Source organism: Bacteroides sp. Phil13 (assembly GCF_001940965.1).
GTDB lineage: Bacteria > Bacteroidota > Bacteroidia > Bacteroidales > Bacteroidaceae > Bacteroides > Bacteroides intestinalis.
This window is the reverse complement of the sequence record NZ_MSHA01000086.1, coordinates 1-57671: the sequence shown is the minus strand read 5'-3', so window position 1 is coordinate 57671 and position 57671 is coordinate 1. Positions and strand designations below refer to the sequence as shown.

Genomic DNA, 57671 nt, shown 5'->3' with positions numbered 1-57671 from the left:
CTATGAGATACTCCGTCATCGTTCCTGTATATAATCGTCCCGATGAAGTGGACGAACTCTTGCAAAGTCTGACTGAACAAAGTTTCAAAGACTTTGAAGTCGTGATTGTGGAAGACGGTTCCTCCATCCCCTGCAAGGAAGTAGTGGACAGGTACCAGAAGCAACTGGACATACACTATTATAACAAACCCAATTCCGGTCCCGGACAAACCCGCAACTACGGTGCCGAACGGAGTACCGGAGAGTATCTGATCATTTTAGATTCTGACTGCATCCTGCCCAAAGGCTATCTTGCCGCCATCGAGAAAGAACTGCAGATTAACCCTGCCGATGCCTTCGGCGGACCGGACCGGGCACATGAGTCTTTTACGGATATACAAAAAGCTATCAACTACTCCATGACTTCCTTCTTCACTACCGGAGGCATCCGGGGAGGAAAAAAGAAAATGGATAAATTCTATCCACGCAGCTTCAATATGGGTGTCAAGCGAGATGTATATGCCGCATTGGGGGGATTCTCTAAAATGCGTTTCGGAGAAGATATAGACTTCAGTATCCGCATATTCAAAGGCGGTTATCGCTGCCGGCTGTTTCCTGACGCATGGGTGTATCATAAACGCCGCACAGACTTAAAGAAGTTCTTCAAACAAGTGCACAATTCAGGGATTGCACGGATCAATCTGTATAAGAAATATCCGGAGTCTTTGAAAGTTGTTCATCTCTTGCCCGCCGCATTCACATTGGGAGTAGCTATACTATTATTTGGTAGTCCTTTCTGTCCTTACAGCCTGACGCCCATCGTTTTATATGCGCTACTGGTATGTGCGGATTCTTCTATCCAGAACCGAAGCCTGCGCATCGGCATCTATTCCATTGCAGCCTCCTTTATCCAACTTATCGGATATGGCACGGGATTCTGGAGAGCCTGGTGGAACCGCTGTATACTTGGCAAAGATGAATTCGAAGCTTTCAAAAAGAACTTTTATAAGTGATTAGCGATTCACAATCAACATGGAAAAACTAACTATCAACCAGTGGGCGGAAGAAGACCGCCCGCGAGAAAAGATGATGCTGAAAGGTGCAGAAGCCTTAAGCGATGCCGAATTGCTTGCCATCCTTATCGGTTCGGGAAACACAGAAGAAAGCGCAGTATCACTTATGCAACGAGTACTTTCCGCCTGCAGTAACGACCTGAACCAATTGGGTAAATGGGAAGTACAGGACTTCTCCCGTTTCAAAGGCTTCGGTCCTGCCAAAAGTATCACCATCATGGCAGCACTGGAACTGGGCAAACGTCGCAAACTACAAGAGCGTCCGGAACGCACCATCATCCGCTCTTCCAAAGACATCTACGAAATCTTCCACCCGCTTCTCTGCGACCTGGCACACGAAGAGTTCTGGGTTTTACTCCTCAACCAAGCCTCCCGCGTCATCGACAAATCCCGCATCAGCCGAGGTGGTATCGACCAGACTACTGCTGATGTACGCAGCATCCTGCGTGAAGCTTTAATGCAGCGTGCCACACAAATAGCCCTGATACACAACCATCCTTCGGGCAACCCTCGCCCCAGTACAGACGACCAACGTCTGACGCAACTTGTCCAGAAAGGAGCCCAAACCATGAACATCCGTCTCATCGACCATGTTATTGTAACAGACGGAGTATATTATAGTTTTAACGATGAAGGAATGATTTGAGAGAAGCATCTTTTACATCAGCACAATAAAGGATGCAAATGAAAGGGAGTAATGTTTGATGGGAAAGGCTTTAATAATCTGTTTGCTGAGTATCTATAACAGGCTTTTTCAAAACCCGTTCCTTTGTAGTTTCAATTTATTTCTTTAGCTTTGCTTTAAGAAGATAGTCTGTGCTCAGCATAATGCAAATAAATTTGCTTCTGTTTTCGGTTTCAACTATCTTTGCCTAACTAAAATAATACGAATATGACCAAGTTTGAAATAGAAGAAAAAATAGTGGCGATGCTCAAAACCGTATTCGACCCGGAAATTCCGGTAAACGTGTACGATCTGGGACTTATCTATAAAATAGATGTCTCCGACAGCGGAGAAGTTAACATTGACATGACCCTGACAGCTCCCAACTGCCCGGCAGCCGACTTTATAATGGAAGACGTGCGCCAAAAAGTGGAATCAGTGGACGGTGTCACTGCTGCCACCATCAATCTGGTATTCGAACCGGAATGGGACAAGGATATGATGAGTGAAGAAGCCAAGTTGGAATTGGGATTTTTATAAGTACTCAAGTAGTAAGCAATTAGTAACAAGCAGAATAGCACGGTTATGAAGAATGTATATTTCCTTTCGGATGCACACCTCGGCTCACGTGCCATCGAACACGGGCGCACACAAGAACGACGCCTCGTCAACTTCCTCGACAGTATCAAGTACAAAGCTTCTGCCGTGTATTTGCTGGGCGATATGTTCGACTTTTGGTATGAATTCAAGACCGTTGTGCCGAAAGGCTATACCCGTTTCCTGGGCAAACTATCCGAACTGACGGATATAGGAGTGGAAGTACACTTCTTCACAGGAAACCATGACATTTGGTGCGGAGACTATCTGACTAAAGAGTGCGGTGTCATTATGCATCGCGAACCGCTTACAACGGAAATATACGGTAAGGAGTTCTACCTCGCCCACGGTGATGGTTTGGGCGATCCTGACAAGAAATTCAAGTTCCTGCGTTCCATGTTTCACAACGAGTTTCTACAAGTTCTTTTTTCTGCCATACATCCCCGTTGGAGTATGGAATTGGGACTGAACTGGGCCAAGCAAAGTCGCTTGAAACGCATTGACGGCAAAGAGCCCGAGTATATGGGTGAAGACAAAGAATTCCTGATACTCTACACCAAAGAGTATCTGAAAAGCCATCCGAATATTAATTACTTTATCTACGGACACCGTCACATCGAACTGGATCTGATGCTGAGCGCTACCGCCCGTATCACCATACTGGGAGACTGGATTAATTATTTCTCTTATGCCGTTTTCGATGGTGAGAACCTTTTCCTTGAAAATTTTATCGAAGGAGAAACCAAACTATAATCCTCCCCCGGCAACCTTAAAGTGCCAACCAACCGTTTGATCTGATATGAACCTTTTAAGTCACAAATATCTCTTTGCCGGATGTTTACTTATCGCAGGCACTCTTTCGGCATGGGGACAGTCCGCTCCTTCCCTTGCCATCCGCATTGATGACCTCGGAGCATTCCATTCTGTCAATGAAGCCTGTATTGAAACCTACCAGTCGGGTATCGCCCGTTCTGTAGAAGTAATGCCCGTAGCCGCCTGGTATCCGGAAGCAGTCCGTCTGCTAAAAGAGAACCCGGGATTGGATGCCGGTTTACATTTAGTGATTACCAGTGAATGGGAAAATGTAAAATGGCGTCCCTTAACCCATTGCCCCAGCCTGACGGATGAGAACGGATACTTTTATCCGATGATGGGACCCAATCCCGCCTATCCGGGACAATCGGTTATGGAAAATAAATGGGATATAAAAGAGGTAGAACAGGAGTTTCGCGCACAGATTGAGATGGCACTGAGAAACATTCCCCAACTCAGCCATATGACGGGGCACATGCTGTCCACCGGATTCACTAAAGAAGTGAATGAACTGGTGCTACGCCTGGCAAAAGAATACAATCTTCCTTCCATTGATCGCATGGATTCACCACAAGATTATCAGTTCACTTACATTGGTTATGACGGTCCGAGCCGGACCTCTGCCGAAAAGGAAGAAAGCTTCATACGTTCCCTGAATAAGCTGGAAGCAGGCAAACGATATCTGTTCCTCGATCATCCGGCACTGGACAATGAGGAGATGAAAACCGTCTTTCATATCGGCTACGAACAGGTAGCACTCGATCGGCAAGGCGTCACAGACTTACTTACCAGTCCGCGTATAAAACAAGTCATCGAGGAGAAAGGCATCAAGCTGATTTCTATCAATCAACTCACCAAAGGACTGCCCCGTAGCACTCCCTCCAAGAAACTGGAGAAAGCAATGGAAAAATACCTGGAAGCGGTGAAGAATGCCGGCCAAGACCTGCATAGCATCATGATTGTACAGCATGGCAATGTACTTGCAGAAAAATGGATGAGCGAAGGAAAAGAAGACGAGCCCCATGTACTAAACTCTGTCAGCAAGACTTTCACAGCCTCAGCCATAGGATTTGCAATAGCCGAAGGCAAACTAAAACTAACGGATAAAGTAATTTCCTTCTTCCCGGATCAGCTGCCTGCAAATATAAGTGAGAACCTAGAAGCCATGACTATCCACGACTTACTAACTATGACTTGCGGACATGACGGTGATCTCAGGAGTAATGAACGAGCAGCAAGAAATGCAGATAAAGGTTGGGTGGAACAATTTCTTGCCTATCCCGTAGATCATAAACCAGGAACATTCTTTGCATACAACAGTCCTGGTACTTATATGCTCTCTGCCATCGTACAGAAAGTAACTGGAGAAAAGTTAGTGGACTACCTATACCCTCGCCTGTTTCGTCCACTGGGGATTGTCAATGTGAAATGGCAGGAAAGCCCGGAAGGCATCAATTGCGGTGGCTGGGGTTTGTATCTCAAAACTGAGGACCTTGCCAAGATGGGCCAACTCTTCCTGCAAAAAGGAAAATGGGATGGACAGCAAGTGTTACCGGAGGAATGGATTGCCGAGGCATCTGCCAAACAGGTTGCTTCTTTCCCGGCAGGAATGGATCCCGAAGCAGCCAAGAAATCAAAGATTAGTGAGAATACGAACGACTGGATGCAAGGTTATGGTTATCAAATGTGGCGTTGCCGCCACAATGCCTACCGCGCTGATGGAGCAGACGGACAATACATTCTCATAATTCCTGAAAAAGATGCCGTTATTGCCGTAACAGCGCATATCGGAGATATGCAGGCGGAACTGGATTTAATCTGGAAATACCTGCTCCCAGCACTGTAAACAGATGCTTCGTCTATTTAATCTTCTGTAAATGTCCCCAAGAAAAAGGAAATAAACGAAACCTTTTCATTTTAATCTTGTAGTATATCCATAAACCATTAAAAATATACAGTTATGGATGATTTGATTTATAGGAATAATGCAATTGCCGAAGAGAATATCGACCCGCATGGTCGTCCGGCAAAGGATGAATTCGAGGAATTCAGTGAAGAGGTCTCTGAGCATACAGATCTTGGGTACAAGGATCAGAAAGTAAAGTCTGCAAAAGAGCGAAAGAAACGTCTCGAAGAAATGGACGAAATAGTCAAGGAAGACTTAAAGTAATAACAGCTAATATGAGTGTAGAAGTAGCAGCACGTTATTATACTACAAGCGCGGATTATGCGGATACGGATTGCGTAATCCGTATCATCCGCTTAATCCGCGCCTGAAACAAATCAATATCTGATTATTTATATCCCGCAACCTTTGCTATACGCTTCGGAATTTCCGTATTATCATATTTGCCAGCAAATTCCTTAGAGCCTGCACCCACCGCATATACAGGTACATATCCTGCTGTATGGCTGCCGCTTGTCCAACCTACCATAGCAATCTGGCTCATTACTTTTCTTGCAGAAGCAGCCAGCGGCTCAGTCTTCGAGTAAAGAGTTTCTTCGAACACGACCTTGTTCTTTACAAACGACTGTTCAAACTCATCACGCAACAGCTTTTCCTGCTCCCAAGTCAAAGGCAACTCTTTCCAAAAGCCCATCTTTTCTGTTAACAGTGCTTTGGCATCTTCCCAAGTAACATCATGTCCTTTTGCCTTACGCAAATCAGTGATAGCAACAGAAAGTAAATCCTGAGATTGTTTTTGATTCTTCAAGGCTTTCAAATGCAATTCATACTTACCTGTACCCAATCCTAAACCACCAGTTTCATGGTCTGCCGTTACCACAATCAAAGTTTCTTTGGGATGCTTCTTATAAAACTCATACGCAACTTTGATAGCATTGTCCATATCTATCACTTCTTCGAAAGTAGTAGCAGGGTCATTTGAATGGCAAGACCAGTCTATCTTTCCACCTTCTACCATCAGGAAGAAACCTTTATTCTTACCTTTAGTCAAAAAAGAAATAGCGCTTTCAGTAATCTCAGCAAGAGTCAAGTCGCCATCTTTGCGGTCAATAGAATAAGGCAGGCAAGAAGGGTTGGCATCATCTTTCTGAATCAGCACCATCTTATCAGCCTGAGCAGCTTTAGCTTTAAAATCGTCTACACCTTTTGCAATCGTATAACCGGCTTCCTCAATGATGGGGAAAATGCTTGGAGCTTCTTTCTTGTCAGCCGTAGTAGTTGGCTTCAGGAAACCACCACCTGCATAGAAATCAAAGTTAGCCTTCGGCAAGTCAAGAGCAATCTCGTAATACATATTACGATTAGGCTGATGCGCATAGAAAGCAGCAGGGGTAGCATGATCCACACTGACACTGGTAGTTACACCAACTTTCTTCCCGGCTTTCTTAGCTCTCTCGGCAACAGTCTGAATCACATTCTTCTGGTCATCCATACCGATAGCACCGTTATACGTCTTCACTCCGGTAGCCAAAGCAGTTCCGGCAGCAGAAGAGTCCGTTACAGAGTTGGTTGCAGAGAAAGTTGTGGCAACACCCACAGCCGGGAACTGAGTAAACAACAACGGTGTCACACCAATGCGTCCTTCCTGTTCAGCCAGATACATTTCCGTACCGTTCACCTGGTTCACTCCCATTCCATCACCGATGAAATAAAATACATACTTTGCCTGTTGGGCATACGTCACACCTGCCAACAGGACAAAGAACAATAAATACATGAATCTTTTCATAAATTGGTATATTTAAAGTAGTTTGAATAAATGTCGCTTTCTCTTAAGAGACAAGCAAAGATAAGGATTTTAAGCCAGTGCTTGGAGCAGATACTGTTAAAAAATAAAGCCGGAAGGCAATCCGCATTGCTTCCGGCTTCATTGTTACATCGCGATTGCGAGATTATTAACTTTTCAAGGATTATTTCTTATTTAAGATAGCCATAGTATCCGAGGCAATCATCAGTTCTTCGTCAGTTGGGATAACTACAACTTTCACTTTAGAGTCGTCAGCAGAAATCACCGCTTCTTCTCCACGAACCTTATTCTTTTCCAGATCCAGTTTCACACCCATGTATTCCAGACCTTCGCATGCACCTGAACGACAAGAAGCCTGATTTTCGCCTACACCACCTGTAAACACTATAATGTCCACGCCACCCAAAGCAGCAGCATAAGCACCGATATACTTCTTAATACGGTAAAAATACATATTTTCAGTCAGGTCGGCCATTTTATTGTTACCGGCAGCAACAGCAGCTTCCAACTCGCGCATATCACTGGATACTCCAAAGATACCTTTTACACCACTCTTCTTGTTCAACAGGTCAGATACACCGGCAGCAGTCAGGTTCTCCTTTTCCATAATGAAAGTTACGGCACCAGCATCAATGTCACCGCTACGTGTACCCATCATCAAGCCTTCCAGCGGAGTCAAGCCCATACTGGTATCAATACTCTTACCATCTTTTACAGCAGTGATAGAACCACCGTTGCCAATATGACAAGTAATAATCTTCTTTCCTTCAGGGTTCACACCCAGAAATTCACACACACGTTGTGAAACGTAACGGTGAGAAGTTCCGTGGAAACCATAACGACGTACGCCATACTTCTTATACAATTCGTAAGGAATAGCATACAAATAAGCATAATCAGGCATAGTCTGGTGGAATGCAGTATCGAATACACCAATTTGCGGTACGTTGGGCAATATAGCAGAGATAGCGTTTACACCTTTCAGGTTAGCAGGATTGTGAAGCGGAGCCAAATCGTTGCAAGCGGTAAAAGCATCCAGTACTTCCTGCGTCAGTAATACAGATTCACTGAATTTCTCCCCCCCATGCACCATACGGTGACCTACTGCGTTAATTTCATTCAAAGACTTGATAGCACCATATTCAGGACTGGTCAATGTATCCAGAATAAATTCTACCCCTACGGTATGTTCGGGAATATCTTTTTCCAGAACTTTCTTTTCACCGTTAGGCAAAGTAAATTTCAGGAAAGAACCTTGCAGGCCAATTTTTTCGATACCACCCTGTGCGATCACTTCTTTATGATCCATATCAAACAATTTATATTTGATGGACGAACTACCGCAGTTTAATACTAAGACTTTCATTTTATATATTCAGATTTAATAGTTATTTTATTCTTTGGCTCCAATAGCCTGGTTGGCAGTGATGGCAATCATGCGATAAATATCTTCAATGGAGCAACCGCGTGACAAGTCGTTCACCGGGCGGGCAATACCTTGCAAAATCGGACCTACTGCATCTGCATGACCTAAACGTTGTACCAATTTATAAGAAATATTACCTACTTCAAGGCTCGGCACAATCAGCACATTTGCGTTTCCTGCAATCGGAGAGCCCGGAGCTTTACTGGCACCTACTTCAGGAACCAATGCAGCATCAGCCTGCAACTCACCGTCTAGAGCCAAGTCAGGAGCCATTTCATGAGCAATTCTCACAGCTTCAATTACTTTATCCACAACCTCATGTTTAGCAGAACCTTTAGTTGAAAAGCTCAACATCGCTACTTTAGGTTCCATACCTACCACTGACTTAGCAGTGCGAGCGGTACAAACCGCAATCTGCGCCAGTTGTTCCGCATCCGGAACCGGTGTAACAGCTACATCACCCATCACCAAAATACCATTCTTTCCATATTCGGGAGCGTGCGTCAGCAACAGCATTGCACCGGATACACAAGTGATGCCCGGAGTTGTCTTAATGATTTGCAATGCCGGGCGCAGTACATCGCCCGTCGTATTGCGTGCACCTGCCAATTGACCGTCAGCATCACCATTCTTAATAATCAGACAGCCCAAATAAAGTGGGTTAAGTACCAACTTACGGGCCTCTTCGATAGTCATACCTTTTTTCTTGCGAAGTTCACACAACAATTGTGCATACTCTTCTTTCTTCGGATGATTCTCCGGATCAATAATAGTAGCCTTACTGATGTTTCCAAGTCCCCATTCTGTTGCACAAGCGTTGATTTCGTCCGGATTACCCAGAAGAATCAAGTCAGCAACTCCATCTGTCAAAATTTGATTGGCAGCTTTCAAAGTACGTTCTTCCGTTCCTTCAGGAAGAACAATACGTTGGCGGTCAGCTTTCGCGCGCTCAACGATTTCATTAATTAATCTCTGCATATATATAAATTGTGTATAAAAATTCGGTAGATGTGTTATTCACGCCGCAAAAGTACACAATTTTGCAATATCAACATTGCAATTCGGGGCATTTTTGTGTTCCAAACCGCAATTATTATAATATTTAACACTAACCTGGCACAAAATGTACAAATAGAAAGAAATATCGCAGGAAACTGTGACAGCCAATCTGCAAAACACCTAACTTTGCAGCGTTTTCAGTAAACAATTCAACTTTTGGTCAGTTATTAAGAAGGTTATTGCCCAAAGAGAGTTGAATTTAATAATAATAAATAGGTAATAGTAGTATGATTCGTCAATGCGCCATCCTTTTCGGATGCCTGGCTTTGGGTGAATTGGTTGTTTTTCTTACGGATATCAAGCTTCCGTCCAGCATCATAGGTATGCTGTTGCTCACCCTTTTCCTGAAATTGGGTTGGATTAAACTGCAATGGGTGCAGGGATTGTCCGACTTTCTGGTTGCTAATTTGGGATTCTTCTTTGTTCCTCCCGGTGTAGCTCTCATGCTTTATTTTGATATTATCGCTGCCCAATTCTGGCCGATAGTGATTGCTTCTTTAGTTAGTACCCTGTTGGTTTTAATCGTTACAGGGTGGGTTCATCAATTAGCACGCAAAATCAAATGAGTTACTTAGACAACGAATTCTTCTTGTTAGCCGTTACTTTCGGCGTGTTTTTCTTTTCAAAACTGTTGCAAAAGAAAACTGGTATTTTATTGCTTAACCCCATTTTGTTGACTATCGCCATCCTGATTATCTTTCTGAAAATGGCGCATATCAACTACGAAACCTACAACAAAGGCGGATACCTCATTGAGTTCTGGCTGAAACCGGCAGTAGTAGCTCTTGGCGTACCCCTATATCTACAATTGGAGGCCATAAAGAAACAATTGGTCCCGATCCTGCTTTCACAATTGGCGGGTTGTATCATCGGGGTAGTTTCCGTAGTGGTGATTGCCAAACTGATGGGAGCACCGCAGGAGATTATTTATTCATTGGCACCTAAATCTGTTACTACCCCTATTGCCATGGAAGTAGCAGATACATTAGGCGGCATTCCAGCACTAACGGCTGCCGTAGTGGTTTGCGTCGGTTTACTGGGTAGTATTGTCGGAATAAAAACCCTGAAACTTACGCGTATTAAGAGTCCTATTGCCCAAGGATTATCCTTGGGAGCTGCCGCCCATGCCGTGGGAACTTCCACCGCCATGGATATCAGTAGCAAATACGGAGCTTACGCCAGTCTTGGACTTACACTGAATGGAATTTTCACCGCTCTACTTACGCCGACTATTTTGCGATTATTAGGGTTGCTATAACAATTTCTCCTTATCTTTGTTATTCTTTATATTCAAACTAACGAAAACGACGATATGATATCATTTAAAGACATCGAACTTAAAGATAAAGAGCTCATTACATCTTATACACAGCATAGTCCTCGACGCAACTGTGACCTTTCATTCTCCAATCTCTGTAGTTGGCGTTTCCTTTACGACACCAAGTTTGCAGTACAGGACGGTTTCCTGATACTGAAATTCTGGGCAGGAGAAAAATTGGTATATATGATGCCAGTCGGGAACGGAGACTTAAAGAAAGTGCTGGAGGATATGATAGAAGATGCCAACCGTGAAGGTGAACGCTTCTGTATGCTCGGAGTATGCGCAGGCATGCGCGCTGACTTGGAAGCCATAATGCCTGATAAGTTTCATTTCGAAGCGGACAGAGATTATGCCGATTACCTGTATCTTCGGACCGATCTTGCCACATTGGCGGGTAAGAAATTCCAAGCTAAACGGAACCACCTCAATAAATTCCGCCGGACCTATACTAATTATGAATATGTTCCTCTCACTTCCAACCGTATACAGGAATGTCTCGATCTGGAAGCCGAATGGTGCAAAGTGAACAACTGCGACCAGCACGAAGGTACGGGTAACGAACGTCGCGCCCTTATCTATGCACTGCATAACTTCGATGCCCTTGGCCTGACAGGAGGTATTCTTCATGTAGATGGTAAAATTGTAGCTTTCACTTTCGGTATGCCCATCAACCAGGATACTTTCGGCGTACATGTAGAAAAAGCAGACACTACGATTGATGGTGCCTACACCATGATAAATTATGAATTCGCCAACCATATCCCCGAGCAATATACTTATATCAACCGGGAAGAAGATTTGGGCATCGAAGGTCTGCGCAAAGCCAAACTATCCTACCAGCCAGTGATTGTCCTGGAGAAATATATGGCTTGCCTGAAAGATACCCCTGTAGATCCGGTGAAATGGTAAGATTCTTTTAAGTAGTTAATAGCAAGTAATAAATAATCAATAAAGATAGTAAGCATCTGAATAGGAGATAGAAATAATGCGTGAAAAGGTAAAGAAGCTGTGGAAGCTTTGTTTTAACGACAATGACGAGTTTGTGAATATGTACTTTAACCTTCGCTACAACAGCGAAGTGAATGTTGCCATCGAAAGTGGTGATGAAGTCATTGCCGCCTTACAGATGCTTCCCTATCCGATCACTTTTCATGGTAATAGTATACCGACTGCATATATTTCGGGAGCTTGCACTCACCCCGACTACCGTAGCCGGGGCGTTATGCGAGAATTGCTATCGCAAGCATTCGGGCGCATGTATCGTAATGATATCGCATTTACTACCCTTATTCCTGCCGAACCCTGGTTATTCGGTTACTATGCACGCGTAGGTTATGCAACGGCTTTCCGTTACGGTAAACGCACTTTTCATTTGCCAACAGATGAAACGGATGCTCCTTCTCTCACTTCATCTGCCGAGACTGGTTGGTGCTTTCAGGCTTACACAGACTATGATGAAGATGTCTACCAATATCTGAATCGCAAAATGCAGGAACGCCCTTGCTGCCTGCAACATACAAAGACAGACTTCTACGTCATACTGGCCGACCTCAATCTGAGTTGTGGGTGCATTTTCACCCTTTCGGATGAATCTGGAATTGCCGCTCTTGCCATTGTCTATCCCGATGAAGAAGCTTCCAAGCTCTATATAAAGGAATTACTTGCAGATACTCCCGAAGCAGAACATTCGTTACTTACTCGCATTTGCCAGAACATGCATACCGAAACCCTCGATATCATCATGCCTCCCATAAAAGATCAATCCTCTTTTGATCTGGGTATGATACGCATCATTCAGGCCAAACCTGTACTGCAACTTTATGCAGCCGCACATCCCGAGGAAGAAATGAACATTGATCTCATTGACAACGAACTTTCAGCCAACAATGGTTATTATTACCTGAATAAAGGGAAATGTATGTATAGTCACAGACGGCTTCCGGGCGCACATGAGCAATTAACAATCGGGCAATTAACAGAAAAAGTATTTGCTTCGGAACAAGCATACATGAGTTTAATGCTAAACTGACATTACCCCAAATGGTAACTTTGTTAACCCCACACAGTAACTCCATTTACATGCTGAGGTAAAGGTCGTTACATGCCGAGGTAAAGAGCGTTACAATAAGCGGTAAAGGTCGTTACATACGGCGGTAAATGCTTTTACATCGCAAGGGAAATAGCTTGTAAATACTATCTATTGATAATCAAGCAATTATCTAAAGCCATTAGTAGTACTAATTCATTTCCGAAAAGAAAGGAAGGAAATGATAAATCCCCATTTAACTCATAACCGCACGGTTATAAACTAATCCCGCCAACCGGTGAAAACAGTAATTTAGTTACTTTTATCTGTAATCTGTATACAACGTTTACGGAATATCTTCGGTAATTTTGCATTGTAAATGAAGCGAATGCAGAATCCCATAAATATGGATTTAATAAACAATAGAACCTATCATCATAAAAACAAAACATTATGAATCTGAAAAGAATAATCATTGCCATAACGGTTGTTTTAATCGGTACAGGCAATATAAACGCACAAGATATGAAAACAGAAGTTCCAAAAATCAGTGATTTCCCAGTAGGGGAAGAGAATACTGGCTACGCACAGTATTTTACAGGTAAATCCTGGCTGGCACCTTTGACTACCAGTAAAGAATTGAATGTCCCGATATCCAACGTTACGTTTGAGCCCGGTTGCCGTAACAACTGGCACAGTCACACAGGCGGGCAACTACTAATTGCCGTAGGTGGTATAGGCTATTATCAGGAACGCGGAAAGGCTGCACGCCGTCTGTTGTCCGGTGATGTAGTAGAAATCGCTCCTAACGTAGAACATTGGCACGGCGCCGCACCCAATAGCTGGTTCTCACACCTTGCCATAGCGTGCAATCCGCAAACGAATCAGAATACCTGGCTTGAGGTGGTGAATGATGAAGAATATGCGGAAGCTGTAAAAGACAGAAGCAGTAAGAATGAAAAGGATGAGAATAGAATTGAATTATGTAAAAAGAACTACACCCAACTATTCGGTGGAGAAGCTTTAACCGGAGAAGGTACAGATCCGGAAATGATGAATATACTTCAGAAATATATATTTGGAGAAGTGTTCAGGACGGGGGATCTGGATATGAAAACGCGTGAGATGATTACTTGCGTATCATTAGCCGCCATGCAGCAACTGCCACAGCTAAAGAGTCATGCCGGAGCTGCACTAAACGTAGGGATAACTCCTATAGAACTGCGCGAGGCTATCTATCAATGCGCTCCCATTATCGGTTTCCCAAAAGTATTGAATGCATTAAGTGCAATAAACTCCACATTTACGGAAAGAGGCATCAAGTTACCTTTGGAAAAACAGGAGACTGTGACGGAAAAAAATCGTTTGGAAAAAGGCCTTGCTATTCAAAAGCCACTTTACGGAGAGGCCATGAAGGAATTTCTAAAAGATGTTCCGGGCGGCATGGGAGCCGACGTAGCACGTTTCCTGACTGAAGTTCACTTCGGAGATTTCCAAACCCGAAGCGGACTAAATACCCAAACGCGTGAATTGTTAACTTTCTGCGTGCTGACTGTAATTGGTGCAGAGCTCCAACTCCAATCACACCTCCAGGCCAATCTGAAAGTAGGTAACAGTAAGGAAATGCTGACTGCCGCTGTCATACAATGTATGCCTTATATCGGTTTTCCGGCAGCAATAAAGGTACTGGATATTATCAAAGAAGCATGATACTTTCTTCCATAAATTCTTTATTGACACAACCGTTTTAGCAAATCTTCATGATCCGGGTAAAGTTTCGATAAACGATCGAACGTACCCAACTCAAAATCATCGAAGGTAAAACCGGGAGCAACGGCACAACTAACCAGTGCATATCCGAAATGCGAAGGCAATTCGGCAGCAAACCAACATCCGGGTTCGATGGCAACCTGCTGTTCGCCCGAAAAGTCAGCAGTCATCAAGTGAGTAACCAATCTACCATCGGGATGGATCACATGTAACATCAGGGGATATCCCGCGTGGTAGTACCACACTTCGGGGGAAGTCAGTCTGTGGAAAGCTGATTTGTCTTCATTTTCCAACAGGTAATAAATGGAGGTCATGGCTGATTTATCGTTATCAATCAGTTTTTCGGAACGAAATATTTCTTTGTAGTATCCACCTTCAGGATGGCGACTCATATTCAGATGATTTATCCAGTCAATTGCTTTCATACCTATATTATTATTAATCAATCCCGCTCTTCCGTGACAAACATCATAGAAAAGCGGGATTTCTTTTATTTAGAATCTCTTAAAGTCCACTGAAGTCAACTCCTTCAAACACTAATGAAGGAACCAGCCAGCTACGATCTGTACGGGCATCATTACCGATAGCCGCCAACGAATTCCACAACGTCAGGAAGTTTCCGGTAACATTCATTTCATTGACAGGTTGCGTCAATTTACCGTTCTCTATGAGGAATCCTTCGATACCGTAAGAGAAGTCACCTGTGTTGCTATTGCTGTTACCACCATTCAAACCGGTAACAAGGATACCATTGGCTACATCAGCAATCAAACCATTAAGATCTTTATCACCCGGAGTAAGTACCAGACGTGACGGACCGCTAATAGTAGGAGCTACCCCCATCTTCTTGGCATTATAAGTATCAAAGAAGTAAGTCTTCAACACACCATTCTCAAAGATCGGACGATGTTCCGTTGCCACACCTTCGTTGTCGAAATAACGCGAACCATTGGCACCTATCACATGCGGATCATCCATTACAGTCAGCTTATCAGAGAATACTTTCTGATCCAGTTTATCAATCAGGAAAGAGTTCTTTTGCTGCAAAGAGGAACCATAAAGAGCACTCAATACTGGACTCAACATACGTCCCGAATTTATCGGATCAACCACCATTGTGTATTTACCAGACTTAGCTTTCTTCTGTCCCAATTTACGCAATACACGTTCCAGTGCTACTGAACCGATATCTGTTTTAGGCAATTTATCATAGAACAAGGAGCTTCCATACCAATAATCAGACGGACGGGCTTCACCCTCACCTTTGATGGCTACACTGGCAGAAACTGAATACCAGGTTGATTTGGACTCACCCTCAAAGCCGTTACTCATCAGGCGATAAGAAGCATTTTCACCATCACTGTATGAGGTCTCTACTGAGATGATACGGTCATTCTTACCCATAACTTCTCCGGCGGCAGCACGGGCCAAAGCTACTTTATCATCCGGATTGATGCCAAAGATCTTATCATCGAACATCTGCAAATCGGGTTTCCCACCTGTATAATAGCGGGCAGGATCTGCCAATACACGGAATTCATCCGGAGCCAGATAACGGGTAGACTCAATACCATTCTTGATAAATGTTTCAAGTTCTTTCTTATCCAGACGATTGGTAGAATAATTACCGTAACGTCCGTCTACATACACGTTGATTCCCATGCCACTTTCAGAAGCCTGTTGCAGACGATCCATCTTAGCATCGCGCAATTCAAAAGAAGTGTTTGAATTGGCATACAATACAACTTTGGCTGCCTGGCAACCATTCTTCAGAGCGAAATCCATCGCCCATTGAGCCAGTTTTTTATTATTATCTGTTATCATCAGTTTTCTCCTCCTACAGTTAATTTACTTACTAAGGCCGAAGGCATACCGCAGGTCACCGGACAAGACTGTCCGTCCTTACCGCATGTCCACGTACCGTTATCGATCTGGTCATTGCTTGCCACCATCGTGATGTCTGCCAATGCTTTGGGTCCGTTACCGATAATATTGATATCTTTGATAGGTTGCGTCAGCTTACCGTCTTCAATCATATAACCGAATTTTACGAAGAACGTAAAGTCACCTGCACCAATCTGCACCTGTCCATTGGTGAATTGTTGTGCATAAATACCATTCTTTACAGTAGAGATGATATCTTCTTCCTTCATATCTCCGGCTTCCATATACGTAGCACGCATACGAGGAATAGGTACATTACGGAAAGTATCGCGGCGTCCGTTTCCGGTAGGAGCCACACCGTAGTGTTTAGAACTGATACGGTCGTGCAGGTAACTAGTCAATACACCATCCTTCACGATATAAGTCTTCTGTCCTTCTATACCTTCATCATCGAAGTTTACAGAACCACGATTGAAAGGAATCGTACCGTCATCTACCACACTGATATGTTCATTACATACTTTCTTGTTCAACTGATCGGCAAAGATAGAAACATTCTTACGGTTGAAATCAGCTTCAAACGCATGTCCGATAGCTTCGTGCAACAAAATACCCGAACCGCCGGATGCCATCACCACAGGGAGTTCACCACCTTTAGGCTTAATGGCTTTAAACATAATTGCTGTATTGTCTACAACTTCGCGAGCTATCACTTCGATGATATCATCCGTCATAAATTCAAAACCTTTACGATAGGAACGAGTGGCATAGTTATTTTCCATACGTCCGTTCTCTTCCATAATACAGAAAGCCATATAGGATACCATCGGACGATAATCATAGTAAGTCACACCTTCTGAATTACAAAACAGCACATGTGTTGTGTTGTCGCTCAAAGAAGCCTGCACCTTACGTACACGATTGTCCAACGCAAAGACTTTATCATTCAGTTTTTGCAGATAAGGCATTTTCTCTTTCAGACTCACTTCTTCCCAAGGAGTAACTACAGAATAACGGTCTCTTTCAATCGTCTTCTCCTTAAATGCAACAGGTTTTCCTGCCTTACCGGAAGAAGCAATGCGGGCAGCCGTACGTGCGGCACGCAACATTTCTTCCAACGTCACACCTTCCACATAAGCATAACCGCTTTGGTCACCGGCTAATACACGGACACCCATACCGAAGTCTATATTTGAACTGCAATTGTTCACTTTGCCGTCCATCAGGGCTACAGCATTATTAAAAGAGTGTTCAAAATAAAGGTCCGCATAATCCCCACCTTTTTCAAGTGCAGCAGTCAGCACCTTCTTCAGGTCTGCCTCCGTTACACCGAAATGGTTCATAGCCGCAGCTACAGCAGATTTGTTATCCGTGCCTCCCAAAGCTCCCCGTACCGTATCAGGCAAGGCAAGCGACGGAGCAGCCAGCGAACCTAATACTGCCAGACTCCCCATCCGTAAGAAATTCCGTCTATCCATCTTTCTTTTTTTTAAGATTGCTAATAATATGTTCTTTATATAAGTTCTGTTTTTCAGTATATAAGACGTTATTTAGTATTATTTTGTCACACCCGAAACTAATTTTCTTTTGTCAACAGGCTTTCCAATTCTTCCGCATTCAAACGTAAGTGGAATTGTCCTTTATAGGCTACAGAAATGGACCCGGTTTCTTCGGACACAATAATAGCAAGTGCATCGGATTCCTGAGAAATTCCCATCGCTGCACGATGGCGCAATCCCAGTTCCTTCGGTATATCCAGATTATGCGATACCGGCAAAATGCATCCCGCTGCCTTTATACGACCTTTACTGATCACCATTGCGCCATCATGCAAAGGGCTGTTCTTAAAAAAGATATTCTCTATCAGACGCTGGTTAATATCAGCATTGATAATTTCACCCGTACGCACCACATCATCCAAAGGGAAGTTATGTTCAATCACAATCAAAGCCCCTACTTTCTGTTTGCCCATACTGATACATGCCATAACTACCGGCATGATTTCATCGTGCTGCATGCTCTCCTTCTTATTCCCAGTAAAGAAACGTACCAAAGCACTGGCATGCTGGTGTGAACCAAGCGTCAGCAAAAAGCGCCGTATCTCATCCTGGAAGAGGATGATAAGTGCTACTACTCCTACACTCACCAACTTGTCAAAGATGGAACCAAGCAGTTTCATCTCCAATACCTGTGACACCACCAACCAGATCAATATGAATATCAGGATACCCGTAAACACATTGATGGAACCGGAAGCTTTCATCAGCTTATACGTATAGTAAAGCAGAAATGCAACCAGAAGAACGTCAATAATATCTTTTACTCCAATATCAAAAAACATAAGAATTATGATTTATGAATTATGAATTATGAGCTAAGTGACTTTCCTTATATCACTTATCACTCTATCACCTTATCACTATTTTTCCGCATTGCCTCCACAATCTTCACCGTTTCTACGGCTTCGCGTACATCATGTACCCGGAGAATATCAGCTCCTTTCAACAGACAAATAGTATCAAGTACCGTTGTTCCGTTCAATGCATCCTGCGGAGTGTTACCCAATAAGCGATAGATCATGGACTTACGGGAAATACCTACCAACAAAGGCAATTCAAAAACACGAAATTCTTCGAGATGCGCCAGAAGTTCATAGTTATGTTCTACCGTCTTACCGAAACCGAAACCAGGATCAAGAATAATATCCTTCATACCCAGGTCACGTAACTGCTGCACCTTCTGAGCAAAATACAAAAACACCTCTTTCAGAAGATTATCGTAGTGCGGATGTTGCTGCATATTCTGCGGAGTTCCCTGCATATGCATCATAATGTAAGGCACATTCAGCTCGACCACTGTACGAAACATATCCGCATCCATCTCTCCGGCAGCAATATCATTGATTATAGCCACTCCATATTCCTCCACACACATCCGTGCTACATCCGCTCTGAAAGTATCAACAGAAATAACTGCTCCGGGTTGTGTCTTGCGCAAGATTTCCAATCCCATGCGTAAACGTTCCATCTCTTCACGGGGAGAAACGTTTTCTGCATTCGGTCGGGAAGAGTATGCACCGATATCTATAATCCTGGCACCCTCATCCAATATCTGTTGCGCCCGTGCAGCTATTTCAGCTTCAGTTTGCATACGTGAACCGGCATAAAAAGAATCAGGAGTAATATTCAATATTCCCATAACGCAGGGCCCAGAAAGGTCGAGTAAAGAACCGTTGACATTGATATATTTAGAAGATAACGTTTCCATGGATAGTCCTTTTTCGTTTATACTTTGCAAATGTAAACAAAAAAGGTCAGCATAATCCTATAAAATATAAAAAAACAAATTAACTTTGCTCAGGATTGTCAACTAACAGGCAAAAGTAGTAAACTATGAAAATATACAAGATGGGCAGATTATCCTCTCTCTTCTTACTCTTTTTCTGGTTGCTTATTCCGTGGCAGCTTTGCGGACAAGAAACAAGCGAACAAGAAAAGTATCATGTAGACAGTACATTGTTTGTGTACTATCAACATTGCAAGACAGAAATCAAATCTTCATCTGTCATGCAAATGCTTGATACACTCTTTCTTATGGCCAAAGAAAAAGGTGATATACGAATGCAGGCAGTAGCCATCTCCAGCAAAACAGACCATTTCTATTTTAGTCCGTCCTTTGAAGGCCAAGAGGACAGCCTGATATTGTATACCAACACTATCAAAGACTTTGCCCGGAAAACCAATCAGCCCCAATATTATTATTTTGCCTGGGCCAACCGCCTCATAACTTACTATACAAGACAAAAGAAATTAAACCTGGCTCTTTATGAAGCCAACAAAATGCAGCAAGAATCGGAAAGCCGGGAAGAAATCGATGGTATGCAGAATTGCTATCAGGCCCTATTACGCATCTATCAGAGCAAAGAACTCTATAAGCAAGCCACTGTATATGCCCAAAAGCTGATAGATCTCACATTAAAATATAATCTGAATAAGTATAATCTGACAAATAAATATCTTGAATTAAGTAACTGCTACCTCCGTACCAATGAACCGGAAAAGGCCTGGGAAGCTCTTGAAGAAAGTAAATTGTATATAGGTAATGAACTAAACCAAGGAGCTTATCTATGCGGACTACTCCGTTATTACATCCACACCAAAGATATGGTCAAAGCCCGGGAAACATTAAAAGAAACCACACAACTTTTCAGCAAGAATACAGAATTACGTATTAAGCGCACCACTAATCTACTAGAAATTGAAACCAATTATTACATAGAAACCGGTGAATTCGATAAAGCCCTAGATGTATTCCAGCAAGCCTTTGAAAAGCTTAGTCAAAATGGATTTATCACCCCTACACTATATCGCACACGTGGGTCCATCTATACTGCTAAAAAGGACTATCAGAAAGCAATTGAGAGTTATGAAAAAGCTTTTGAACTCAGTGATTCACTGAATAGTGCTCAGGAAGATATAGCTGTAGGAGAGTTCGCAACCATTTTGGGAATGGAACATCTTAACCTGGAAAACAAAGAGTTAATACAGAAAAATCAAGAAATACAATTAGAAACACGCCGGTATATTATCATTCTATTATGTATCATAGTAGTAATTGTCGGCATTATGTTTTTTCGCGAAACCCGGCTTAATAAAGTTCTACGCCGTGCTAAAGATGCAGAACAGAGTGCCAGCCGTATGAAAACTGAATTCATACAGAATATGAGCCATGAGATACGTACACCACTCAATTCCATAGTTGGTTTCTCGCAAATACTCAGTAGCAAGATTTCTGAAGAAGACGAAGAATCGAAAGAATATACAACTATCATCGAGCAAGGCAGTAATCATCTGCTTCAATTAGTAGACGACGTATTGGAATTATCCAGTCTTGATAGTGGTACTACCATCCCTATCGACACAAAGAGTGAGCTAAATGAGCTTTGTCTACAATGGATGGAACGCGCAAAACGCCTGGTTAAACCCGGAGTCGTTCTTTCTTATCAACCTGAACAGAACGAACTCTATCTGTATACAAACCCAGCACGTCTTGGACAGGTAGTATTACAATTACTGCACAACGCAGCAAAATTTACAGAAGAAGGTGGTATTACACTTAGCTGGCGCATTCTTCCCAAACAAAAGCAAATCATGATTTGCATCACCGACACCGGCATTGGCATTCCCCAGGATAAACAAGAATTTGTGTTCGAACGATTCGCCAAATTAGATACATTTTCAAAAGGTACCGGATTAGGACTTGCCCTCAGCCGTCTCATTATGGAAAGGATGGGTGGTAATCTTGCACTTGATGCCCAATATATGGATGGGTGTCGCTTTATACTGACTCTACCTACATAATAGACACCAAAAAGTGTCATAAAAACTTTTTATTCCAATAAAGAAAAGCTAAATTTGCAAAAAGAGTTTTACCAATAATGAACACAAAGAAACCGCCTTTACCTATTTTCATTTTTTTGTTTTGTCTCGGCATCTTATGCAGTTTTCCAATGCAAGGGCAACAAAGAGACACACAAAAAGAATATAATGTAGACAGTACATTGTATGCCTATTATATGCGTTGCAAAGCTGAAGTAAGTTCTCCTATCGTTATGCAAATGTCAGATACTCTTTTCCTTATGGCAGAAGAGCAAGGGGATCAGCGTATGCAAGCGGTAGCATTATGTAATAAACTCGATTATTATTATTATAAAAACAACCAACCGGACAGTATCAACCACTATGTAGAAATAGTAAAGGACTTTGCCAAGAAAACCAATCAGCCTAAATACTACTACTTCGCATGGAGCAAACGGCTCATCAACTACTACATCAAGCAACATCAAAACAACATAGCACTATATGAAGCCAACAAGATGATGCAGGAAGCGGAACAGGAACAGTACATGGATGGCATTGCCAATGCCTACAATGTGCTAAGCAGCATTTATCAACTCAAAAGACTGTACAGCCTGGCCATCGATAATAAAAAGAAAGAAATAGAAATTACGCTGGAATACGGCTTGGACAAATATAACTTATCCACCACCTACTCGATGTTGGGAGGGCTCTACAGCCTGACAGGCAAAACAGATGAAGCCCTCGAATGCCTCAACAAAAGCGCTACCTGTATTTATAGCAGCACACAGGAATTCTATTATTATGTCCGCCTCGCCCAATATTATCTTTTAATTAACGATAATGCCCAGGCATGGGACTACCTAAAAAAAGCCAAAGACTTATCCAACGCTAAAAAAGAAGTGCAGAAGAATCTGCAAGAATATGCCGGAGTCCTGAAACAATACTATATAGCAACCAAACAATACGAGAAAGCACTGGAAGTTCAGGATCATATCATCAGCGTATACCACCAAAATGATAAAAATTATATTGAAGACATTCTCAATCGGGCTGCAATATACTATGAAATGGGCGATTTGTCCCAAGCTGCCCAATATTATAATAAATACTATACTCTAAATGACTCAGCCCAGATAAGCAATGAAAATATCACGGCAGGAGAATTCGCCGCTATGTTAGGGGTAGAGCGTCTAAATCTGGAAAAGAGTGAACTGCAACAACAAATGCAGCAACGCGATCTGGCGAACAAACAACGTATCATCATTTTCCTGATTGCATTACTAAGTCTCGGCTTTATCATCTTCTACCGCGAACATCTCCTCAATGGGCGACTACGCATATCGCAAAAGCAACTCAGCGAAAAAAACAATGAATTACTCTGCTCTCAGGAGGAACTAAAATACGCTAAAGAGCAAGCAGAAGACGGCAGCCGCATGAAATCAGAATTCATTCAGAACATGAGTCACGAAATACGTACGCCGCTCAATTCCATTGTAGGCTTCTCACAAATTCTCAGCAGTTACTTCAGCGATAACGATGACACTAAAGAATATGCCCATATCATTGAACAGAACAGTACCAGCCTTCTGCAACTCGTCAATGACGTGCTCGACCTTTCCTATCTGGATGGTGAGCGGGAGATACCTGCACAGAGCATTGCGGAGATCACAGGCGTCTGTCAAACCTGCATAGACCAAGTACGCTCCAAGCTTAAACCGGATGTGCAACTGATATTCACCCCCGAACGTGAAAACTTCACCATGCAGACAAATCCCGACCGTATTTCGCAGATATTAATGAATCTTCTACAAAATGCGGCAAAGTTCACACAGGAAGGTAGTGTCACCCTCACATACCATATCCGTGAGGAAGAGAAAGTAATCCTGTTCAGTGTGACCGATACGGGTATCGGCATCCCGGCAGATAAGCAAGAAGCTGTGTTTGAGCGTTTCACCAAATTGGACTCATTTGTCCCCGGCACAGGATTAGGTTTATCCATCAGCCGCTTGATTGCCGAAAAGATGGGAGGTAGCCTTCTGATTGACTCAACCTATACAACTGGCTGCCGCTTTATCCTGACTTTACCTTTGAAAGAATAAAAAACATTTTCACTATAAACGTACCACCGTAACGGAGAATATCTATCTTTGCAACGTTTTTAGACAATAGAATATAACAACGTTTCAAAAAGGAGATAGTTATGGATATCACCGCCCTTTACAAGATATTTCTGGAATGCACTAGTGTAACAACCGACAGTCGCAACTGCCCTGAAGGCTCTTTATTCATTGCACTAAAAGGTGACAATTTCAATGGGAACGCTTTTGCTACTAAAGCATTGGAATCAGGAAGTAACTACGCCATAGTAGATGAAGTAGAATATGCACCTGCAGGAGATCCACATTATATACTGGTAGATAGTTGTTTGCATACTCTGCAAGAACTGGCTAATTACCATCGCCGTCAAATAGGAACACGAATCATCGGTATCACAGGGACTAATGGAAAAACTACTACCAAAGAACTGATTGCTGCTGTTCTTTCCCCAAAATACACTATACTTTATACGCAAGGAAATTTGAATAATCATATAGGAGTCCCTCTCACCCTGTTGCGTCTGAAAGCAGAGCATGATCTCGGCATCATAGAAATGGGAGCCAGCCATCCTGGTGACATAAAGGAGTTAGTGGACATTGCCGAACCTGATTACGGAATTATCACGAATGTAGGTAAAGCGCATCTGGAAGGTTTCGGTTCTTTCGAAGGGGTCATCAAAACCAAAGGTGAACTATATGATTATCTTCGTGAACGTAAAGATTCCACTATCTTCATCCATCACGACAACTTATATCTAAGAAACATAGCCTGGGGATTGAACCAGATTTCCTATGGAAGTGAAGATGGATTATACATCAATGGACACGTTACGGGCAACTCACCTTATCTGACTTTTGAATGGAAAGCAGGCAAAGACGGTGAGCATCATGAAGTGAAGACACAGCTAATCGGTGAATACAACTTCGCCAATGCACTTGCCGCTGTTACTATCGGGCATTTCTTTGATGTAGAATCGGGGAAAATAGATACTGCTCTAAAAGAATATACTCCGCAGAACAATCGTTCACAACTGAAACAGACGGCAGATAATACATTAATCATTGATGCATACAATGCGAACCCTACCAGTATGCAAGCCTCAATCAGCAACTTCCATAACATGGAAATTGACAATAAAATGCTGATATTGGGAGATATGAGGGAATTAGGAAAAGACGGTCCGAAAGAACATCAAAAGATTGTAGACTTCCTGACGGAATGTGGTTTTAAAGATGTAATGTTGGTAGGTGAACAGTTCGCTGCTGCAAGACATGACTTCCCGACTTATCCGGACGCCCCGGCAGTTATCGAAGCTTTACAAAAAAATAAACCTCATGGAAAAACCATCCTGATTAAAGGATCCAACGGAATTAAACTGAGTACAGTGATTGATTACTTATAATCGATCACTGCTTATTATTTTTTCGCCATCCACGGACGTAGTACAAAATAGCCTATCATCGAGGCTATGAATGCTCCTGTTGTATTCGCTACAAAATCCAACCAGTCCCCGCCACGGTAAGTTGTACAATATTCCTGCAACAACTCCACCATTCCACTGAATAATACGGGGCATACAAATGCCCCTACCCATGCATGCCATAGAGGAGAATCATTTCTACGATGTGCTCGCAGGAATTCCAGCCACAACATACCGGACATACCTAAATACATACAAATATGTACAATTTTATCAATATTCGGTATTCGGCTTAATTCCGTTGTTGGCGGTTTAAAGAACGACAGATAAATCACTGTCAGTATAATCAGCAACGATACCGGATATTTTTTAATATAGTATAGCATATCTCAATTTATGAACGATTTGTGCGCAAAAGTACAGAACATTTTCTATATTTGCATGTTCTAGTAGAGAATAATAACGAAATGAAAGAAAAATCTACTTTTTTATGACTAAAAATGACAGAGCTAACTTTGGGAGCAAATTAGGCGTCATACTTGCTTCGGCAGGTTCCGCAGTCGGTCTGGGTAACATCTGGCGGTTTCCCTACGAGACTGGCAATCATGGCGGTGCTGCGTTTATTCTCATTTACTTAGCATGCGTACTTATTTTAGGAATCCCTATCATGGTATCCGAATTCCTTATCGGACGACACTCACGTGCCAATACAGCAGGAGCTTACCAAAAGCTGGCACCGGGTACACAATGGCGCTGGGTAGGACGCATGGGTGTATTAGCAGGGTTCCTGATTTTGAGTTATTACTCTGTGGTAGCCGGTTGGACACTGGAATTTATAGGTGAAGCTGTTACCGATAACTTTGCCGGAAAAACGTCAGCCGATTACATCAATACCTTCAATTCATTTTCTTCTAATCCTTGGCGTCCGGTTATCTGGCTGGTACTCTTTCTTCTTGCCACTCATTTTATCATCGTAAAAGGGGTGGAAAAAGGCATCGAGAAGTCTGCCAAAATAATGATGCCAATGCTATTTATCCTGTTGATTATATTGGCAGGCTGTTCTATTGCATTGCCGGGTTCAGGTGCCGGTCTCGAGTTTCTCTTGAAACCGGAATGGGATAAGGTGAATGCCAATGTGTTCTTAAGCGCTATGGGGCAGGCTTTCTTCTCACTAAGTTTGGGAATGGGGTGCCTTTGTACCTATGCATCCTATTTCAAAAAAGATACGAATCTGACAAAAACCGCTTTTAGTGTCAGCATTATCGATACATTCGTCGCTATATTGGCAGGACTTATCATCTTCCCCGCTGCATTCTCGGTAGGTATCCAGCCGGATGCAGGTCCGAGCCTTATCTTCATTACGCTGCCCAATGTATTTCAACAAGCATTTAGCGGAGTACCTTTATTAGCTTATATATTCTCAGTCATGTTTTATATTCTTCTGGCAGTTGCCGCACTGACTTCCACTATTTCCATGCACGAAGTGGTAACAGCCTATCTACACGAAGAATTCCATCTGAGCCGCAAACGTGCAGCAAGCTTTGTTACAGGCGGTTGCATCTTCTTAGGTATTTTATGTTCACTGTCACTCGGTGTAGGCAAGGGTTATACTATATTTGGCTTGAATTTATTCGACCTGTTCGACTTTGTCACAGCCAAGATCATGTTGCCATTGGGTGGTTTGTGTATTTCCATCTTCACCGGCTGGTACCTGAACAAGAAGATTGTCTGGAAAGAAATAAGCAATAACGGAACACTGAAAGTGACATTTTACAAATTGCTGATATTCATATTGAAGTTTATAGCTCCGATAGCAATTACACTCATTTTCATCAAAGAATTGGGTTTCTTGAAATTGTAGGAGATGCAGAATCTATTTAAAGATTACTTTTACTTTTCCCGGGGAGAAAAACGAGGTATCCTAATGCTCATAGCAGCTATTTGTATCGTTTTTCTCGCCGGGTATCTTATATCTGCCTGGCAACGAAGGGAGTATATCTCTCCGGATGATATGGTCATACAAGCCGATGCCGAACAAGAATATGAAGAATTCATAGCCTCGTTGAAAGAGAAAGAACAGCACCGTGAAAGGCAATACACGACTTATAAGAAACAAGAAGAGAACCCTCCTGTAATCCTGGCTTCTTTCAATCCAAACACTGCGGATTCCATCACATTCCGACGCTTAGGATTGCCAGCCTGGATGGCTAAGAATATCCTGCACTATCGGGCAAAAGGTGGAAAATTCCGTAAACCGGAAGATTTTAAAAAGGTATATGGGATGACAGAAGAACAATATTCTGCTCTTTTACCTTACATACATATTCCACCGGAAGATACAGTACATCACATCCCACAATTGTACATTGCCCAAAACGTACCGATGGAGAATATCAAGTATGAACCCGGAACCATTCTTGATCTGAATCGCGCCGACACCACTGAATTAAAAAAGATTCCAGGTATCGGAAGCGGCATTGCTCGTCTGATAGTTGGTTATCGACAGCGATTAGGTGGATTCTACCAAATAGAACAACTAAAAGATATCAACCTGAATATTCAGCAATTGCGAGCCTGGTTCAGCATCGACCCGGCAAATGTCCACCGCATCAACCTGAACCGTATCAGTGTAGACAGATTGCGCTCCCATCCCTATATTAACTTCTACCAAGCCAAAGCCATCGTAGAATATCGCAAGAAAAAAGGCTCGCTAACGAGCCTTAAACCTTTCTCCCTCTATGAGGAATTTACAGAAACGGACCTGGAAAGAATCGGTCATTATGTTTGTTTTGAATGATTCAATTACTTTTCTAAGACTCTTGATTTATTGTAATATCACGTTCATTCTTTAGGCGCTTTTTTCCTGTTTACATATTTTTCGCCTGATAGCTTTAAACTTGGGGTTAACTCCCCTAGAATAAAAAAGGCAGCCAATGATGCAACTTTACTCCCCTCTTTTTCGTCTAACCAACAGTAAACAACCTGAAACAGAACCGGCCATTCTGGAATAAGGAATTAAAATCATAAAACGACAATGAAAAGATTATTAATAGCCATACTGTTAAGCAGCATGGTACAGGGAATCTTTGCCCAAAAGATAGAAATAAAAGGTACTATACGTAACACCACAGATAACGAAGCCGTAGAATTTGTAAATGTGGTGTTACAAACCATCGACTCTACATTCGTAAGTGGAGTATCAACTAATAACAACGGCAATTTCATTTTCAATAAGATAGATGCAGGAGATTACAGATTAGTACTTTCCAGCATCGGCTACAATACACAGTATGTTACGCTGAATGGAGTGAAGCGTAATACAGATCTGGGAGATATTCATATGGAAGATGCTGCTGTAGCATTGGAAGGTGTAACCATCAATGGCTCTAACCAAATCAGTCGTCCGGACCGGAAACTGGTATTCCCTTCCGAGCGACAAATGAAAGTCTCTACCAATGGCGTCAACCTACTACAAGAACTAATGCTTCCGCGCATTCAGGTTAACCCGATGAATAATGAAATCGGAATATCCGGTGGTGGCGAATTACAAATACGTATCAATGGAGCAAAAGCAGATATCAATGAAATAAAGGCTTTACGCCCAGCTGACATTATCCGCATAGAATATCATGACAACCCAGGATTACGTTATGGTAATGCCGAGATCGTACTCGATTACATCGTTCGTCGCCCCGATACGGGCGGAAGTTTCGGCACAGATCTTAGCCAGGGAGTCAATGCTATGTGGGGAAATTACAATGTATTCGGTAAGGTCAACCACAAAAAATCCGAGTTCGGACTTTCTTATTACATGGGTCCCCGTGATTTCTATGGCATGTACCGGGATAATGAAGAAACTTTCCGCCTGGCAGATGGCAGCACCATTCAGCGAATGGAAAAAGGAGAGCCCAGTCATGCTATGTTATTTATGCAAAATCTGAATGTGAATTACAGTCTCCAAGCATCCCAGAATTCTTTATTCAGCGCTACCTTCCGCCTGCGCGGTAACAATCAACCGAATTGGGATTATCAGGGAGTACTTTATAATGTAAATGATGAAACGGATATGGTAAATATGATAGACCGTACAAAAAATAGTTGGACGCGCCCATCCTTAGATCTCTACTTTCAACAAAGCCTGAAAAACAAACAGACTTTGGTATTCAACTTGGTAGGAACCTATAACCGGGAAAAATCACACCGTATCTATCAGGAAAGTCTTCACGATGAAATGCTGACCGATATAAACAATGATGTATTGGGCGACAAATACTCCCTGATTGGGGAGGCCATTTACGAAAAGCAATTTTCAAAAGGTAATGCGCTGAGTTTCGGTTTGCAGCATACCCAATCTTACTCTAACAACGAATACCGGAACGGGCATAATTACGATACCCGGATGAATCAGGGAAATAGTTATATATTCAGTGAATACCGTGGCAAGATAAACAAACTGGATTACAGATTAGGAATCAGCTTAACCCGTTTCTATTACAACCAAAGCGGAAATGATGATTCTTCTAAAAAGTACAGTGTAAACCCTAAAGCTACGTTACATTACACTTTTTCTGACAACTCATACCTCCGTTGGAAAGCCGAAGTATTCAATGCAACTCCTTCATTGAGTAACCTGAGCGCTATAGAACAAACTATAGACTCTTTCCAGATACGCCGTGGTAATCCGAACCTGAAATCGTACATGTGCTATCGTACGGAACTGACTTATGAGTGGAAAAAAGGTATTTTCTACAGTAACCTATGGGGTGCATACGATTACCGTCCCAATGCCATTATGGATGAAAAGTTACAGGAAGGCAATAAAATAGTACAAACGTGGGATAACCAGAAAGACTGGCAAAAGTTATCCGGACGTCTGATGCTCCGCGTAGGGCCACTATGGGATATGCTGCAACTTTCATTCACAGGAGGAGTCAATCATTATATGAGTCATGGAAACAATTACTCTCACACTTATACCAACTGGTATTACGAAGGCCAAGCTTCATTCAATTACAAACGATTCTCCTTATTCTGGCAAATCAATACCAATTGGAACAACTTTTGGGGAGAGACCCTTTCAGGAGAAGAAAACATCCAGATATTAGGTCTATATTATAAATATAAAGATCTCCGTTTAGGTGTAGGTGCCTTCAACCCATTCACTGATAATTATAAAGTAGAGAATGAAAATTGGAATCAATTTGCCTCATACAAAACTAAAAGCTATATTAAGGAAAGCTCACGTATGTTTATGGTCAGCTTATCCTATAATTTCTCTTTCGGACGTAAGTTCAAAGTAACACAAAGAAAAGTAAACAATAGCGATAATGACTCAGGAGTAATGAGTACGGGAAAATAACAGACATTACAGACAACCATCACAAGAAAGTTTTTTCGAACAAAAATTATATGGTTTACAAGGATTAATAAAAAAATCCATGTAAACCATATAATTTTCTATATTAATTCAGCCTTTTAAGAGAGATTTCATATGTTTTTAAGCCTCCAAATCTACATTTGTCGAAAACAATTGTATACCTATGAATATAAAAAATTATTTCTACATCTTTTGTTTACCACTTTTGCTACTATATTCTTGTAAGCAGGTAAGCTCCGTATCTGAAAAAACTCCGGTTGATTACGTTAACCCATACATGGGAAACATCAGTCATTTGTTAGTTCCAACGTATCCAACCATACAATTACCCAACAGCATGCTACGCGTATATCCCGAACGCGCAGACTTCACTTCCATAAAGATGAAAGGACTACCTATCATGATGACTAGTCATAGAGGCAAATCAGCATTTAATTTGAGTGCAGTACAAACAGAAGCCAATGATTCCATACCCCGAGTGATGTACTATGAATACGACAATGAGGTTATTAAACCTTATCTATATCAAACTCACCTTTTAAATGAAGAAATAGATGTCAAATTTGCTCCTTCTCACCAATCTGGTATATACCAACTAAAATTTGAGAAAAAAGTACCACCTTATATATTATTGAGTTCCAATAATGGGCAGTTAACAGTAAAAGATAACATTATATCAGGATTCCAGCAGATAAAGAATTCCTCAACAAAGGTCTTTATTCACCTGGAGGTTCAAGAAAATCCAGAAATAGCAGGAGCTATTATCAAAGGGAAAATGGATTATAAACAGCAGACAGCAGAAGGCTACAATGCAACAGTAGGAATGGCCTTTCCCAAAGACACCAAATACGTATCTATCCGCTACGGGATATCTTTTATTAGTACAGAACAAGCAATGAAAAACTTGTATCGAGAAATCAAAAATTATGATCTTAATCAAATTGCCGAATATGGAAAAAGAATATGGAACGAAAAGTTAGGCAAAATAGAAGTATCAGGGACAAGTGAAGAAACCAAAAATGTATTTTATACATCTCTTTACAGAACCTATGAACGCATGGTATGTATTTCAGAAGACAACAAGTTCTGGAGTGCTTTTGACAATTCCGTACACAATGATAGTGGCGTACCATTTTATACAGATGATTGGATTTGGGATACTTACCGTGCTTGCCACCCTTTGCGGGTATTAATAGAACCCAAAATGGAAACCGATATGATTCGTTCATTCATTCGCATGGCTGAACAAATGGATAATTTTTGGATGCCTACTTTCCCTGAAATTACAGGAGACAGCCGAAGAATGAACTCTAATCACGGAGTAGCAACGATTATAGACTCTTATGTAAAAGGTTTAAGAGACTTCAATATAGAAAAAGCATATTATGCTTGTAAAAATGCAATTACAGAAAAAACTCTGGCTCCCTGGTCGGCTCAAAAAGCAGGTAAATTAGACCTATTTTATAAAGAAAATGGATACATGCCCGCATTGCGTCCGGGAGAAAAAGAAATAATTCCGGAAGTACACAGCTTCGAAAAAAGACAACCGGTAGCAGTTACCTTAGGAACCGTTTATGATGAATGGTGTCTCTCTCAAATTGCTTTTCAATTAAACAAAAAAGAAGACTATAAATACTTTAGCCAACGATCTTTATCTTATCATAAACTGTTCAATCCTCAAACTAAATTTTTTCACCCCAAAGACGACAGGGGCAACTTCATTACTCCTTTCAATTACACAACTTCCGGAGGATTAGGAGCACGTGAAGCATATGGAGAGAACAACGGCTGGGTGTATAGATGGGATGTGCCACATAACATTGCTGATTTAATCAATTTAATGGGAGGAAAAAATGAATTTGTAAACGAATTAGACAGTACATTCTCTACTCCGTTAGGCATAAGCAAATATATTTTTTATGCACAACTACCAGATCACACTGGTAATGTTGGCATGTATTCGATGGCAAACGAGCCTAGCCTTCATATCCCATACCTATACAATTATGCAGGTCAACCTTGGAAAACTCAGAAAAGCATAAGAACTTTGATTGATCAATGGTTCCGTAACGATCTTATGGGAGTACCTGGCGATGAAGATGGCGGAGGAATGTCTGCTTTTGTAGTATTCTCCACTCTCGGATTCTATCCTGTAACTCCCGGACTACCGATGTATGTGATTGGAAGTCCTTTCTTTGAAAAGGCAATCATTCATCTGGGTAATGGCAAAACTTTTAAAGTCATCGCAATCAATAACAGCAAAACAAACAAATACATTCAGTCGGCCAAGCTGAACGGTAAAGTATGGAATAAAAGCTGGATCTCTCACAAAGATGTGATAAAAGGTGGAATTCTTGAATTAACAATGGGCAACAAACCCAATCGAAACTGGGCATCAGCAGATGAAGATATCCCGCCTTCCTTCGAAATGTACCATCCATGAAATAGTATTCCAGACTTTTCAATATCTTCTATTTAAAAAGAGAGTGAAACCTTTCCCCACTCTCTTTTTTTTGCTATTTTTGTTTCCGTTAATCATATTGATATTATCGTGAAACAGACTATTATCTACATATTATCATTATTTATCCTCACCTTCGATTTAAAAGCAGAAGGACTTTATTTTCAATCTTATGAAGTAAATAAGGACTTACGAACCACTCTAAATCTCACTCCGGAAGAAACTCTTTCATTGGCAAAAGGCTTTTCTATGGATTTTGATTTAAAGTTACGACGGGAAAAGCATAACTTCGGTTATATATTTCGTATGATAATCAATGATAACCAAAATTTAGATTTGGTTGTTCGTTCCTCTTCTCCTAGCCGTTCGTATTTTCTCATTGTTGGCAATGAAAACAGGCTAACTTATTCTTGTGAGAATAACAAACAAGACGATATAGAATGGACACACATAACAATCTGTTATACTAAAGGTAATGACGAACTCACTCTAAAAATTGGTGACACGGTACAAAAATTAAAACTTAACGGAACTATTCCTTCATTTACAAATGTGAAGCTTTTCTTTGGAGAAACTAAACACCACATATATTCTACAACAGATGTTGCTCCTATGACTATAAGAAATATTGAACTGAAGCAAACTGGAGGAAAGCACTTCTTATGGGAACTTTGTAAACACTGCAAAAATGAAATCCGAGACAAGTATCATAATACTAAAGCAACCGTAACACATCCCGTTTGGTTAATAGACCAGAAAGCGCATTGGAAAAAATGTGCCACAGTTTCAGCTACCCAACGGCATTTCTGGGCTTTTAACGAAAAAGACTCTAAAATATATATTGCAGGTCCTCAAAATTTATATATTTACGACCTTGACTTAAATCAGTTTTTCGATACGATTGTATCAAAGAACAGCTCTTGCTTCTATAGTGATGCAGCCCGGTTACTATTTGATTCAGGAAAAAGTAAGTTATTATCTTACGAAATAGATTCCACACATATAGAATCTTTCGATTTTGTTCAGAACAGATGGGAATCTAAACATAGCACTTCATCATCTCCCCGTTTTTGGCATCATAATCATTTTATCTCTTCACAAGACAGTTCATTATATTGTTTTGGAGGATACGGTCAGCATCTGTACAAAAGTATCTTAAAGAAGTTTTCTTTCAAAACTAAACAATGGCAAGAAAAAGACTTAAGCTCATATATAACTCCAAGATATCTTGCTGCATTAGGACAATCTTCCGGTAAAGTCTACATTTTCGGAGGATATGGTAGCCAAACTGGAGAACAACAAGTATCACCACGCTATTTTTATGATTTATATGAATTGAATCCTCAAAATTATGTGATAAAAAAGATATGGGAATACGATAACTTAGAGAATAGTTTCGTGCAAGGTAATTCAATGGTCATCGATTCTGAAAAGAAATGCTTTTATACTCTCTGTTATCCCAGTGAAAAATATCACTCATACATCTATCTAAATAAATTTTCTCTAGAGAAGCCAATTAGAACAATCTTGGCAGATTCCATTCCTTTCTTGTTCAATGATACGGAATCCATGTGTGACCTCTATTTTGACAAAAAATCGAACAAGTTTATTGCTTTAGTCCAAGAATTAAGTACACAAAACCAATATGAGATAAGCATTTATAGTCTAAATTTTCCTCCTATAACACACTCTGAGATATATCAACTTCAAACATCATCTTCTAATCATAGCGTCATTTACCTTATTAGCCTTTTACTTTTCGCTATTACATTATTGATTTTCTGTTATCTACACAAAAAAAGGAGACATTCTCAAAAGAAAAAGCCTACTTATCCAATTATAGAAAAGTTTACCACCAACATGGAAGAAACTAATACAGAAATAAACACACCTCACATCCTGAAAAAAAGACAATCTTCCATTACATTCCTTGGAGGCTTTCAGGTCATCGGCATTAACGGAGATGATATTACAGGCGCGTTTACCCCTACCCTAAAGAATTTACTGGTACTAATACTACTTAACACAATGACCAAAAAGAAAGGGATCTCCTCTGAAATGTTAATTGAGCGCTTTTGGTATGACAAAAATGAGTCCAGTGCTCGTAACAACTTAAGTGTGAATATTAAGCGGTTACGTTCCTTATTAGAACAAGTTGGACCTATCCAAGTAGTTCATTCAAACGGATATTGGACAATTGAATTATCCGATTCTATCACATGCGATTACAAAAATGTAAGCCAATCACTGGAATCTATCCAAGAAAATCCAAATTCTTTATCTGAAAATCAAATAAACCAGATACTTAATCAATTAGCATTAGGCACCTTATTACCTAGTATACAAAATGAATGGATTGACGAATACAAATCCAATTACACGAACCAAGCTATTGAATCCTTAAGACTGCTATTAGACATAGTAAGCATCTCCAATGAATTAAAATGCAAAATATGCAATACGATTTTAATGCTCGACTCGCTGGATGAAGATGCTCTTATAGAGAAATGCAAGACACTCTATATTCTAGGAAGAAAGGGACAAGCCAAAAATACCTATGACACCTATTGCAAAAACTATTTAGCACTATTAAACACAGAATTCAAAACATCATTTTCTGATATTATTCAAAAGAAATAGCCACAATAGCTATTACAATAACTCACTCATTCGTAGCCAGTATTACATTTACATAACATTTCCCATTAAAATGATTTTAATGGCTTATTTTCATCGTTTTTTAAGATGATTTTAATCCGTCATAATGATATTTGTCCAGTCAATCAGACAACAATTAAGTTATCAAATTAAAACTATCATTTTATGAAAAGACACTTAATCATCCTGACAGCCTATCTCTGTGCTTGCCTAAGTTTGTTTGCACAGCAACGTACGCTAAAAGGGAAAGTAACCGATCAGGCTGACAATTCGCCAATTCCTGCAGTCACTGTCACCACATTTGATAAAAATGGGACAAGACATGGAGTTTTAACTGACATGGAGGGAAACTACTCAATCCAAATTCCAGAAGGGGCTACGACCTTAAAATTTTCTTTTATTGGAATGAAAGAAGTCACAGAAAAGATTGGTAACCGCACAATCATTAATGTGATTATGGAGGAAGATGCTATCACAACCGATGAAGTGGTTGTTACAGCTCTTGGGATTAAACGCGAAGCCAAAGCTTTAAGCTACTCAACACAAGGAGTTAATATGGATGGAATAAATGATGCAAAAAGTTCAAACATTGTATCATCTCTTTCTGGAAAAATTGCAGGTGTACAAATCACCCCTCCAGGCATGAACAATGGCTCTGCACGTATTGTTATCCGAGGTAACAATTCAGTCACAGGCAATAACCAACCACTATTCGTTGTGGATGGCATGCCGATCGACAATTCGGATGGCGAAAATGGTAATCTGGATTATGGAAACGGAGCAGCAGATATTAATCCTGATGACATTGAAAATATCGAGGTTTTAAAAGGTGCCAACGCATCTGCATTATATGGTTCAAGAGCAGCAAACGGAGTAATACTCATTACTACCAAAAAAGGAGGTGAAAAATTCAAAGTAAACATAAACTCCAACTGCATGTTCCAGACTTTAACAGAGTTTCCAGAATATCAGAATGCCTATGGAGTAGGAACCAGCTTCTATATTGACAATAAGAACAATCCTCCCCTATCTAAAACAAATTATAGAAGTTGGGGAAGTCCAATGATGGGACAACCTGTTATTGGTTTGGATGGAAAGTTAAAAGCATACCTTCCGGAACCAGATAACGTAAAAGACTTCTATCAAACAGCAACAATGTGGACTAATTCTATTTCTGTAGAAGGTGGAAACAATAAAAATCAGTATCGCATATCTTATACAAATAATCACTCTAATAGCGTTGTCAACAATTTCAATATTGACAACAAGTCAACATTCAATTTAAGACTTAACAATCAATTCACTAGTTGGTTAAGTTTAGATTCTAAAATTACATATATAGACGACAGAGTAACTAACAGACAATATTCTAAAAGTGACAATAAAAATCCAATGAATTCATATATCCATATGGCACGGAGCACATCTCTATCCGAACTATATACATGGAAAGATGCAAATGGGAACGAAATTGGTACACACCGGAATTTCAGTAATCCATATTGGATTATCAATGAGAATGAGAATAAAGATACAAAGAAACGTGTAATCGGATCATTTGTACTAAAAATTGATTTTAGCAAAGACCTATCTCTCCAAGCCAAAGCAGGCATCGATACGTATAATTGGAACGGATATACCTTTAACAATAAAGGAAGTATGAATGATGCAGACGGACAGATGCAAACATTCCAACGTGAACTAGAAAATTATAATATCGAAGGATTACTAACTTATAACAAAAGACTTAAGAAGTTTTCTGTGATGGCCAATGCCGGTATCATCATGTATAGTACTAATCAGACCCGATATACCCAAAAAATCAATTCCTTATTACAGCCGGGATTAATTAATATTTCAAATTCAGCGGAGTACCCAACAGATACACAGGAGCTAAGTGAAAAGAAAATTAACTCTATCTTTGGAGCTGTGTCCCTTGGATTCAATGATTACATATATCTAGATATCACTGGTCGTAATGACTGGTCCAGTACATTACCTGCTAAAAACAATTCATATTTTTATCCTTCTGTTGGAAGTAGTTTTATCTTCTCAGAAGCTTTTAAAATGGATAAGAGCATCGTTTCTTTTGGAAAAATCCGTGGTTCATATGCTATCGTAGGTAGCGACACCAGCCCTTATAGAGTATATGACAGCTATTCCTTCAATGGGATATTTAATGATGCAACTTTAGCATCATTATCTACCACCATGAATAATCCGGATCTTAAACCAGAAAAAACATACTCATGGGAAATAGGAGCTGATATACGCTTCTTCAAAAACCGATTGGGCATTGACTTCACCTATTATAATACCACAACTAAAAATCAAATTATCAATGCACAACTCCCGACTTCATCCGGTTACCAAAAACGTTATTATAATGCTGGGGAAATTCAGAATAAAGGTATTGAGTTAATGGTATATGGAACACCGGTTAAAAACAAAAATTTCTCATGGGAAGTTAATCTAAATTGGGCAAAAAACAACTCTAAAGTAATAAGTCTGATTGAAGGTGTAGATCGTTTTCAAATAGGTAATTACTCCAGCTATATTTACGTTTATGCAGAAGTAGGGAAGCCATATGGATACATGCGGGGACTTGGAGTTAAACGTCATGAAAACGGCAAAATGATTATGGAAGACGGAGGTGGATTACTAATGAAAGACCCAGACAAAGAATTTGGAACTTCTACACCGGATTGGGTTGGTGGTATTACTAATACATTCCGTTACAAGAATTTCGACTTCAGTTTTCTCATCGACGTCAAAAAAGGAGGAATTATTTACTCAGCCTCTACTGGTAAAATGCTCACTAATGGTATGACCTCAGAAACTCTTTTCGGACGTGACGACTATTATATCCGCAAAGAGATATGGGGAGAAAGCGACTCAGAGCTTTCGGGAGGTGCATGGTTTGATGCTGTCTACTCAGATGGTACTCCAGCAAACAAATTCATGAGTCCCCAAAGCTATGCATATTGTAAACCTAATTATGCCGAGTTTACGATTTATGATGCATCATACGTAAAACTCAGAGAACTAACATTAGGATATACATTCCCCAATCAATGGATGAGTAAAATTAAGATACAAAGACTCAGATTAGCATTTGTAGGACGAAACCTTTGGACTATCCACAAAAAAACACCACAAGGTTTCGATCCGGAAGCTTCACAGACATCAGGCAACGGGCAAGGGATAGAAAACGGTTCTCTGCCTCCTAATGCCGTATATGGTTTTGATATTAAACTAACATTCTAAAAAACATAGTACAATTATGAAAAAGTTATATATTGTAATGACCTTCATCGTAAGTTTATCTCTATGGGGATGTTCCTTTACTGATTTTGGAGATCTCAACGAAAACCCTAATAATCCCACAAGAGTAGAACCTGACTTCCTCTTTGCAACAGCAATCAAAGAATCAATGAATCTATACGGCGGAGCGATGAACCGGGTTATATTCTTTAATTACACACAACAATTCTCAGGCTTCAATGGAAGTTGGCAGCGCTTTAATTATAGCGATAGCGAAAATAATACATATTGGAAAGCAGCTTATGTTTTGTGTATGCAACCAGTAAACAAGATCGCAGAAATCTTTTCAGATAACCCTGACTATAAAAACAGAGTATTAATTGCCAGGATCTGGAAAGCTTATCTCATCTCACAAACAACTGCTTTTTACGGTCCTATACCTGCTTCACAAGCACTGAAAGGCACTCCTGATATCACCTATGATTCAGAAGCGACAATATACAAGTATCTGTTTGACGAATTAAAAGAGTGTGCTGATAATCTGGAAAAGGGAGGAGATCAATACAGCAAAACATACGATTTCATATATGGAGGAGACATCACTAAATGGAGAAAATTTGCGAATTCTCTTCGTCTACGTTTAGCCCTACGTATCAAAAATGCCGATGAAACTCAGGCAGCCACTGTAGCTAAAGAAGTATTAGCAGATGAAACAAATACAATCTGTAAAGAAGATGAATCTGCAACTTCTCATTGGGGAACTACCAGTTTGACTTGGAGTCCATTATACGATAGAGTAGTATTCAATGAGCAAGCCAATCTAGCTACGCTACCTGTTTTATGTGAAACAATGGTCTATCATACTAAACCTTATAACGATCCCAGACTCACTATCTACGGACAACCGGCTAGCCAAGGGCCTTATAAAGGAGAGTATTTTGGTCAGAATATTTCTTATGGAGGAAGCCCGACAGGATTTCCAACAGAAGAAAATCCACATAAAGGAATGTCACAAAAAGATTATTCGGCCATTGGAGCCCGTTTCTTAAAGCCAGACGCAGAATGGGTATTCATATCATATGCTGAGACAGCTTTATTAAAAGCCGAAGCAGCCTATTATGGCTGGGGTGGTCATAAGACCGCAGAACAATACTATTATGAGGGTATTGACGCTTCTTTTGCCAAATACGGTTTAACAGAGCATGTAACCACCTACAAAGACACTCCAGGTATTAAATGGGGAACAGCTTCTGATACAGAAGGGCGTGAAACCGAATTCCAAGATTTTGCACATATTTGCAGTAGTGCTATCTCCTCAGGCGATTATCTTCGCCAGATCATAATGCAGCATTGGTTAGCCATACCCATGCAATGCGCAGATGCTTGGGAGTTATTAAGACGGACTCAGATACTAGAATTCCAACCGATGTTTTCTTCTTACGAAGGAACTACTTTATACATGCCTGACCGTCTATTATACCCAAGTGACGAATATCAAGCCAATACCACGGAAGTAAATAAAGCCGCTGCAACATTAAATGGACGCGACTATTTATTTACGACATTATCATGGGGGCTTCCAGCCAAGAAAAATCCGAATTTGCCAAATGAATAATTTAAAATATTATACTTATGAAATCAATATATATCTATTTAGGAGCTATAATTTGCCTGTTATGCGCATGCTCAACCGATGAACATCTGCCGGACGTGAGTAAATTCTACTATCCCATACCAGCCACCCCCTTAAAAGAAGCTGTGAACTTAGGTGCATATTACTACACCTATAAAACTAATGACTGGAACAAAGGATATCCGGAAGAACCTGAACTTGGAGAATACGATATATTTTCCAATCCACAACTGATGAGCCGACAGTTCGAATGGGCAGTTCAAGGTGGATTAAATTATTTCATACTTAAATGGGACAATGCTGACAATGATCAGAAATTATTAACCCAGTATGCCCAATATTATACGCCAGAAGCACCTAAAATGGTCATATGTTACAATATAGCTCACCTGAAGGGAACAAATGCGTCCCCTATTGCAGAAAAGAAATTAGCACAGATGGTTACAGAACTAAAAGAACTATATAATGACCATATGTCAAAAGCCCATTATTTCAAAATCGACAACCGTCCGGTCATTATGATAACCTCTTTAATTCCCAGTTCCTCACAGCCGAATGCCATTGATTTCAATACAGTAATGAGCACAATACGGCAAGAATTTGCAAACATGAATGTCAACCCTTATTTTATCGGAGAAGTCCCAACAGGTTGGAAGGCTCCTCAGACTTATAAAAAAAGTATCATTACAATGGATGCCATCACATTGACTAGTTGGGCACCCAACGACTATGATCGCAGCTATGCTTTCTGCTCTTTCAATGACATTAGTTGGAAAAACTGGTGCGATTCCACTTCTGCTTGGAAAATGGATTATATACCATGTATATTTCCTGCATATAATGATTTGGTATCCAATCCAAAATCTAAAAACCTTATTGTAGAAAGAACAGAAAAGTTTTTCATAGACTATTGTAATGTAGCCAAAAGGAATCTTGGCAGTAAACGCTTTGTCATCGTAAATTCATGGAATGATTTTGGCAAAGGAAACGCACTGGAACCGGCCAAAGAATATGGCACAGTAAGCCTAGACATATTAAAAAAGCAATTTACCGTTAACTAATAAAATACTTATATTATGACAAAAAGATTTTCAACCTTTTTACTGTGCCTTGGTCTTGGAATATGTATAAATACCCATGCACAAAGCCAAAGTTTTCTAATATTAGGTGATATTCACTATGATTTATTGGAGAACCACGATATGGAATGGCTTCAAAAAAAGCCCGATGACCTTAGACAGGTAACGACAGAATATACCCAATTCACCAAAAAAAATTGGCCAGCATTTAGTAAACAACTCAGAAATAGAGTCAAAACCTATAAACCCGAAATAAAAGCTATTTTACAATTAGGAGACATCTCAGAAGGACTTGCAGGAAGCGAGCAGAAAGCAGAACAAATGGCACAATCTGTAGTGAAAGCAGTAGATGCTGTAGCCATGTCTATACCTTGGATAATCACCAAAGGGAATCATGACATTACAGGTCCCGGAGCACAGGAAGCCTTCATAACATATTATATACCAATGTTTCAAAAACAACTGGATCGCACTGATATCGCTTCCGCCAACTACGCCCATCAAATTGGTGAAAATCTATTTGTTTGTTTTGATCCTTGGGAGAAAAAAATTGATGTATTAGAGCTTTTGGAGAAAAATCTAAAATCATCTAATGCTAAATATAAGTTTGTCATGTTACACGAACCTGTAATTCCCATCAATGAGCGTTGCTGGCATGTCTTCCGTAAAGACCCGGAGAAAAGGAAGCGCCTGCTTGAGATTATAGCCAGAAACAAAGCAATCGTATTAGCTGCACACATGCACCTGTTTTCAATAGTAAAAAGAGAGACACAATATGGCCCCATTATTCAATTAATGTGCAATAGCGTAGTAAAGGACTTGAAGCGTACTACTACTAATAAAGTTCTCACTCGATTTGGCTCCAATTTAGCCAAAGAATGTCCAAATTGGCAACCGACTTCTATGGAAGAGCGTATCAAATGGCTAGATGAAGAAACACCATATATATCTTATTTCAAACAGCAAGATCTCCCCGGATATGGTATATTAACGACTGACTGTAGTAAAGGAGAAATATACTTTGAATATTACGCAGCGATGGGTGACAAACCTTATGAAAGAATTTGTATCTCAGATCTTCTGAAATAAAATGCAATACAAAGAAAAAAAGAAGCTTATTTGGTTGGTTGCTATCCTATTTGGAGCAGCCAGCCAATTATTTGCCCAAGATGCTTCACTACTAGTTCTAGGTGATCTGCATCTGGATAAGTTCGAGTGGCATGATATGGATTATGTACACACGCGTCCACAAGATTTTGCACAAATCTCAAAAGAATATCCTTTTTATACAGCTACATATATGCCTCATTTATTTAAACTGATCCAAAAGCAAACCAAAGAAACCAAGCCTGAAATAAAGGCTATACTTCAATTGGGAGACTTAATGGAAGGGGTGGCTGGCAATAAGGAACTTGCAGAGAAAATGGGACAAGGGTGCACTGATATACTTCTTAATATACAATCAGACGTTCCATGGATCCTTACCAAAGGCAATCATGATGTGAGCAATAGTCCGGGACAATCAGAAGCTTGGCGCAATACAATATTGCCATTCATCTCCGCACAGGCTCAAACGACATTGGCCAATGGAATGTACACTTATAAAGTGAATGACGACATTCAACTATTTATTCTCGAACAGTTCTTCAGTAACGATGAAGGACTTCCAGAAACGAGCATTATAGATTTTCTGAGTAAAGAGCTCCCTAAGTCGAAGTCAAAGTACAAAATACTCTTAACCCATCAGCCCGTGATACCTGTAACAGAACGTTGCTGGCACTTATTCAGCGGACTCCGCAGACCAGTAAAAAACATAGAATTAAGAAATACTTTTTTGGAGTTACTTGCCGAATATCACGTAATTGTGTTCTGTGCACATTTACATCAATATTCTAAGCTAATCAGAAATACCCCTAAAGGTCCCATAGTACAATTCATGTTCAATAGTGTCATTCGCGATTTTGGAATTCCTCCACAACCTAAAGTCACAACTAGCTTTCCGTCAATAAAGGATATGAACCAGACCTGGCAAAACCATACATTGGAAAAACGAGTGCAAATTTTAAAAGAAGAAGCAAAATTCATTCGTTCCTATTACAAGGAAGAGAGTTACGGATATGGGATAGTATCATTAAAAGATGGAATACTAACAGTTGGCTATTATCGCGGATTGACTGAGGAACCTTCTGATTATACAATCATAAATCAATTATACTAATGAAAAAACTTCTAACTATCTGCTTTATTCTGATTCATACATGGAGCCTCGCCAGTAACAATGACCAAGCCCCATGGTATATTGTACAAATCAGTGATCCACAACTGGGATTCATAGAAAAAAATAAATCCATTGAACAAGAAACGATACTCTTAAAAAAAGCTATACAGAAAATCAATTCCTTACAACCAGAAATACTTGTCATAACCGGAGACTTCGTTAACTCTTCGCATAATATAGAACAAATAAAAAAATTCAAAGAGTTATGCCATCTTATTTCTCATGAGATACTCCTATACAAAGTACCAGGCAATCATGACATAGGAAATAGTTGCAATAAAGAAAATGTCGATTTTTACAATGCTCAGTACGGTGAAGATCACTTTTCAATTCTTCACAAAGGGGTACAATTAATAGGTATCAATAGTTGTCTTATTAAAGACGATGCTCCTCAGCAGAAACATCAGCTCCAATGGCTCCACAAAGAACTAAAACAAAAATGTAAAATAGAACAACGTATTATTTTCGGTCATCATCCGTTTTTCCTCTCCAACATATCCGAGAAGGAAAGCTATTCGAATATGCCTATAAAAATACGTACAATCTATAATGCTCTTTTCCTAAAGTACCATGTATCGCATTACTTTGCGGGGCATTTACATAATAATGCAACAGCCGAAAACAATGGGATTAAGTACATAACTACTTCTGCATTAGGAAAACAATTAGGTAACGCCCGTTCAGGTATTCGCATCATACAAATTAAAAATAAGAAAATAAGTCACCTTTATGTTCCCATAGAAGATATTCCGGCATCTCAGACAGAATTAGACCAACTATTTAACAATTTATTTAATCATACATATTAATTTAAAGGAGATATAATAATGAAAAAGCTAAATTTATTATTTGTAACACTGTTTACACTTATCCAATGTAACTTGGCAATTCATGCTCAAGAAACAAATAACCTCAAGTATAAAAATCAAGACTATCATCAAGCATATATTCCCAAAGGAGATGATATTCTTAAGAATAATCCGGTAAAAAACGTAATTTTAATGATTGGAGATGGAATGGGACTGGCTCATCTTGCTTCAGGCATGTATGCCAACCATAATGAACTATCCATTACCAATATTTCAACAATCGGTCTAATAAAGACACAGTCCGGTGATAAATTCACAACGGATTCTGCAGCATCAGGAACCGCCTATGCAACTGGACATAAAACACATAATGGAGCTATTGGTGTGGATATGAATGATGCCTTAATAAAAAATATCCCGGAAATAGTTACCCAATCGAAATTTGTTGCCGGAGTGGTAACTACTGACAATATCTCCGGTGCTACCCCATCCGCCTTCTTCGCTCACCAAAAAGACAGAGGCATGTCCAAAGAAATTCTGACAGACTTACCTAAAAGTAAATTGTCTTTTATTGCCGGTGGTTCAGATGAACATTTCATGAAAGTTTACCCTCAGTATAAACAGATACTAGCGGCTCAGGACTTTATCATCCTTAACGATTATAAGGAGGTAAGCAACAACCTAAGAAATGCAAAAATAGCATTAATAGCATTTCAAAAAGATGTGGACAGCAAACAATATGGAAGAGGTGAATTCTTACCTAAAACAACCAAAAATGCAATAGAATTCCTGAACAATAAGAAAGCAACAGGTTTTTTTCTTATGGTAGAAGGAGCACAAATAGATAAAAGGGCACATGAGAATAATTTTGCAGGTGTAATACAGGAAGTATTAGATTTCGATAAAGCGGTAGCAGAAGCCATTGCTTTTGCAGACAAAGATAAAAACACTTTGGTCATTGTTACCGCTGACCATGAAACGGGAGGACTTAGTATCAAAAAAGGAGATATCGCCCAATCATCCTTAGAAGGAAATTTCAGCAGTAAAGGACATACACCAATTATGGTTCCTATTTTTGCATATGGTCCTTCTTCTGATAATTTCAAAGGTGTGATGGAAAACAACGAAGTTATGAAGAAAATTATTTCCGTACTTATCAAACAGAAATAATTCCTTTACTGATCTCTCCATCCACCATATGCACTGTGCGGTCTGTAATCTGCGCCAGTCCTTCATCGTGGGTGACAATGACGAATGTCTGTCCGAAACGACTACGAAGGTCAAAAAATAGCTGATGCAATTCTTCCTTGTTATGAGTATCAAGGCTGCCCGAAGGTTCGTCGGCCAATACCACAGCAGGATGATTAATAAGGGCGCGGGCTACAGCCACACGTTGTTTTTCTCCGCCGGAAAGTTCATTGGGTTTATGCCCGGCACGATCTGCCAAACCCATGAATTCGAGCAATTCCAAAGCAGATGCAGTAGCTTCTTTTTGACTGACACCGGCAATAAAAGCAGGTATCATCACATTCTCTAATGCTGTAAATTCGGGCAATAACTGATGAAACTGGAATACAAATCCGATATGCTTATTACGAAAAGCGGATAACTCCTTTTCTTTCATCCGGCTGACCAAAGTACCGCCGATAGTTACCGTCCCGTTGTCAGGAGCATCCAATGTTCCCATAATTTGAAGTAAAGTAGTCTTTCCCGCTCCACTCGGTCCAACAATACTAACAATCTCGCCCTTATCTATATTCAAATCGATCCCCCGCAAAACTTGCAGGCTACCGAAACTCTTGGTTATTCCTTGTAATTGTATCATATATGCTTCATTTTTGTCTAATGAATGATTACTTAAGTACTAATTCTTTGCCATCGCATTGGCAAACTTTTGCCACACTGCTGGCAAAGTTGTGCCAATACGGTGGCAACATCTTGCCAATAAGGTGGCAAAAGATTGCGCTTACTGATCATAATCTCTTCAACACATACTCCGCCAAATAGCATCCAAATACCGCCGGCATATAACTAACTGTTCCACATGTTGATTTCTTATTCATTTCATCCTCAGTCAGCAGCACCGCTTTCGGATCCGCCTGTTCCGTACTGAATACCACCGGAAGTTTACGTTTAATTCCCATTTTCTGAAGTCGTTTTCTGACTGCCTTGCTCAGTCCGCAATGATAGGTATCCCATATGTCGGCAAAGCGGACCTGGGTTATATCACTCTTTGCTCCGGCTCCCATACTAGAAACAATCTTAATATGTCGCTTTAAAGTTTCTGCAATCAAATGGCATTTCGGAGCCAGCGTATCAATGGCATCCACTACAAAATCATAGGATGCTGCATCCAGCAGTTCGGGAATATTCTCATCTTTCAGGAATACCGACAACACTGTCAATTCAATTTCCGGATTAATATCCCGGAAACGTTTCTCCAAGATTTCCGCCTTGCTCATTCCCAATGTAGAATGCAAGGCCGGAAGCTGACGATTGATATTCGTAGGTTGCACTGTATCCGCATCCACAATCGTCATGCGTCCCACTCCGGCACGACAAATCATCTCCGCTGCATACGCTCCTACTCCACCAAGACCCACTACAAGCACGTGTGCCTGCTGCAAACGTCCCATCTTCTCCTCACCCAATAAGAGCCGTGTCCTCTGTCTCCAATCTTCCATCCTCACTAATCACTTATCACTTTGTTGCTAATCACTAATTACTCTTCTTGAACCATTTATAGAACCATTTGCCTACCTTTTCATAATGCTGATCTTCATTATTACCACGTGGATTAGAGAAAGACAGCATATCTTGCGGTTCACCCAACTGATCCGGATAGAGCACTATCAAACTATTGTTGGCAAAATACTTTCCTAACTGGGCAGGAAGTCTTTCGAATGCAGGATCATAAGAAATAGAACCACGGCGGGCACTGATAATCACCAGTAAGTGATCATAATTCACTTGTCCGGTCAACAACAGTAAATCCCCCCAATCATCCAAACGGGAGAAATCAGTCATTGTCGAACTAAACCTCTTCTTTACCAGTATTTGTAAAAGCGTAGTAGTTTCTTCATTAGCGAAGAAGTGCACCCGGCATCCCAATGTACTTCCCATACGGCAGAAATGTTCTACCCACTTCTGGAAACCCGCTTCATATTCTGCTTTCGGCGGAACAGCAATATTAATTCTCCGTATAGTATTAATCGGCATCAGGAACTTTGCAATCATCACTTCCCGGTGCAAACCTTTCAACAGGTTCTCCGCCAACATACCAAAGAAGGAATCCACAATATTAACTTTACGGTGCAAACCAATAATCACATCCGTCACCCCATGCTCTTTTGCCGTATGAATGATACCTGAAGCAATATTCAAGTCATAACGGCTGATTTGTTTCAGCGGTACATCCACCGATGCCGTTATCATGGCCGCCTTCTCCAGATAACGTTTTCCGCGAAGTTCCAGAGCTTCCGATGCATTATTATCATTAATCACATTCAATGCCACCAGATTATCTCTCTGTTTAGGATCACGTATCAACAAGGACAGACTCACCAAATCTTCAATCGTATCCGGATTGGCAACCGGTATTAAAATCTTTTCCAGCTCTACCGGACGTTTTTCATCCTCCAGATGGGCCTCATCGATAGCGATCTTACGGGCAGCACGTTCAGTAATAAATGAACTTACCACACAGGTCACGAGGATTAGCAATACAGTACCATTCAGGACATCGTCGTTCAGCAGTCTTTCACCATTAGGCAGAATTATATTATATCCGACCAGTACAGCAGCCAATGTAGCCGCCGCCTGGGCATTGCTCAAGCCGTACATCAGTTCCCGCTCAATAGCTGCCATTTTATATATCTTCTGCGTCAGCCAACAAGCAATCCATTTACCAGTCAAAGCAACAGCGATCATTACTCCAGCCACTTTCAATGCATCACCATGACCAAAAATCACATGTATGTCAATCAGCATTCCCACACCGATCAGGAAGTAAGGAATAAAAAGTGCATTACCCACAAACTCCAGGTGATTCATCAATGGAGAAACATGCGGAATAAGCCGGTTCAAGACCAAGCCGGCAAGGAAAGCTCCGAGAATGCCTTCCATCCCTACAAATTCCATTAAGCCTGCCCCCAAGAATACCATGGCAAGCACGAAAATGAATTGCATCACATTATCATCGTATCTGCGGAAGAACCAACGCCCTATGCGAGGGAAGAAGTACATAATCAATCCACCCAGGAAAACCACTTTGACAACCAGCCATACCCAGAACAGTCCACCGGATTCCCCCTTAAACATACCACCTACCACAGCCAAAACCAACAGCGTAAGGGTATCAGTCACCGCCGTACCTCCCACTGCAATACTTACACTACGATGTCGGGAAACACCATATCGAATCACGATAGGATATGCCACCAGCGTGTGCGAAGCATACATACTTGCCAACAGAACAGAAGTGATCAAACTATATTTCAGGAAGGTCATGTTCACCACGAGACCGATCATAATTGGAATGATAAAAGCCAGTAACCCTAACATTACGGCCTTTCCCCTATTTTGCTTGAAGTCTGACATATTCATTTCCAGACCAGCCAGAAACATGATATAGTATAAACCCACCTTGCCAAACAACTCGAAACTACTATCCCGTGCTAAAATATTAAACCCATGCTCGCCAATTACCAATCCTGCCAATATCATACCGATAATATGTGGGATACGAAGCCTATTCAACAAAATAGGAGCAAACAATATAATAAGAAGTACAAGGAGAAATATCCATGTAGGGTCGGTAATGGGAAGTTTTAGACTGAAGTCAAATAAGTCCATGGGCTTCAAGTTTTAGGTTTACGTTGCAAAATAACAAAAAACTTTTCATTTTATACGTTGTCATACAGCAAATTGTTATAAATTTGCAGTCAATTCTATCGTTTTTAAGCATAGAAGAACATTTTTATAAACTTAATTAAAAAACAAAAGAAAATGAAAGTAGCTATTGTTGGAGCAAGCGGAGCCGTGGGACAGGAGTTCCTGCGTGTGCTCGATGAAAGGAATTTCCCGTTGGATGAGTTAGTGTTGTTCGGTTCTAAACGCAGTGCCGGAACAAAATACACATTCCGCGGTAAACAGATCGAGGTAAAACTCTTGCAACACAACGATGACTTTAAAGGGGTTGATATCGCTTTCACTTCCGCAGGCGCTGGTACCTCTAAAGAGTATGCCGAGACCATCACCAAACATGGTGCTGTGATGATCGATAACTCCAGTGCTTTCCGTATGGATAATGACATACCTTTGGTAGTTCCCGAGGTAAATGCTGCCGATGCAAAAGATCGTCCACGCGGCATCATCGCCAACCCTAACTGTACCACTATACAAATGGTAGTGGCACTGAAAGCCATCGAACAGCTTTCTCACATAAAGACTGTACACGTTTCTACGTATCAGGCTGCCAGCGGTGCAGGTGCTGCCGCTATGGATGAATTGTACACACAATACCGCCAGGTGTTAGCAGGTGAATCTGTTACTGTTGAAAAGTTTGCATACCAGTTGGCATTCAACCTCATTCCTCAGATTGACGTATTCACCGATAACGGATACACTAAAGAAGAAATGAAAATGTTCCACGAGACCCGTAAGATTATGCACTCCGACATTAAAGTAAGTGCAACTTGCGTACGCGTTCCTGCTCTTCGCTCTCACTCTGAAAGCATTTGGGTAGAAACAGAACGTCCTATTTCAGTGGAAGAAGCTCGTGAAGCTTTTGCAAAAGGCGACGGCTTGGTATTGCAGGATAATCCTGCCGAAAAGGAATATCCAATGCCTCTGTTCCTTGCAGGCAAAGATCCCGTTTATGTAGGTCGTATCCGTAAGGATCTGGCTAATGAAAACGGTCTGACTTTCTGGATTGTGGGTGACCAGATCAAGAAAGGTGCCGCACTGAACGCAGTACAGATTGCAGAATATTTGGTAAAAGAGAATGCTCTCTAAGCATTACCAATAAAATAGAACCATTAGAGAAATGGTTGTAAACGAAAAAAGAGGTTATCCCGAACGAGATAACCTCTTTTTCATACTAACCCATTGGCGGGATTCATTCATCTCGGCATGGAAATGAATTAAAGGTTAGTGATATGATTTTGTTAGTTTACTGATAATCAACTAATAGTATTTACCAATTAGTTACTACAATATGTAAAAGCATTTACTGCCGTATGTAACGACCTTTACCCCTTACTGTAACGACCTTTACCTCGGCATGTAACGCCCTTTACTTCGGTGTGTAAATGGAGTTACCGTGTGGGGTTAACAAAGTTACCATTTGGCGTAAACTGAATTTCCATACGAGGAATCAACTTTCATGAAACAATAGGCATTCCTTTATAGCTTTTTCGACAAGCTTCTTTGCAGCAGGCCTGCACCCTGGGAAGAAAGATGTATCAAAAACTCCTTTCTTTGAGGCCTTACGCCAATTCCCGGTGATACGGCCTTGATGAAGAATAACAGGTTGGAATATACCAAAATTATTATAGGCATACTGAGCGTGCGATTCCTTTATACAGTCAAAGCGGTTTTTATAACTCACCAGATATTCATCAAACGGCGGAAGAAACTGAAGAATACTTTTCTCATCAACTTCCACCTCCTCGGTAAGTCCGGGTGAAGAGACATGTATCATCATCTCCCTGTCATTATATCGTTCTGTAATAATTTCCTGCCCAAGTGACGCTATAGCGCTACGTGCTTCACGTATGTTCAATGCAGACCACCAAACGAAATCTTCCAGTGTTGCCGGACCGTGGCTTCTGAAATACCTTCGGGCGAGTTCAGCAAGAGCCTCCTCACGAGAGAGTTCTATAGCATCCGGAATCCTTTCACTGGTCAATGCATAGGTATGTTTCCCATTCTTCTCAATGCCACTGCATATTGTTCCGTCCGCCTCACCAAAACTTAGATGCATTTTAACGATGGGTTCACTGAGAGTTATACCTTTCAACTGAAGCTGTTCAAGAGCTTCCTGGCACGTCAGATGTTGTCCGGTCAGAATTTCTTCTATTTGGGGCTTGTACAGCAAACAATCCTCTTTTGTTAGGCCATGATGCTTTGCATAAAAGCTGAACTTTGACAACATACTCTTAGCAGACAATTCAGTCATCCATTTTATATCCTTTCCCGGAATATAATGCCACGTAGGACGCATCACATGAGTACGCAAAATCCGCCCTGAATCCAATGCTTCCTGAACAGCCGTCAACGAAGGTTTCGCTATACGCAACCCGACTGCCCACTTAGCCGCCCTGATCTCTTGCGCCTGCATAGCACCCATCCATTCAACAACCTCCTCCGGCCTTTCAAACCGTGGTCCTGCAATTCCCTGTGATAACATTCTTAATTTAAGCATACTTCTAATGACAAAATTATTATTTTACTAACAGACAGCTTTTTACAAAGATAGAAAATATTTTATGATATCCAACCATCCCCCTATATCACAGCAAGAAAAGAGGTTGAACTCTAAGTAAATAGAATTCAACCTCTTTCAGTTACACCATTAACAATCTCACCTTATTTCCAGAACGGATTCTGTTCCATATTCGTATTCAAAGTCAGCTGAGTTGTAGGTATCGGATAGAAATAGTGCTTTGGTTCGTAGGTACGTGGCTGGTTAAGAGTGTTAGAACCAATCATATATCCATCATTATTCACATCGACTTCCGGATTCTCCACATTCTTCATGTTAGCTCCAAGATAGATCGTAGGATTTTTGGAGGAATCAAGTAAATCAAGTTTATGCCAACGAATTAAATCCCAATAACGAGTCCAGTTATCACACATCAACTCACAACGACGACAACGGCGGATCTCCCATATCAAATTGCTAACTCCCATATTGTTGGCTGGATCAGCTTCCGGTTGAGTGGTCATACCGGGTAGCCCGGCACGCTCTTGCAACTTATTAATGGACTTGTCAAGATCAGCTTGCGTCAATGTTCCAAGTTCTGCCTTAGCCTCAGCGAAGTTCAGATAGACAACAGACAGCCAGAAAAGCGGACAGTCAGTATATTGCTTGTTGATACTGTTACGGTCACTTACCGCCAACTCCTCCGGATTATCATATTTAGCTATACCGTAACCAGTAGTAGAAGTGAACCCTGCAACTCCGGCACGACTATAAGCACTACCCTTGAAGCATAACACAGGATCGAGAGTAGCCGCCAATCGCTTGTCGCGAACAGCAAGAACAGACTCAAGATTGTATTTACCATCTGCATCTTTCACTGCGGCATCATTGGTATCCATTGTAGTGGTTGCTTTAGGTTTACCGTCAAGGAACAAGTAATTATCGAAAGCATTTTTGGTCATACCGCTAGTACCACTTGTATTAACAGTATAGTCAATGGTAGAATGCATGAAAACATTTTGAGAATAAGGCTTGTAGAAAATCATTTCAGGATTAGAACTAAGCGATATTGAATTATAGTTTCCCTTATAACTCGGATTCAATGAGTATCCCTTAGTCATCAATGCTTCACAAGCAGCCACACATTCACGCAAGTACTTCTCAGCGCGAGTGTTGTCAGCAGCTTTACCAGCATTGTCACTTGCATTACGATACTTACAGTAGGTACCTTCATACAATGTGATATCAGCTTTCATTGCCAACGCCATGTCAGCACTAAAGCGTTGTTTGTTAGTGCCCGTAATTGTACTTGCAGCATAGTTCAGGTCTTCTAGGACATTGTCCATTACAATATCTCGATCCGTACGTGGTCCGTAAACCACATCCTTGTCTGCCGGATCCACAACTGTAGTAATCCACTGTACGTCACCATACATGCGAACCAATTGATAATATTCCCATGCACGGTTCAAACGTGCCAGACCTTCATAATTAGCCTTAACAGCATCATCAAGAGAAGAAGTTTGCAGTCCTTCAATAATATAATTGGCACGACGAATTTCTGTGAAAGGATCGGACCAATTTGTAGAAGTGGCTACTACACTTGTATAAGTCCAGACTGTCGACTGATAGTCTACCTGATCATCACTCAATGTTTTGAAATAAAACCATCCGCCACCGCTGCCATTTCCATAACCCGAATAGTTGTTATAGAATGTATTGCATTGGTTGTCAAGGTTACTCGTATTACTCCAATATGCAGGAGTATTGGTAAAGGCATCCAAAGGTGCTTTGTCGAGAAAGTCATTACAACTTGTCAAGGCCATCAGTGCCATTGTTCCGTATATGAATAGCTTTTTCATCATTCTTATTGTTTAATAGTTATTATAAGGTTACCTGAATACCGAATGAGAAGGTACGAGTGATAGGAGTTGTACGTCCCCAGCCTCCATAGGTAAGGCCATCACCAGTACTGATTTCCGGATCAACAGGAAGATCACTGCCCTTGTAGAGCAAGAAGAGGTTACTACCACTAAAGTAGATACGTGCCTTTTCGATGAAAGCTTTACGGGTCCACTCCTTCGGTAAAGTATAGCCAACAGTTACGTTCTTTAAACGAAGATAAGACATATCAGTCAAGTAACGAGATTGCGGATAATAGTTATTGGAACCGTTTGCAATACCTGACACAGTACCTTTGGCTTCATTTCCCGGATATAAACGAGGATAAGTATTACTCTGGTCAATATCATAACCGGTAATCGTTTTCCAATCATCAGTATAGAATACTCTATTGAAACTTTTTTGATTATCGTAGATAGCCAAGTCAGCTGCACGCATCATCGGGAAATTCAAAGAAGAAATAGTCCAATCAGAACGTTTTCCCACACCTTGGAAGAATAAATCTAAGTCAATGCCTTTCCAGTTACCACCCAGATGGAAGCCATATTCATAACGAGGGAGTGAATTACCGATAATCTTCAAGTCACCATGATCATCAGCGGTTCCTTTTCCACCGTCAATCGCGCCACTGCCATCCAAATCTTTGAACTTAATATCACCAGGACCATAATGGAACGGAGCACGCTCAAGTGCAGATTGACCAGCAATACCCGGCTTGTAGTTCCATGAACCATCTGCATTCTGACCAGTAAAGTCAGATTCTTCAAAATAACGATCTGTTTCGAAACCCCAGATATCACCATAATTCTTGCCCGAATAGTAAGAACTGAGCAACTTAGTATCATTATTCCACTTCGTTACTTTTGTCTTTGAATCACTAAGATTGAAGTTAGCATACACATTAAATTCACCGAATTTATGATGCCAATCGAGGTTTAATTCCCATCCACGGGTGCGCAGTGTACCTGCATTATCGTAAGGAGCAGTAGCACCTACACTGTTCGGAAGAACCTGGGCAGGAGCAAGCATATCACGATTTTCACGTTGATACCAGTCAAATCCTACAGTTAATTCATTATTCAGGAAACCTAAATCCAAACCAATGTCAGTAGTGCGGATGCGTTCCCAAGTAAGAGACTTTGACACCAGTTTAGGCATATTGTACTGAGTCAATCTATTTGCATTAGCTCCATTGCCATCCACCCAATAAATATATCCTGTAGATGATGTATTTTCTCGTTGGCTGATCAATGCTTCAAACATATAATCTCCAATGGCTTCATTTCCGATTTCACCATAGGATGCACGTAACTTAGCATTACTAATCACTTTCTTCAATGGTGCAAAATAAGCCTCTTCCGAGAAGCGATATCCGATAGAAGCAGAAGGGAAGAATGCCCATTTATCATTATGTGGAAATCTGGAAGAACCATCGTAACGTCCATTTACTTCCAACAGATAGATACCCTTGTAATCATAGTTGATACGTCCGAAATAACCGGCTGAAGCACGGGAAGTATGCGACCAGTTTATTTGTTGTCCATCTTGGCTTGCCAAATTCAATTCAGGGTATGCTTCATCATACAATCCTTTACGGTATCCATATAAATAAGTGTAATCTACTTCTTCAGCATTAGCTCCGACCATTACATTCAAATTATGGCTCTTTGCAAAAGTTTTGGCATAGTTGGCATATGCATTCAAAGTCCAAGTATTCTGCTTGGAATTATCACGCCAGATTGCTGAGTTACTTTTGGTAACAATATATTTAGGAGTAGGCATTCCCGACCAGTCAATACCATAGACCGAGAAGTCTTCAGAGCCACTGTTCAAGTTCTGAATTGCATAAGTGAAATCAGCATTCAAAGTAAGTCCTTTTACTATTTCTGCTTTCAAGAATCCATTCAAACGGGTAAGGTCAGTTATTTCCTTACGGTCGGATGCTTGCTTACGCATAGACATAAGACGAGTATCATAACCATCAATGGTACCTGAAGGAATGAAGAAAGAACCCCAACGCCAAAGGGTCTGATAAGTACTACTGTAAATGTCAGGACGCTGATAAGCCTTACGAGAGTAATTGACACGTGCACCTACTTGCAACCAATCATATAAATTGGTCGTTACATTCACTGAAACATTGTACTTCTTCAATTCATCGGGACGTACTTTCATAATACCTTCTTTCTCATCATAACCAAAAGAAAGGTAATAGTTCGTCTTACCAGAACTTCCCTGAACAGATATATTATGGCTTTGTGAAGGGGCTGCTTTACTATAATAAATATCCTGCACATCCCAGTCAGCATAATAATAAGGAGTTCCGTCAATGATATTATAATCCCCCACATTGCTGTCACTCTGATACGGTCTCATTTCACCATATTTTAGTTTTCTTCCTCCATTCTGTTGTGCCCACTTTTCGGCATAAGGCAATAGTTTATCAAAATACATACCAAAGAGTTCCACTTCATATTGGTTAGCATTGGCCTTAGCCTCCAATGCAGCCCGAAGTTGTGTAGGAACATCCGGGAAATTCGGAAGATAAGTTGCTTGATCCCACGCGAAATTATTACTATAATTTATAGTAACCTTTTCCGTCGGCTTAGCACTTTTCGTATTAATCAAAATAACACCAAAAGCTGCACGTGTACCATAAATAGAGGTAGAAGCAGCATCTTTCAGTACAGAGATACTCTCAATATCCTGTGTATTCAAGAAAGAAATGTCATCCATCGGGACTCCATCCACAACAATCAACGGATTACTCTTTTCAGAATTACTTAACGTACCGACACCACGAATACGCATTGCAGCACTCCCGTTGATATCACCATTTTCAGTCGTGATACTCAAACCAGGAACCGCACCTTGCAGTGCTTTGGTTACATCTTGCTGAGGGCGGCCTGACATCGTTTTATTCAAGTCCACAGTAGTAACTGCACCTGTTAAATTGGCTTTCTTTTGTGTACCGTAACCAACTACTACTACTTCATCCAATAATTCCGTATCTTCCTTCAACACGATTTTCATAGTAGGTGTAGCCTTTACTTCTTGGGGCTGATAACCCACGAATGATATTTTTAATATTGCTCCTGGCTTCACACTCAAAGTAAACTTTCCGTCAACGTCAGTAACAATGCCATTAGTTGTCCCTTTTTCTACCACACTGGCACCGATAACCGGCTCGCCTGCCGCATCTACAACCAAACCTGTAACATTGATAGATTGTAACTGCTCTGTTACTTCTGAAACATGATCCGAAGCAACCTGGTTAGCCATCGCATTACCGCTTCCTAAAAACAGTGCACTGATGGCTACTGCTGTGAAGAATTTGCTATTTGCTAATCCTCGTTTTTTGCGATCTTCATTCATAAATGATTGATAATTTTGTTGTTAAATAAAATAGTTCTCTCAAAAATTAGGGTAAGGATAATCAGATAGAAATAGTTAGTCAGATCTATTTCTTCTGTCAGACAAGTTTTTCTTCCATAGGCGTTTTTTCTTATTTATAGGTTTAACTTATATTTTATCTCTCTTATTATTTTTAGAGGTTTACCAAGTTCCAAGAGAACTTAGTAA

42 protein-coding genes are annotated in these 57671 nt (G+C 40.7%); 27 read left to right on the top strand and 15 right to left on the bottom strand.

The features are described from left to right. The first annotated feature begins 2 nt into the window (after nucleotides 1–2). The 6 genes from BWI44_RS17120 to BWI44_RS17095 all read left to right on the top strand — a co-directional run bounded on the left by BWI44_RS17120 (nucleotide 3) and on the right by BWI44_RS17095 (nucleotide 5296). Nucleotides 3–992, top strand: a complete 990-nt coding sequence (locus tag BWI44_RS17120) for a glycosyltransferase family 2 protein (RefSeq protein WP_195208762.1) — start codon at nucleotides 3–5, stop codon at nucleotides 990–992. 19 nt (nucleotides 993–1011) lie between these two features. Beyond that, nucleotides 1012–1698, top strand: a complete 687-nt coding sequence (radC, locus tag BWI44_RS17115) for a RadC family protein (protein WP_195208761.1) — start codon at nucleotides 1012–1014, stop codon at nucleotides 1696–1698. Between the two features lie 246 nt (nucleotides 1699–1944). Further along, nucleotides 1945–2256, top strand: coding sequence for a metal-sulfur cluster assembly factor (locus BWI44_RS17110; protein WP_007660546.1), 312 nt, complete (start codon nucleotides 1945–1947; stop codon nucleotides 2254–2256). 45 nt (nucleotides 2257–2301) lie between these two features. Next, nucleotides 2302–3066 carry a UDP-2,3-diacylglucosamine diphosphatase gene (locus BWI44_RS17105; protein WP_007660547.1) on the top strand — a complete coding sequence of 255 codons (765 nt, stop codon included), beginning with the start codon at nucleotides 2302–2304 and terminating at the stop codon, nucleotides 3064–3066. A 46-nt stretch (nucleotides 3067–3112) separates the two neighbouring features. Further along, complete coding sequence (locus BWI44_RS17100) at nucleotides 3113–4972, top strand: serine hydrolase domain-containing protein (RefSeq protein ID WP_195208760.1); 1860 nt, start codon at nucleotides 3113–3115, stop codon at nucleotides 4970–4972. Between the two features lie 114 nt (nucleotides 4973–5086). Beyond that, the gene (locus tag BWI44_RS17095) at nucleotides 5087–5296 is read left to right on the top strand and encodes a hypothetical protein (protein ID WP_007660550.1); all 210 of its coding nucleotides are present in this window, start codon (nucleotides 5087–5089) and stop codon (nucleotides 5294–5296) included. Between the two features lie 124 nt (nucleotides 5297–5420). On the opposite strand, the gene BWI44_RS17090 is transcribed toward BWI44_RS17095, so the two are convergent. The 3 genes from BWI44_RS17090 to pta all read right to left on the bottom strand — a co-directional run bounded on the left by BWI44_RS17090 (nucleotide 5421) and on the right by pta (nucleotide 9243). Then, nucleotides 5421–6821 (bottom strand): alkaline phosphatase, encoded by a 1401-nt coding sequence (locus tag BWI44_RS17090; protein WP_118216692.1) that lies wholly within the window; start codon nucleotides 6819–6821, stop codon nucleotides 5421–5423. Nucleotides 6822–7002: 181 nt separating this feature from the next. Further along, the gene (locus BWI44_RS17085; RefSeq protein WP_044533819.1) at nucleotides 7003–8205 is read right to left on the bottom strand and encodes an acetate kinase; all 1203 of its coding nucleotides are present in this window, start codon (nucleotides 8203–8205) and stop codon (nucleotides 7003–7005) included. Nucleotides 8206–8232: 27 nt separating this feature from the next. Continuing rightward, nucleotides 8233–9243, bottom strand: a complete 1011-nt coding sequence (gene pta, locus BWI44_RS17080; RefSeq protein ID WP_007660556.1) for a phosphate acetyltransferase — start codon at nucleotides 9241–9243, stop codon at nucleotides 8233–8235. A gap of 308 nt (nucleotides 9244–9551) precedes the next feature. On the opposite strand from pta, the gene BWI44_RS17075 reads away from it, so the two are divergent. From BWI44_RS17075 to BWI44_RS17055, 5 genes are all read left to right on the top strand, one after another. Next, nucleotides 9552–9890 carry a CidA/LrgA family protein gene (locus tag BWI44_RS17075; RefSeq protein ID WP_007660560.1) on the top strand — a complete coding sequence of 113 codons (339 nt, stop codon included), beginning with the start codon at nucleotides 9552–9554 and terminating at the stop codon, nucleotides 9888–9890. Beyond that, nucleotides 9887–10582 (top strand): LrgB family protein, encoded by a 696-nt coding sequence (locus tag BWI44_RS17070; protein WP_007660562.1) that lies wholly within the window; start codon nucleotides 9887–9889, stop codon nucleotides 10580–10582. Before BWI44_RS17075 ends, BWI44_RS17070 begins: the two co-directional genes overlap by 4 nt. 54 nt (nucleotides 10583–10636) lie before the next feature. Further along, complete coding sequence (locus BWI44_RS17065; RefSeq protein ID WP_007660564.1) at nucleotides 10637–11554, top strand: DUF2156 domain-containing protein; 918 nt, start codon at nucleotides 10637–10639, stop codon at nucleotides 11552–11554. A 76-nt stretch (nucleotides 11555–11630) separates the two neighbouring features. Continuing rightward, nucleotides 11631–12674: a GNAT family N-acetyltransferase gene (locus BWI44_RS17060; RefSeq protein ID WP_007660566.1), complete on the top strand. Its 1044-nt coding sequence runs from the start codon at nucleotides 11631–11633 to the stop codon at nucleotides 12672–12674. A gap of 450 nt (nucleotides 12675–13124) precedes the next feature. Next, entirely contained in the window at nucleotides 13125–14381 is a 1257-nt protein-coding gene (locus BWI44_RS17055) for a cupin domain-containing carboxymuconolactone decarboxylase family protein (RefSeq protein WP_286815216.1), read from the top strand. A gap of 20 nt (nucleotides 14382–14401) precedes the next feature. Here BWI44_RS17055 and BWI44_RS17050 read toward each other — a convergent pair whose 3' ends face one another. The 5 genes from BWI44_RS17050 to folP form a co-directional block, all read right to left on the bottom strand. Next, nucleotides 14402–14866: a cupin domain-containing protein gene (locus tag BWI44_RS17050; RefSeq protein ID WP_007217031.1), complete on the bottom strand. Its 465-nt coding sequence runs from the start codon at nucleotides 14864–14866 to the stop codon at nucleotides 14402–14404. A 79-nt stretch (nucleotides 14867–14945) separates the two neighbouring features. Further along, the gene (locus tag BWI44_RS17045) at nucleotides 14946–16265 is read right to left on the bottom strand and encodes a TldD/PmbA family protein (RefSeq protein ID WP_007660568.1); all 1320 of its coding nucleotides are present in this window, start codon (nucleotides 16263–16265) and stop codon (nucleotides 14946–14948) included. After that, nucleotides 16265–17803 carry a TldD/PmbA family protein gene (locus BWI44_RS17040; RefSeq protein ID WP_022394250.1) on the bottom strand — a complete coding sequence of 513 codons (1539 nt, stop codon included), beginning with the start codon at nucleotides 17801–17803 and terminating at the stop codon, nucleotides 16265–16267. The genes BWI44_RS17045 and BWI44_RS17040 overlap by 1 nt, the downstream gene beginning before the upstream one ends. A 98-nt stretch (nucleotides 17804–17901) precedes the next feature. Beyond that, nucleotides 17902–18666 (bottom strand): diadenylate cyclase CdaA, encoded by a 765-nt coding sequence (gene cdaA / locus BWI44_RS17035; RefSeq protein WP_007660570.1) that lies wholly within the window; start codon nucleotides 18664–18666, stop codon nucleotides 17902–17904. Nucleotides 18667–18725: 59 nt separating this feature from the next. Then, nucleotides 18726–19592 carry a dihydropteroate synthase gene (gene folP / locus BWI44_RS17030; RefSeq protein ID WP_118308093.1) on the bottom strand — a complete coding sequence of 289 codons (867 nt, stop codon included), beginning with the start codon at nucleotides 19590–19592 and terminating at the stop codon, nucleotides 18726–18728. A gap of 125 nt (nucleotides 19593–19717) precedes the next feature. Between folP and BWI44_RS17025 the strand changes: the two genes are divergently transcribed. From BWI44_RS17025 to BWI44_RS17015, 3 genes are all read left to right on the top strand, one after another. Further along, nucleotides 19718–21685, top strand: coding sequence for a tetratricopeptide repeat-containing sensor histidine kinase (locus tag BWI44_RS17025; RefSeq protein ID WP_195208759.1), 1968 nt, complete (start codon nucleotides 19718–19720; stop codon nucleotides 21683–21685). Nucleotides 21686–21834: 149 nt separating this feature from the next. After that, complete coding sequence (locus BWI44_RS17020) at nucleotides 21835–23784, top strand: tetratricopeptide repeat-containing sensor histidine kinase (RefSeq protein WP_082074151.1); 1950 nt, start codon at nucleotides 21835–21837, stop codon at nucleotides 23782–23784. Nucleotides 23785–23885: 101 nt separating this feature from the next. Then, a complete protein-coding gene (locus BWI44_RS17015; protein WP_007660574.1) occupies nucleotides 23886–25184 on the top strand; it encodes a UDP-N-acetylmuramoyl-tripeptide--D-alanyl-D-alanine ligase in 1299 nt (432 codons plus the stop codon). 14 nt (nucleotides 25185–25198) lie between these two features. Here the strand turns inward: BWI44_RS17015 and BWI44_RS17010 are convergent, their stop codons facing one another. Continuing rightward, on the bottom strand, nucleotides 25199–25588 hold the full coding sequence (locus tag BWI44_RS17010) for a VanZ family protein (RefSeq protein WP_195208758.1): 390 nt from the start codon (nucleotides 25586–25588) through the stop codon (nucleotides 25199–25201). Nucleotides 25589–25692: 104 nt separating this feature from the next. On the opposite strand from BWI44_RS17010, the gene BWI44_RS17005 reads away from it, so the two are divergent. The 12 genes from BWI44_RS17005 (at nucleotide 25693) to BWI44_RS16950 (ending at nucleotide 45931) form a co-directional block, all read left to right on the top strand. Next, nucleotides 25693–27063, top strand: a complete 1371-nt coding sequence (locus tag BWI44_RS17005; protein WP_044533246.1) for a sodium-dependent transporter — start codon at nucleotides 25693–25695, stop codon at nucleotides 27061–27063. A 3-nt stretch (nucleotides 27064–27066) separates the two neighbouring features. Beyond that, a complete protein-coding gene (locus tag BWI44_RS17000) occupies nucleotides 27067–27999 on the top strand; it encodes a ComEA family DNA-binding protein (RefSeq protein ID WP_044533245.1) in 933 nt (310 codons plus the stop codon). Nucleotides 28000–28236: 237 nt separating this feature from the next. Then, on the top strand, nucleotides 28237–30561 hold the full coding sequence (locus tag BWI44_RS16995) for a TonB-dependent receptor (RefSeq protein ID WP_195208757.1): 2325 nt from the start codon (nucleotides 28237–28239) through the stop codon (nucleotides 30559–30561). Between the two features lie 181 nt (nucleotides 30562–30742). After that, nucleotides 30743–33022: a GH92 family glycosyl hydrolase gene (locus BWI44_RS16990; protein WP_044154689.1), complete on the top strand. Its 2280-nt coding sequence runs from the start codon at nucleotides 30743–30745 to the stop codon at nucleotides 33020–33022. Nucleotides 33023–33130: 108 nt separating this feature from the next. Further along, nucleotides 33131–35680: a hypothetical protein gene (locus BWI44_RS16985; protein WP_195208756.1), complete on the top strand. Its 2550-nt coding sequence runs from the start codon at nucleotides 33131–33133 to the stop codon at nucleotides 35678–35680. Nucleotides 35681–35863: 183 nt separating this feature from the next. After that, nucleotides 35864–38965, top strand: a complete 3102-nt coding sequence (locus BWI44_RS16980; RefSeq protein WP_007660582.1) for a SusC/RagA family TonB-linked outer membrane protein — start codon at nucleotides 35864–35866, stop codon at nucleotides 38963–38965. A gap of 16 nt (nucleotides 38966–38981) precedes the next feature. Continuing rightward, nucleotides 38982–40577 (top strand): SusD/RagB family nutrient-binding outer membrane lipoprotein, encoded by a 1596-nt coding sequence (locus tag BWI44_RS16975; protein ID WP_195208755.1) that lies wholly within the window; start codon nucleotides 38982–38984, stop codon nucleotides 40575–40577. A 17-nt stretch (nucleotides 40578–40594) separates the two neighbouring features. Next, nucleotides 40595–41656, top strand: coding sequence for a glycoside hydrolase family 99-like domain-containing protein (locus tag BWI44_RS16970; RefSeq protein ID WP_007660584.1), 1062 nt, complete (start codon nucleotides 40595–40597; stop codon nucleotides 41654–41656). Nucleotides 41657–41671: 15 nt separating this feature from the next. After that, nucleotides 41672–42763 carry a metallophosphoesterase family protein gene (locus tag BWI44_RS16965; protein ID WP_195208754.1) on the top strand — a complete coding sequence of 364 codons (1092 nt, stop codon included), beginning with the start codon at nucleotides 41672–41674 and terminating at the stop codon, nucleotides 42761–42763. 1 nt (nucleotide 42764) lies between these two features. After that, nucleotides 42765–43892 (top strand): metallophosphoesterase family protein, encoded by a 1128-nt coding sequence (locus BWI44_RS16960; RefSeq protein ID WP_007660586.1) that lies wholly within the window; start codon nucleotides 42765–42767, stop codon nucleotides 43890–43892. Then, the gene (locus BWI44_RS16955) at nucleotides 43892–44761 is read left to right on the top strand and encodes a metallophosphoesterase (RefSeq protein ID WP_007660587.1); all 870 of its coding nucleotides are present in this window, start codon (nucleotides 43892–43894) and stop codon (nucleotides 44759–44761) included. The genes BWI44_RS16960 and BWI44_RS16955 overlap by 1 nt, the downstream gene beginning before the upstream one ends. A gap of 18 nt (nucleotides 44762–44779) precedes the next feature. Continuing rightward, nucleotides 44780–45931 (top strand): alkaline phosphatase, encoded by a 1152-nt coding sequence (locus tag BWI44_RS16950; protein ID WP_195208753.1) that lies wholly within the window; start codon nucleotides 44780–44782, stop codon nucleotides 45929–45931. Here BWI44_RS16950 and BWI44_RS16945 read toward each other — a convergent pair. The 3 genes from BWI44_RS16945 to BWI44_RS16935 all read right to left on the bottom strand — a co-directional run bounded on the left by BWI44_RS16945 (nucleotide 45918) and on the right by BWI44_RS16935 (nucleotide 49615). Then, nucleotides 45918–46586 (bottom strand): ABC transporter ATP-binding protein, encoded by a 669-nt coding sequence (locus BWI44_RS16945; RefSeq protein ID WP_007660589.1) that lies wholly within the window; start codon nucleotides 46584–46586, stop codon nucleotides 45918–45920. The two genes, BWI44_RS16950 and BWI44_RS16945, sit on opposite strands and share 14 nt — an antisense overlap. Before the next feature lie 148 nt (nucleotides 46587–46734). Further along, nucleotides 46735–47445: a tRNA threonylcarbamoyladenosine dehydratase gene (locus tag BWI44_RS16940; protein WP_195208752.1), complete on the bottom strand. Its 711-nt coding sequence runs from the start codon at nucleotides 47443–47445 to the stop codon at nucleotides 46735–46737. Nucleotides 47446–47479: 34 nt separating this feature from the next. Beyond that, nucleotides 47480–49615: a cation:proton antiporter gene (locus BWI44_RS16935; RefSeq protein ID WP_007660591.1), complete on the bottom strand. Its 2136-nt coding sequence runs from the start codon at nucleotides 49613–49615 to the stop codon at nucleotides 47480–47482. A 153-nt stretch (nucleotides 49616–49768) separates the two neighbouring features. Between BWI44_RS16935 and BWI44_RS16930 the strand changes: the two genes are divergently transcribed. Beyond that, a complete protein-coding gene (locus tag BWI44_RS16930) occupies nucleotides 49769–50776 on the top strand; it encodes an aspartate-semialdehyde dehydrogenase (protein WP_007217016.1) in 1008 nt (335 codons plus the stop codon). Nucleotides 50777–51137: 361 nt separating this feature from the next. On the opposite strand, the gene BWI44_RS16925 is transcribed toward BWI44_RS16930, so the two are convergent. The 3 genes from BWI44_RS16925 to BWI44_RS16915 all read right to left on the bottom strand — a co-directional run bounded on the left by BWI44_RS16925 (nucleotide 51138) and on the right by BWI44_RS16915 (nucleotide 57464). Then, nucleotides 51138–52187, bottom strand: a complete 1050-nt coding sequence (locus BWI44_RS16925) for a winged helix DNA-binding domain-containing protein (RefSeq protein WP_007660592.1) — start codon at nucleotides 52185–52187, stop codon at nucleotides 51138–51140. Nucleotides 52188–52351: 164 nt separating this feature from the next. Continuing rightward, entirely contained in the window at nucleotides 52352–54049 is a 1698-nt protein-coding gene (locus BWI44_RS16920) for a RagB/SusD family nutrient uptake outer membrane protein (protein ID WP_044154717.1), read from the bottom strand. A 22-nt stretch (nucleotides 54050–54071) separates the two neighbouring features. Continuing rightward, nucleotides 54072–57464 carry a SusC/RagA family TonB-linked outer membrane protein gene (locus BWI44_RS16915; RefSeq protein WP_007660594.1) on the bottom strand — a complete coding sequence of 1131 codons (3393 nt, stop codon included), beginning with the start codon at nucleotides 57462–57464 and terminating at the stop codon, nucleotides 54072–54074. Between the last annotated feature and the right edge of the window lie 207 nt (nucleotides 57465–57671).

What these genes read in the sequence shown, in the direction of transcription:
- BWI44_RS17120 (WP_195208762.1), top strand. Translation starts at nt 3, where the DNA reads ATGAGATACTCCGTCATCGTTCCTGTATATAATCGTCCCGATGAAGTG.
- radC (WP_195208761.1), top strand. Translation starts at nt 1,012, where the DNA reads ATGGAAAAACTAACTATCAACCAGTGGGCGGAAGAAGACCGCCCGCGA.
- BWI44_RS17110 (WP_007660546.1), top strand. Translation starts at nt 1,945, where the DNA reads ATGACCAAGTTTGAAATAGAAGAAAAAATAGTGGCGATGCTCAAAACC.
- BWI44_RS17105 (WP_007660547.1), top strand. Translation starts at nt 2,302, where the DNA reads ATGAAGAATGTATATTTCCTTTCGGATGCACACCTCGGCTCACGTGCC.
- BWI44_RS17100 (WP_195208760.1), top strand. Translation starts at nt 3,113, where the DNA reads ATGAACCTTTTAAGTCACAAATATCTCTTTGCCGGATGTTTACTTATC.
- BWI44_RS17095 (WP_007660550.1), top strand. Translation starts at nt 5,087, where the DNA reads ATGGATGATTTGATTTATAGGAATAATGCAATTGCCGAAGAGAATATC.
- BWI44_RS17090 (WP_118216692.1), bottom strand. Translation starts at nt 6,821, where the DNA reads ATGAAAAGATTCATGTATTTATTGTTCTTTGTCCTGTTGGCAGGTGTG.
- BWI44_RS17085 (WP_044533819.1), bottom strand. Translation starts at nt 8,205, where the DNA reads ATGAAAGTCTTAGTATTAAACTGCGGTAGTTCGTCCATCAAATATAAA.
- pta (WP_007660556.1), bottom strand. Translation starts at nt 9,243, where the DNA reads ATGCAGAGATTAATTAATGAAATCGTTGAGCGCGCGAAAGCTGACCGC.
- BWI44_RS17075 (WP_007660560.1), top strand. Translation starts at nt 9,552, where the DNA reads ATGATTCGTCAATGCGCCATCCTTTTCGGATGCCTGGCTTTGGGTGAA.
- BWI44_RS17070 (WP_007660562.1), top strand. Translation starts at nt 9,887, where the DNA reads ATGAGTTACTTAGACAACGAATTCTTCTTGTTAGCCGTTACTTTCGGC.
- BWI44_RS17065 (WP_007660564.1), top strand. Translation starts at nt 10,637, where the DNA reads ATGATATCATTTAAAGACATCGAACTTAAAGATAAAGAGCTCATTACA.
- BWI44_RS17060 (WP_007660566.1), top strand. Translation starts at nt 11,631, where the DNA reads ATGCGTGAAAAGGTAAAGAAGCTGTGGAAGCTTTGTTTTAACGACAAT.
- BWI44_RS17055 (WP_286815216.1), top strand. Translation starts at nt 13,125, where the DNA reads ATGAATCTGAAAAGAATAATCATTGCCATAACGGTTGTTTTAATCGGT.
- BWI44_RS17050 (WP_007217031.1), bottom strand. Translation starts at nt 14,866, where the DNA reads ATGAAAGCAATTGACTGGATAAATCATCTGAATATGAGTCGCCATCCT.
- BWI44_RS17045 (WP_007660568.1), bottom strand. Translation starts at nt 16,265, where the DNA reads ATGATAACAGATAATAATAAAAAACTGGCTCAATGGGCGATGGATTTC.
- BWI44_RS17040 (WP_022394250.1), bottom strand. Translation starts at nt 17,803, where the DNA reads ATGGATAGACGGAATTTCTTACGGATGGGGAGTCTGGCAGTATTAGGT.
- cdaA (WP_007660570.1), bottom strand. Translation starts at nt 18,666, where the DNA reads ATGTTTTTTGATATTGGAGTAAAAGATATTATTGACGTTCTTCTGGTT.
- folP (WP_118308093.1), bottom strand. Translation starts at nt 19,592, where the DNA reads ATGGAAACGTTATCTTCTAAATATATCAATGTCAACGGTTCTTTACTC.
- BWI44_RS17025 (WP_195208759.1), top strand. Translation starts at nt 19,718, where the DNA reads ATGAAAATATACAAGATGGGCAGATTATCCTCTCTCTTCTTACTCTTT.
- BWI44_RS17020 (WP_082074151.1), top strand. Translation starts at nt 21,835, where the DNA reads ATGCAAGGGCAACAAAGAGACACACAAAAAGAATATAATGTAGACAGT.
- BWI44_RS17015 (WP_007660574.1), top strand. Translation starts at nt 23,886, where the DNA reads ATGGATATCACCGCCCTTTACAAGATATTTCTGGAATGCACTAGTGTA.
- BWI44_RS17010 (WP_195208758.1), bottom strand. Translation starts at nt 25,588, where the DNA reads ATGCTATACTATATTAAAAAATATCCGGTATCGTTGCTGATTATACTG.
- BWI44_RS17005 (WP_044533246.1), top strand. Translation starts at nt 25,693, where the DNA reads ATGACTAAAAATGACAGAGCTAACTTTGGGAGCAAATTAGGCGTCATA.
- BWI44_RS17000 (WP_044533245.1), top strand. Translation starts at nt 27,067, where the DNA reads ATGCAGAATCTATTTAAAGATTACTTTTACTTTTCCCGGGGAGAAAAA.
- BWI44_RS16995 (WP_195208757.1), top strand. Translation starts at nt 28,237, where the DNA reads ATGAAAAGATTATTAATAGCCATACTGTTAAGCAGCATGGTACAGGGA.
- BWI44_RS16990 (WP_044154689.1), top strand. Translation starts at nt 30,743, where the DNA reads ATGAATATAAAAAATTATTTCTACATCTTTTGTTTACCACTTTTGCTA.
- BWI44_RS16980 (WP_007660582.1), top strand. Translation starts at nt 35,864, where the DNA reads ATGAAAAGACACTTAATCATCCTGACAGCCTATCTCTGTGCTTGCCTA.
- BWI44_RS16975 (WP_195208755.1), top strand. Translation starts at nt 38,982, where the DNA reads ATGAAAAAGTTATATATTGTAATGACCTTCATCGTAAGTTTATCTCTA.
- BWI44_RS16970 (WP_007660584.1), top strand. Translation starts at nt 40,595, where the DNA reads ATGAAATCAATATATATCTATTTAGGAGCTATAATTTGCCTGTTATGC.
- BWI44_RS16965 (WP_195208754.1), top strand. Translation starts at nt 41,672, where the DNA reads ATGACAAAAAGATTTTCAACCTTTTTACTGTGCCTTGGTCTTGGAATA.
- BWI44_RS16960 (WP_007660586.1), top strand. Translation starts at nt 42,765, where the DNA reads ATGCAATACAAAGAAAAAAAGAAGCTTATTTGGTTGGTTGCTATCCTA.
- BWI44_RS16955 (WP_007660587.1), top strand. Translation starts at nt 43,892, where the DNA reads ATGAAAAAACTTCTAACTATCTGCTTTATTCTGATTCATACATGGAGC.
- BWI44_RS16950 (WP_195208753.1), top strand. Translation starts at nt 44,780, where the DNA reads ATGAAAAAGCTAAATTTATTATTTGTAACACTGTTTACACTTATCCAA.
- BWI44_RS16945 (WP_007660589.1), bottom strand. Translation starts at nt 46,586, where the DNA reads ATGATACAATTACAAGGAATAACCAAGAGTTTCGGTAGCCTGCAAGTT.
- BWI44_RS16940 (WP_195208752.1), bottom strand. Translation starts at nt 47,445, where the DNA reads ATGGAAGATTGGAGACAGAGGACACGGCTCTTATTGGGTGAGGAGAAG.
- BWI44_RS16935 (WP_007660591.1), bottom strand. Translation starts at nt 49,615, where the DNA reads ATGGACTTATTTGACTTCAGTCTAAAACTTCCCATTACCGACCCTACA.
- BWI44_RS16930 (WP_007217016.1), top strand. Translation starts at nt 49,769, where the DNA reads ATGAAAGTAGCTATTGTTGGAGCAAGCGGAGCCGTGGGACAGGAGTTC.
- BWI44_RS16925 (WP_007660592.1), bottom strand. Translation starts at nt 52,187, where the DNA reads ATGCTTAAATTAAGAATGTTATCACAGGGAATTGCAGGACCACGGTTT.
- BWI44_RS16920 (WP_044154717.1), bottom strand. Translation starts at nt 54,049, where the DNA reads ATGAAAAAGCTATTCATATACGGAACAATGGCACTGATGGCCTTGACA.
- BWI44_RS16915 (WP_007660594.1), bottom strand. Translation starts at nt 57,464, where the DNA reads ATGAATGAAGATCGCAAAAAACGAGGATTAGCAAATAGCAAATTCTTC.